The sequence below is a fragment of the Ruegeria sp. AWH4_226 genome (genome assembly GCF_056159225.1).
Genome location: NZ_JBSWUU010000002.1, coordinates 346029 through 402349 on the forward strand (window position 1 = coordinate 346029; position 56321 = coordinate 402349).

56 protein-coding genes, 1 pseudogene and 1 riboswitch (2 of these 58 cut by a window edge) are annotated in these 56321 nt (G+C 54.7%); of the genes and pseudogenes, 29 read left to right on the top strand and 28 right to left on the bottom strand.

Annotated elements, in window-relative coordinates:
- The 5 genes from ACXAET_RS16960 to ACXAET_RS16980 all read right to left on the bottom strand — a co-directional run.
- On the bottom strand, positions 1-482 hold the 5' portion of the coding sequence (locus ACXAET_RS16960) for a hypothetical protein (protein ID WP_475187766.1). 379 nt of this gene lie to the left of the window's left edge; 482 of the gene's 861 nt are visible here — the first part of the coding sequence; the start codon lies at positions 480-482; its stop codon lies off the left edge, out of view.
- Between the two features lie 153 nt (positions 483-635).
- Positions 636-1931 carry a gluzincin family metallopeptidase gene (locus tag ACXAET_RS16965; RefSeq protein ID WP_475187769.1) on the bottom strand — a complete coding sequence of 432 codons (1296 nt, stop codon included), beginning with the start codon at positions 1929-1931 and terminating at the stop codon, positions 636-638.
- A gap of 41 nt (positions 1932-1972) precedes the next feature.
- Positions 1973-3283 carry a TfuA-like protein gene (locus ACXAET_RS16970; protein WP_475187770.1) on the bottom strand — a complete coding sequence of 437 codons (1311 nt, stop codon included), beginning with the start codon at positions 3281-3283 and terminating at the stop codon, positions 1973-1975.
- Positions 3280-4485 carry a YcaO-like family protein gene (locus ACXAET_RS16975; RefSeq protein WP_475187772.1) on the bottom strand — a complete coding sequence of 402 codons (1206 nt, stop codon included), beginning with the start codon at positions 4483-4485 and terminating at the stop codon, positions 3280-3282. Before ACXAET_RS16975 ends, ACXAET_RS16970 begins: the two co-directional genes overlap by 4 nt.
- A gap of 400 nt (positions 4486-4885) precedes the next feature.
- Positions 4886-6265 carry a pyridoxal phosphate-dependent decarboxylase family protein gene (locus ACXAET_RS16980; RefSeq protein ID WP_475187774.1) on the bottom strand — a complete coding sequence of 460 codons (1380 nt, stop codon included), beginning with the start codon at positions 6263-6265 and terminating at the stop codon, positions 4886-4888.
- Between the two features lie 377 nt (positions 6266-6642).
- Between ACXAET_RS16980 and ACXAET_RS16985 the strand changes: the two genes are divergently transcribed.
- The 5 genes from ACXAET_RS16985 (at position 6643) to ACXAET_RS17005 (ending at position 11303) form a co-directional block, all read left to right on the top strand.
- Complete coding sequence (locus ACXAET_RS16985) at positions 6643-7881, top strand: transporter substrate-binding protein (RefSeq protein ID WP_475187776.1); 1239 nt, start codon at positions 6643-6645, stop codon at positions 7879-7881.
- Positions 7882-7985: 104 nt separating this feature from the next.
- The gene (locus tag ACXAET_RS16990) at positions 7986-8852 is read left to right on the top strand and encodes a branched-chain amino acid ABC transporter permease (protein WP_475187778.1); all 867 of its coding nucleotides are present in this window, start codon (positions 7986-7988) and stop codon (positions 8850-8852) included.
- Positions 8849-9865: a branched-chain amino acid ABC transporter permease gene (locus ACXAET_RS16995; RefSeq protein WP_475187779.1), complete on the top strand. Its 1017-nt coding sequence runs from the start codon at positions 8849-8851 to the stop codon at positions 9863-9865. The genes ACXAET_RS16990 and ACXAET_RS16995 overlap by 4 nt, the downstream gene beginning before the upstream one ends.
- Entirely contained in the window at positions 9862-10578 is a 717-nt protein-coding gene (locus tag ACXAET_RS17000; RefSeq protein WP_475187781.1) for an ATP-binding cassette domain-containing protein, read from the top strand. Before ACXAET_RS16995 ends, ACXAET_RS17000 begins: the two co-directional genes overlap by 4 nt.
- A gap of 2 nt (positions 10579-10580) precedes the next feature.
- Positions 10581-11303, top strand: a complete 723-nt coding sequence (locus ACXAET_RS17005; protein WP_475187782.1) for an ABC transporter ATP-binding protein — start codon at positions 10581-10583, stop codon at positions 11301-11303.
- A gap of 49 nt (positions 11304-11352) precedes the next feature.
- Here the strand turns inward: ACXAET_RS17005 and ACXAET_RS17010 are convergent, their stop codons facing one another.
- Entirely contained in the window at positions 11353-12249 is an 897-nt protein-coding gene (locus tag ACXAET_RS17010) for a LysR family transcriptional regulator (protein ID WP_475187785.1), read from the bottom strand.
- A 135-nt stretch (positions 12250-12384) separates the two neighbouring features.
- Between ACXAET_RS17010 and ACXAET_RS17015 the strand changes: the two genes are divergently transcribed.
- The 3 genes from ACXAET_RS17015 to ACXAET_RS17025 all read left to right on the top strand — a co-directional run bounded on the left by ACXAET_RS17015 (position 12385) and on the right by ACXAET_RS17025 (position 15679).
- Positions 12385-13368 (top strand): carbon-nitrogen hydrolase family protein, encoded by a 984-nt coding sequence (locus tag ACXAET_RS17015; RefSeq protein ID WP_475187787.1) that lies wholly within the window; start codon positions 12385-12387, stop codon positions 13366-13368.
- On the top strand, positions 13368-14861 hold the full coding sequence (locus ACXAET_RS17020) for an amidase (protein ID WP_475187789.1): 1494 nt from the start codon (positions 13368-13370) through the stop codon (positions 14859-14861). Before ACXAET_RS17015 ends, ACXAET_RS17020 begins: the two co-directional genes overlap by 1 nt.
- A 113-nt stretch (positions 14862-14974) precedes the next feature.
- Positions 14975-15679 (top strand): SDR family NAD(P)-dependent oxidoreductase, encoded by a 705-nt coding sequence (locus ACXAET_RS17025; RefSeq protein WP_475187792.1) that lies wholly within the window; start codon positions 14975-14977, stop codon positions 15677-15679.
- A gap of 105 nt (positions 15680-15784) precedes the next feature.
- On the opposite strand, the gene ACXAET_RS17030 is transcribed toward ACXAET_RS17025, so the two are convergent.
- Positions 15785-16771: a zinc-dependent alcohol dehydrogenase family protein gene (locus tag ACXAET_RS17030; protein ID WP_475187794.1), complete on the bottom strand. Its 987-nt coding sequence runs from the start codon at positions 16769-16771 to the stop codon at positions 15785-15787.
- 149 nt (positions 16772-16920) lie between these two features.
- On the opposite strand from ACXAET_RS17030, the gene ACXAET_RS17035 reads away from it, so the two are divergent.
- From ACXAET_RS17035 to ACXAET_RS17045, 3 genes are read left to right on the top strand one after another with little or no spacing between them, the layout of a single operon-like run.
- Positions 16921-17916: an HlyD family secretion protein gene (locus tag ACXAET_RS17035; protein ID WP_475187797.1), complete on the top strand. Its 996-nt coding sequence runs from the start codon at positions 16921-16923 to the stop codon at positions 17914-17916.
- Positions 17913-20609, top strand: a complete 2697-nt coding sequence (gene rbbA, locus ACXAET_RS17040; protein WP_475187799.1) for a ribosome-associated ATPase/putative transporter RbbA — start codon at positions 17913-17915, stop codon at positions 20607-20609. The genes ACXAET_RS17035 and rbbA overlap by 4 nt, the downstream gene beginning before the upstream one ends.
- Complete coding sequence (locus tag ACXAET_RS17045) at positions 20610-21734, top strand: ABC transporter permease (protein ID WP_475187801.1); 1125 nt, start codon at positions 20610-20612, stop codon at positions 21732-21734.
- Positions 21735-21800: 66 nt separating this feature from the next.
- Here the strand turns inward: ACXAET_RS17045 and ACXAET_RS17050 are convergent, their stop codons facing one another.
- From ACXAET_RS17050 to ACXAET_RS17060, 3 genes are all read right to left on the bottom strand, one after another.
- On the bottom strand, positions 21801-23594 hold the full coding sequence (locus ACXAET_RS17050; RefSeq protein ID WP_475187803.1) for a PHA/PHB synthase family protein: 1794 nt from the start codon (positions 23592-23594) through the stop codon (positions 21801-21803).
- A 575-nt stretch (positions 23595-24169) separates the two neighbouring features.
- The gene (locus tag ACXAET_RS17055; protein ID WP_475187805.1) at positions 24170-24787 is read right to left on the bottom strand and encodes an alpha-ketoglutarate-dependent dioxygenase AlkB family protein; all 618 of its coding nucleotides are present in this window, start codon (positions 24785-24787) and stop codon (positions 24170-24172) included.
- A 102-nt stretch (positions 24788-24889) separates the two neighbouring features.
- A complete protein-coding gene (locus ACXAET_RS17060) occupies positions 24890-25642 on the bottom strand; it encodes an SDR family oxidoreductase (protein WP_475187808.1) in 753 nt (250 codons plus the stop codon).
- Between the two features lie 232 nt (positions 25643-25874).
- Between ACXAET_RS17060 and ACXAET_RS17065 the strand changes: the two genes are divergently transcribed.
- The 4 genes from ACXAET_RS17065 (at position 25875) to ACXAET_RS17080 (ending at position 29139) form a co-directional block, all read left to right on the top strand.
- Positions 25875-26624 (top strand): 2OG-Fe(II) oxygenase, encoded by a 750-nt coding sequence (locus ACXAET_RS17065; RefSeq protein ID WP_475187810.1) that lies wholly within the window; start codon positions 25875-25877, stop codon positions 26622-26624.
- Positions 26625-27176: 552 nt separating this feature from the next.
- Positions 27177-27566, top strand: coding sequence for a RidA family protein (locus tag ACXAET_RS17070; RefSeq protein ID WP_475187814.1), 390 nt, complete (start codon positions 27177-27179; stop codon positions 27564-27566).
- A gap of 78 nt (positions 27567-27644) precedes the next feature.
- A complete protein-coding gene (locus ACXAET_RS17075) occupies positions 27645-28556 on the top strand; it encodes an alpha/beta hydrolase (RefSeq protein ID WP_475187817.1) in 912 nt (303 codons plus the stop codon).
- A 106-nt stretch (positions 28557-28662) separates the two neighbouring features.
- Entirely contained in the window at positions 28663-29139 is a 477-nt protein-coding gene (locus ACXAET_RS17080) for a RidA family protein (RefSeq protein ID WP_475187821.1), read from the top strand.
- Positions 29140-30381: 1242 nt separating this feature from the next.
- On the opposite strand, the gene ACXAET_RS17085 is transcribed toward ACXAET_RS17080, so the two are convergent.
- The 8 genes and pseudogenes from ACXAET_RS17085 to ACXAET_RS17120 form a co-directional block, all read right to left on the bottom strand.
- Positions 30382-30690 carry a hypothetical protein gene (locus tag ACXAET_RS17085; protein WP_475187823.1) on the bottom strand — a complete coding sequence of 103 codons (309 nt, stop codon included), beginning with the start codon at positions 30688-30690 and terminating at the stop codon, positions 30382-30384.
- Positions 30687-31073 (bottom strand): response regulator, encoded by a 387-nt coding sequence (locus ACXAET_RS17090; protein WP_475187826.1) that lies wholly within the window; start codon positions 31071-31073, stop codon positions 30687-30689. Before ACXAET_RS17090 ends, ACXAET_RS17085 begins: the two co-directional genes overlap by 4 nt.
- A gap of 44 nt (positions 31074-31117) precedes the next feature.
- Positions 31118-31726, bottom strand: a complete 609-nt coding sequence (locus ACXAET_RS17095; RefSeq protein WP_475188425.1) for a CheR family methyltransferase — start codon at positions 31724-31726, stop codon at positions 31118-31120.
- Between the two features lie 51 nt (positions 31727-31777).
- A pseudogene (locus ACXAET_RS17100) lies at positions 31778-31972 on the bottom strand (chemotaxis protein); the annotation flags it as partial.
- On the bottom strand, positions 31972-32436 hold the full coding sequence (locus ACXAET_RS17105) for a chemotaxis protein CheW (protein WP_475187830.1): 465 nt from the start codon (positions 32434-32436) through the stop codon (positions 31972-31974). The pseudogene ACXAET_RS17100 and the gene ACXAET_RS17105, both read right to left, overlap by 1 nt.
- Before the next feature lie 19 nt (positions 32437-32455).
- The gene (locus ACXAET_RS17110; RefSeq protein WP_475187833.1) at positions 32456-34507 is read right to left on the bottom strand and encodes a chemotaxis protein CheA; all 2052 of its coding nucleotides are present in this window, start codon (positions 34505-34507) and stop codon (positions 32456-32458) included.
- 1 nt (position 34508) lies between these two features.
- Positions 34509-34883: a response regulator gene (locus ACXAET_RS17115; RefSeq protein WP_475187834.1), complete on the bottom strand. Its 375-nt coding sequence runs from the start codon at positions 34881-34883 to the stop codon at positions 34509-34511.
- Positions 34883-35167, bottom strand: coding sequence for an STAS domain-containing protein (locus ACXAET_RS17120; RefSeq protein WP_475187836.1), 285 nt, complete (start codon positions 35165-35167; stop codon positions 34883-34885). Before ACXAET_RS17120 ends, ACXAET_RS17115 begins: the two co-directional genes overlap by 1 nt.
- Before the next feature lie 394 nt (positions 35168-35561).
- Between ACXAET_RS17120 and ACXAET_RS17125 the strand changes: the two genes are divergently transcribed.
- The 4 genes from ACXAET_RS17125 (at position 35562) to ACXAET_RS17140 (ending at position 40061) form a co-directional block, all read left to right on the top strand.
- Positions 35562-36611 (top strand): GDP-mannose 4,6-dehydratase, encoded by a 1050-nt coding sequence (locus ACXAET_RS17125; protein ID WP_475187839.1) that lies wholly within the window; start codon positions 35562-35564, stop codon positions 36609-36611.
- Positions 36612-36742: 131 nt separating this feature from the next.
- Positions 36743-36846: riboswitch (TPP riboswitch) on the top strand.
- A 32-nt stretch (positions 36847-36878) separates the two neighbouring features.
- Positions 36879-37859: a thiamine ABC transporter substrate binding subunit gene (gene thiB / locus ACXAET_RS17130; protein WP_475187842.1), complete on the top strand. Its 981-nt coding sequence runs from the start codon at positions 36879-36881 to the stop codon at positions 37857-37859.
- Positions 37835-39382, top strand: coding sequence for an ABC transporter permease family protein (locus ACXAET_RS17135; RefSeq protein ID WP_475187844.1), 1548 nt, complete (start codon positions 37835-37837; stop codon positions 39380-39382). The genes thiB and ACXAET_RS17135 overlap by 25 nt, the downstream gene beginning before the upstream one ends.
- Positions 39369-40061: a thiamine ABC transporter ATP-binding protein gene (locus tag ACXAET_RS17140; RefSeq protein ID WP_475187847.1), complete on the top strand. Its 693-nt coding sequence runs from the start codon at positions 39369-39371 to the stop codon at positions 40059-40061. The genes ACXAET_RS17135 and ACXAET_RS17140 overlap by 14 nt, the downstream gene beginning before the upstream one ends.
- Positions 40062-40379: 318 nt before the next feature.
- Here ACXAET_RS17140 and ACXAET_RS17145 read toward each other — a convergent pair whose 3' ends face one another.
- Complete coding sequence (locus ACXAET_RS17145) at positions 40380-40781, bottom strand: tautomerase family protein (protein WP_475187851.1); 402 nt, start codon at positions 40779-40781, stop codon at positions 40380-40382.
- A gap of 263 nt (positions 40782-41044) precedes the next feature.
- On the opposite strand from ACXAET_RS17145, the gene ACXAET_RS17150 reads away from it, so the two are divergent.
- Positions 41045-41902, top strand: a complete 858-nt coding sequence (locus ACXAET_RS17150) for a LysR family transcriptional regulator (RefSeq protein WP_475187853.1) — start codon at positions 41045-41047, stop codon at positions 41900-41902.
- A 171-nt stretch (positions 41903-42073) separates the two neighbouring features.
- On the opposite strand, the gene ACXAET_RS17155 is transcribed toward ACXAET_RS17150, so the two are convergent.
- Positions 42074-42628, bottom strand: a complete 555-nt coding sequence (locus ACXAET_RS17155) for a fasciclin domain-containing protein (protein WP_475187856.1) — start codon at positions 42626-42628, stop codon at positions 42074-42076.
- 224 nt (positions 42629-42852) lie between these two features.
- Between ACXAET_RS17155 and ACXAET_RS17160 the strand changes: the two genes are divergently transcribed.
- The 5 genes from ACXAET_RS17160 (at position 42853) to ACXAET_RS17180 (ending at position 46134) form a co-directional block, all read left to right on the top strand.
- Positions 42853-43602 carry a cytochrome b/b6 domain-containing protein gene (locus ACXAET_RS17160; protein ID WP_475187858.1) on the top strand — a complete coding sequence of 250 codons (750 nt, stop codon included), beginning with the start codon at positions 42853-42855 and terminating at the stop codon, positions 43600-43602.
- Positions 43589-44380: a molybdopterin-dependent oxidoreductase gene (locus tag ACXAET_RS17165; RefSeq protein WP_475187860.1), complete on the top strand. Its 792-nt coding sequence runs from the start codon at positions 43589-43591 to the stop codon at positions 44378-44380. The genes ACXAET_RS17160 and ACXAET_RS17165 overlap by 14 nt, the downstream gene beginning before the upstream one ends.
- Before the next feature lie 57 nt (positions 44381-44437).
- Positions 44438-44965 (top strand): hypothetical protein, encoded by a 528-nt coding sequence (locus ACXAET_RS17170; RefSeq protein WP_475187862.1) that lies wholly within the window; start codon positions 44438-44440, stop codon positions 44963-44965.
- Positions 44966-45094: 129 nt separating this feature from the next.
- Positions 45095-45613 (top strand): RNA polymerase sigma factor, encoded by a 519-nt coding sequence (locus ACXAET_RS17175; RefSeq protein WP_475187865.1) that lies wholly within the window; start codon positions 45095-45097, stop codon positions 45611-45613.
- Entirely contained in the window at positions 45610-46134 is a 525-nt protein-coding gene (locus ACXAET_RS17180; RefSeq protein ID WP_475187866.1) for a cupin domain-containing protein, read from the top strand. The genes ACXAET_RS17175 and ACXAET_RS17180 overlap by 4 nt, the downstream gene beginning before the upstream one ends.
- On the opposite strand, the gene ACXAET_RS17185 is transcribed toward ACXAET_RS17180, so the two are convergent.
- The gene (locus ACXAET_RS17185; RefSeq protein ID WP_475187868.1) at positions 46131-46583 is read right to left on the bottom strand and encodes a prepilin peptidase; all 453 of its coding nucleotides are present in this window, start codon (positions 46581-46583) and stop codon (positions 46131-46133) included. The two genes, ACXAET_RS17180 and ACXAET_RS17185, sit on opposite strands and share 4 nt — an antisense overlap.
- A gap of 295 nt (positions 46584-46878) precedes the next feature.
- Between ACXAET_RS17185 and ACXAET_RS17190 the strand changes: the two genes are divergently transcribed.
- Both ACXAET_RS17190 and ACXAET_RS17195 read left to right on the top strand, forming a co-directional pair.
- On the top strand, positions 46879-48510 hold the full coding sequence (locus ACXAET_RS17190; protein WP_475187870.1) for a DUF4331 domain-containing protein: 1632 nt from the start codon (positions 46879-46881) through the stop codon (positions 48508-48510).
- A gap of 4 nt (positions 48511-48514) precedes the next feature.
- The gene (locus ACXAET_RS17195) at positions 48515-48754 is read left to right on the top strand and encodes a hypothetical protein (RefSeq protein WP_475187871.1); all 240 of its coding nucleotides are present in this window, start codon (positions 48515-48517) and stop codon (positions 48752-48754) included.
- Between the two features lie 62 nt (positions 48755-48816).
- Here ACXAET_RS17195 and ACXAET_RS17200 read toward each other — a convergent pair whose 3' ends face one another.
- Genes ACXAET_RS17200 through gspL form a run of 7 tightly spaced genes read right to left on the bottom strand, consistent with a single transcriptional unit; the run spans position 48817 to position 55429 of the window.
- A complete protein-coding gene (locus ACXAET_RS17200; RefSeq protein WP_475187873.1) occupies positions 48817-49632 on the bottom strand; it encodes a type II secretion system minor pseudopilin in 816 nt (271 codons plus the stop codon).
- Entirely contained in the window at positions 49629-50081 is a 453-nt protein-coding gene (locus ACXAET_RS17205) for a PulJ/GspJ family protein (RefSeq protein WP_475187875.1), read from the bottom strand. The genes ACXAET_RS17200 and ACXAET_RS17205 overlap by 4 nt, the downstream gene beginning before the upstream one ends.
- Positions 50078-51136 (bottom strand): penicillin-binding protein activator, encoded by a 1059-nt coding sequence (locus ACXAET_RS17210; RefSeq protein WP_475187877.1) that lies wholly within the window; start codon positions 51134-51136, stop codon positions 50078-50080. The genes ACXAET_RS17205 and ACXAET_RS17210 overlap by 4 nt, the downstream gene beginning before the upstream one ends.
- A 39-nt stretch (positions 51137-51175) precedes the next feature.
- Entirely contained in the window at positions 51176-52378 is a 1203-nt protein-coding gene (locus ACXAET_RS17215; protein ID WP_475187879.1) for a type II secretion system F family protein, read from the bottom strand.
- On the bottom strand, positions 52375-53853 hold the full coding sequence (locus tag ACXAET_RS17220) for a GspE/PulE family protein (protein ID WP_475187881.1): 1479 nt from the start codon (positions 53851-53853) through the stop codon (positions 52375-52377). Before ACXAET_RS17220 ends, ACXAET_RS17215 begins: the two co-directional genes overlap by 4 nt.
- Positions 53850-54293, bottom strand: coding sequence for a type II secretion system protein GspM (gspM, locus tag ACXAET_RS17225; RefSeq protein WP_475187883.1), 444 nt, complete (start codon positions 54291-54293; stop codon positions 53850-53852). Before gspM ends, ACXAET_RS17220 begins: the two co-directional genes overlap by 4 nt.
- A complete protein-coding gene (gene gspL, locus ACXAET_RS17230; RefSeq protein WP_475187886.1) occupies positions 54293-55429 on the bottom strand; it encodes a type II secretion system protein GspL in 1137 nt (378 codons plus the stop codon). Before gspL ends, gspM begins: the two co-directional genes overlap by 1 nt.
- A gap of 95 nt (positions 55430-55524) precedes the next feature.
- Between gspL and gspG the strand changes: the two genes are divergently transcribed.
- Both gspG and ACXAET_RS17240 read left to right on the top strand, forming a co-directional pair.
- A complete protein-coding gene (gene gspG / locus ACXAET_RS17235; RefSeq protein ID WP_475187888.1) occupies positions 55525-55992 on the top strand; it encodes a type II secretion system major pseudopilin GspG in 468 nt (155 codons plus the stop codon).
- Positions 55992-56321, top strand: the 5' portion of a protein-coding gene (locus ACXAET_RS17240; RefSeq protein ID WP_475188431.1) for a type II secretion system protein. 168 nt of this gene lie beyond the right edge of the window; only the first 330 of its 498 coding nucleotides appear in the window; its start codon is at positions 55992-55994; the stop codon falls past the right edge of the window. The genes gspG and ACXAET_RS17240 overlap by 1 nt, the downstream gene beginning before the upstream one ends.

The following is a 56321-nucleotide window of genomic DNA, read 5'->3' on the forward strand; positions in this document are numbered from 1 at the left end:
TCATAATACGTTCCTTCATACGCGAATCCGTAGATTCTGGCCAATTGGGCGTCGTCGTCTAACTGTTCTGCTAGGTGATTGTTATTACCACGCCGCTTCCGGCGTTTATCAACTCTTTTGAACTCTTGCTCACCAAGATCAAATCTACCCAATTGCTCCCAGAACGGTTTGTTCTGATCGAATTGCGTACCCTTACGGACTCTGATCAAAGTACCACGCCGCACCTGCATTTTGTTGAACCAAGAACTGTCCGCGTCATCCGCAACTGTATAGATGCCGTTCTCAACCAAGTTATCCTGATTTTTTACCAAGACGCGGTCGCGCGGCCTCAAAGTCACGCCGTCGACTGTATTGCCCTTCAACGGCAGCGACAGGTTTACGGTGGTGGCTGCTTTCACCTTTGTTTGTGATTGTATCTTGATGTCTTCAATAACTCTTCCGAACAAAAGCACTTCAGAAAAACTGAGCAAGGACTCGGACATGTCATTCTCTCCCATCTATGGGATCGACGAAGTCGGAACCCTCATCTCCCCCCAATAAATTGCGCTCGAACAATTAGACCGAGCAAATGTGTTCCAAAAATCACCCCACGTCTGAATGCCACAAAATGGCTTAAAAATAAAGATTTTTCCGTTTCAGTCTGGTACTTGCGTCCGGACCGAATTCGAATGACTGTCCTCATTGGGGTCGGGCAGGCGCGGACCTGCCGTTGTCAGGCCGATATCGCGCATACGGAAGTTGCCTTCGATGATGCGGCGGAAAGCGCCTCCTGTAACCTCCTGATCCACGGCAAGCAAAGCCTTTTCAACCCCGAAGTAGCTGAGCATATCCGCGTCCAGCATTTCCCACGCATCTGCCAGATACGACCCAAGGAAATCTCGCGCTTCAAGCAGCGCAATACGGAACCCTTCCGGGTTTTCGGCATATCGCTTGTCAAATATGTCCTGCATGACGCGGCTGTAATCAGGCGAGCCTTCAAGCTGATCCGACAGGTCTTCTTCCTCGGCGGTGATCAGACCATGTAGCAGCAGCCGTTCGTGATAAATGTCGACAAACACATCGAACATCGCGCCGGTCAAGGGCTCAGAGAGGTCATGCTCGCTGGACCATCCGGCGGCAAAATCTGAAAGCGGGCGATTATTGGCCGCAATGCGTATTTGGGCATTGTCTGACAGCTCGGCAAACCGGCTCAGGCGGTTGAACGTGTAAAGGTTCCCTCGCGTGTTTTCGAGCAGCGCGTCAACCACCGATCCGAAATGTAAAGACGCAAGCAGCGCCACCAGATCAGCGGCGGATTCATGAAACCCATAATACTCGCCCGCCGCATCTCCGTCTGTCGGCATCCCGATCACGCTGTAAATTATGGCGTGGCCAATCTCATGTGCGACGACATCGAAGTTCAGGCTATAGGGGCGGTATTCGTTCCCGTGCTCATGTGTCCCTCCGGTTTCCAAAAACCCCCAACCGATATGAGCGTTGTCGAGGCTGGGTAGAAGCGACAGTTCAAGACGGTCGAAGTCACGGGCAAAATGCCATGGGATCGGGCGGTCAAAATATCCCTGCCAGACATCCATCGTGAAATGCGCAGAGCCAAACAGATGCGCGGCCTCAAAAGCGGGGTCTGTCGGGTCGATATGGATGAAATTACCGAACTCATCCGGCATCGCGGGGGGTTGGATATAGCCATCCCAGGGCGGCAGATACATTCCCGAACCACCAGGTCCCGGCACGATCGCGCCATAGGGTGTGGATTTGCCAACGGGGTTGACCGTGTACATCCGCGGCCCCGATGGCCCAGGTCCGATACTGCCCTGTGGTGCCGAGATTTCGACCAATTCCAACGGGGCATCCGGTTCCAGAAAGGGCGATTGCGGATAAAGCAAGAACCGGGTTCCGGGTTCTTCTTGTTCGATTTGTTCGGGGTTAGTCACTGAGCGCCCTCCCGTTGCGTGTCCGTTAAAACCCTTGACCTTTATTCTGCGGCTCCGGCATCGACACCTTTGTTAGAATACAAAAACTCTGCTTCTATCAGTTCAAACAAGGCGTCGCGCCCGGCCAGTCCTAGCGCTTGCGCATATGCGTCCAAATCATCGGGCATTTCTTGGTCAAGACGGTATTCAAAGTACCACATCAGCGCACGAAGACGATCCACCCCCGGCGACCCTATCGAACGTATGTGGTTCTGCTTGTAGGCAGCACGATCCCGCAGCTTTGAGTATTTGTCTGTTCGGCGTAACTCTGACAAGAGTTGCGTCTCGAGTTGATCCGACCGCGACGCGATAGCGGCCTCGACCCGCGCGGTGTCGGCAAGCATCTCCTCATAGCTTTCGGGGTTTAGGTCGTTTGCCTTGATCCAGTCCATCAGATCTGATCGCCGCGACAGACCTGATTCCGCTCTGTGCTCGGTCATCAACCGGATCAAATCCTCGCGCGCCGGAGTGTGATTATGCCGTGCGGCATCCTCGCGCGCGAGCATGGCCAAGGCTGCGCGATCTCGCAAGCGGAGGTACAACTCGGGGCTTAGTCGTAGCTCATCAATCACGGAACGGTCGGCGTCCGGCTCACCGGCATCCACCCGTGCACGCAACGCTTTCCACATCAGGGTCGGTTCCGTGCGCGTTGGTTTTGGAAGGGGCAGGGGAGAGGTGCTGAGATGGTCGGCCATTCGCGTCAACATTGCACGGGCATCCTCGGCCTTGGCGTCGACTCGACCACTAGGCAACCAATCACTGAATAACGCGACGCCCGGCAAGTCCTTCACCGAGGCGAAAATATTAGCCCAATTGCGCTGGCGGTACTGAATCGTTTTGGCAGCGCGCAAAATTTCTGCCGCCGTTTCCGAGGGCAACAAGCCTGAAGCCTGCGCCTGTGCTACCGTCGCACGGATTGATACCATCGGTTCGCTGAGCGGCTGGAATCCCAGCTCGGCGGGGCTGTGCAATACCGCGACCTCGTCATCATCCTGTAGAACGCCGGAGTAGTAATCTTCGAAGATGCGCCCAACTCCGATCATCCCGAAATCGGCCAGTTCAGCGGCGCGCAGAGCACCCATGCTGGCACTGCCAAAAACAGGTATCTCCTGCTCTATGGCCCATAGAATTTCCTTGTGCCAAACCGATGGGACGCCTTCGAAATACCCGTCAATAATACCAATGGCGGATGGGTTTTGCTGTGCCACGCGGTACACATCACCCTGCCGGACGGGTGGCAGAATAGTGGTGTCCAGATGGCCTGCTACAGTTTCGGGCGAAAGTGTTGGGCCCACGAAAACAACCGCAGTCATGCCAGACCTTCCCGAATACGCTGCGCCCGCGGGCCAGGTACATAGTCCGGATCATCATGTGGTGCCTCAAGTCCGGGAATAACGGCCCGGACCACGGCGACGTCGTATTCCGGGCGCGATAGATCAACTGTCACAACTTGCGTAAGGTTCGCTGAGACAAGGTGCTCCAATATCAGACCCAGGTCACTTTCAAAGGTCTCGGTCACGTGAGATGGGCAATCGCGAAAGTTTTGATCAGCTTGAGTGCTTTTAATCAGATCACGGACATAGCGGCCCCGTTCCATTTTGGCCTGTTCAGTGAATTCTTCGGGGTCCAGATCGTCCCGCGCGCCCGAGATATAGGTCAGCCGCGTCTGCGCTGCCTCAGTCAAGGCCCTTAGCAAGGCGATGGCCCGATCCGGGTGGCAACCGTCCCCGATGCCAATATGGCCGACTTGTCCACTGCCCTCGCAAATCACGCAGCGAAAGCTGGCGATGCCGATATCTGATGTCGTGTTCCAAAGCCCAATCTCCAACCCGGCTGCGGCCATCATTTCCATGGCCTTTTGGCAACGCGGATCATCAACGCTGGCCGGATCAAGACGCAATTGTCCCGCACGATGATGCCAGAGCGTTGTTGCATCCCGTTCGATCAATTCACAGATGGCGTGGCAGCTTGCCTCGGTCAGGTAGTTCCCCGAGGCCAATCCGTTGGTTGTGCGGGGGAAGGCCGCCTGACCGCCAACCGGAGCGCTGGTATAGTCTGTATCAACCATTTCAAGCGGAACCCAGCACGCCGACCCTGCGCACAGATCATGCCCCTGGACCCATAACATGTTGGCATGCGGATCAAACTGCCGCCCTGTCACACGCGGCAGCCCTGCTACGTCAACTACGGTCGTATCCTCGGAAAGCTCGGCATATCTGGCGAGGCGCTGCGGTAACCGCACGCGTTCTGCATGCCACGACTCAATTGCCTCCATCACACCCGAGGCTTCAGCCGCGCGCAGGGACAGGCCCTTACCCAAAGAAACCGCAACCGATCGGGAATTGGGGCGGGCGACCATCACCGTCGGTAATCCGATCCGATCCAGACCGGTCAGATTGGCAATACGTGTGATGCCCATTTCCTTCAGAAACGGTTTAACGATTTCCAACGTCTGCTCGGGATCGCGCAACCGATGCGTGTCCAGCACGTATTGCTTCTGCGATCCATCGGGCATGCTGTGGGCCTTGTGAATTAATAATTGATCCCGGCGTGAAAATACGATCGCCGGTCTGGTCTGTTAGGGCGCAGGATGATGGATCATACCCGTTCGGTCAACTCTTGCGGCATTTAGCACGGTCAATTGCGGGCCGCGTGACATGTCGGGTCTTCAGTACCCGCACTTTGGTCTTCGCCATTCTTTTAATTGCGCCGGGGCATTGGGCTTCAGATGATCGCGAAATAGCGTCGTCAAGCTTGTGCAAAGTACAAGGGGTTTGCCAGCATGTTCAACGCACACCCTTCCGAGGAACATGCAAAAACCAAACCAGCCCTAAATGTCGCCTACACCCATTCTTCTGGCGACTTGTTTTAGTTGGGACGCCTGAGCTGCTTTGCTTCCAGAAAACCGCTCGGTACTACGGCTTGTCAGGCCCCAAGCTATCAATGGCCGCCTTCAGCGTATTCAACAGAATATCGATATCCTCATCGCTGGTGCGCCAAGAGGATACACTTATCCGAAGCGCTGGTTCACCCTGCCAGACTGTTGTGCCAAACCACGCCTTGCCCGAGCACTCTACCCGCTGTTGAAGCTCTTTGGTCTGCTCCGCAGTAGAACAACGGAAAAGAACCTGATTCAAGGCTGGGTCACACAGCAGCTCAAACCCAAGAGAGGGCAGAGCCTGTGCCACGCGGTCAGCCATCGCGCAGTGCCTTTCGATCAGGTCCGCAACGCCGGTACGGCCCAAAGTGCGCAACACTGCCCAGATCGGTATGCCGCGGGCGCTGCGTGAAAACTCGATGCCAAGGTTCTTCTGACTCTCGGGCGATGCAGTGGAATACACCGCGTCACTGTTCATGGCAGCCGCCATTGCATCGCGGTCACGACAGATCCCCGCCGCGCCGTCATAGGGCGTGTTTAGCCATTTATGACCGTCGGTTGTCCAACTGTCCGCGCCCTCGACACCCCTGGTGAGTTCACGCTTTGCCGGGGCAGCACGCGCCCACAGCCCGAAAGCCCCGTCAACATGTACCCATGCACCGGCTTGTTTTGCTTTCTCGATTAGCGGCTCAAACGGATCGAAACTACCAGTATTCACCTCACCCGCCTGCAAGCACAAAATCGTCTGCGCGTCCAACTTGGGGAGCCTTGCGGGATCAATGCCTCCGGTGTTGTCGACCGGTGCTTTGATCAGCCGGGCTTGGCCGAAACCGAGTATTCTCAGAGCCTTGAGAACGGTAATATGCGCCAATTCAGATACAACAACCTTGATTTCAGGCGCACCCTGCAAGCCCATCGCATCAAAGTCCCAGCCGCATTTTTTTAACAACTCGCGACGCGCGACGCTGAGGCAGACAAGCGTACTGGCGGTCGCTGATGTTCCAAACGCCACACCGCTTTCGCGCGGCAGGTCCAGAACATCAAGCAACCATTGCGCAGCGACTTTCTCAATCTTGTCAGCGACGGGCGAATTGTCCTGAGAGGACGCGCATTGATCCCAAGCCAAAGCAAGACGCTGTGCGGCGGCGGCGACTGGCAGTGTTGCGCCAATTACAAAACCAAAGTATCGGGGACCGTTTGAAACCGCAGTCGCTGCCGAGCCAGCTTCGTCCAGCAGGGCAAGTGTGTCTTTCGCAGATCCAAGACGGTCCGGCAAAGGTTCGTCAAACCGCGCAAGCTGTTGCAGGGCGGCGTCGTCAGGGTAAACCGGCATCTCTTCCACGTTGGAAATGTAGTGTGCAGCTCTGGCCTCTGCGTCGCTGAGTAGCTGTTTTTCCTCCAACTTCGACCTTTGCATCGTGCACTCCTTTTCCGAAAACGCTTCGGTGTTGATATTTGATCGGGCGAAGGCGTGCATTGCTTACCACGCTTCGGCTGAGTTGCGTCTTTTGATTTCCACTTACTTCTTCTGCGCCGGGAAAGCCGCAGAAGCAAACGTATGCTGAAAGTCTGCCGATCAAGTGCACGTGATGACCTCGCACGCCGGACCGGTACTCCGGTGTTGTGTGGCGTCCGTGATAACGGCCAGTATCGGGCTGGGTGCTGATCCGCTGCCATCGCAGATGCCACTTTGAGAAAGTGTGCGAATTTCAGCAACGGATCGTTAGAGTCTTGTTGATTTCAGCAACAGCCTCCTGCCGCTAAGATTGAAAACAGTTGATGTGGGAGGATCAGATGACACATTTGACTCGTAGAAATTTTGTAAAGACTGCGGCCACTGCGCTTGTGAGTGGTGTGGTCAGCGCGCCATTCTTGAGCGGTCGTGCAACAGCGGCTGAGCCGATTACTGTCGGTGGCATCCATGACACAAGCGGCATTCTGGATATTCTTGGCAAGCCCATGGCGCAACTCGCGCGGTTTGCCGTGCATGAGATCAACCAGGCCGGAGGTCTGTTAGGCCGGCCGCTTGAACTGGTTGAGTATGATCCCCAGTCCAACATGCAACTCTATGGCCAACTGGCCCAAAAGCTGGCGCTTCAGGACAGGGTCAGTGTTGTCCACGGCGGAATTACCAGTTCCAGCCGAGAGGTCATTCGCCCGGTTCTTCGCCGCTTTGAAACTCTGTACTTCTACAACACGCTTTACGAAGGTGGAGTTTGCGACCGCAACCAGTTTGCAATCGGCACAATGCCCGATCAAACGGTGGCCAACCTGATGCGTTATGTCATGAAAACGCATGGTAAACGCGTCTACGTACTGGCTGCGGACTACAATTTCGGTCAGATCAGCGCAAATTGGGTGAAAAAATACGTCACCGAGAACGGTGGGGAAGTCGTAGAAACCGAGTATTTCCCGCTTGATTTTGGCAATTTCGGCCCGACAATTTCAAAGATTCAGGCGTCCAAGCCGGATGCGGTTATCTCGATCCTGGTGGGTGCGACCCATCTTGGATTCTATCGTCAGTGGGCTGCGGCCGAAATGCTGTCTCGCATACCTTTGGCGTCAACGACGTTTGGCGCTGGTGGCGTCGATATCCAACAATTGGAGACACGGGAAACGGATGGCATCATCAATGCAGCAACATATGTTTCCGGAATCCAATCCCAGGCAAATCAGGACTTCCTTACGCGGCTGAACGCGTTCTATGGGGATGATGCGCCGTTCATGTCGGAACTGCCCTGCACAACATACGAAGGCATGATGCTTTGGGCAAAAGGAGTTGAGGCGGCAGGGTCCCTGGACAGGATGAAAGTGATTGAAGCGCTTGAAAGCGGTCTCAGCTTTGAGGGGCCGTCCGGCCGCGTTTCAATAGATCCAGCAACGCATCATACCATCCGTGATGTTCACATCTCGGAACTGTCGGATCGGAAATGGACGGTTTTGGAGACAACACAGCAGGTGCCGCCAACGGCCACGCAAGAAGTCTGCGATTTGAGCGCAGACCCAGACGCCAACTTTCAGCACAAGCTGTAGACGCACGTCACCATAACTTTTCAGGGCGGAGTGTTCGGTCGCTCTGCCCGAAAAACTTTTCGAATGTATCCGGGAACCCGCCGGGTGCATTCAGGGAGGAACCAATGGACTATTTAGCTGTCGTCGCGATTGAATTGTCTACTGCGATCGCCACGCTCGTGTTAATCGCGGCAGGGCTCGCAATTATCTTCGGTATGATGCGTGTAATCAATGTCGCACATGGCGAATTCATGATGCTGGGCGCCTATGCGACGCTGATGGCGTATACAGCCGGCCTCAATCTATGGATATCGGTGTTCATTGTCGCACCGCTGGTGGCTGGCATTTGGGGGGCCATTGTTGAGTTCCTGCTTATCCGGCGGCTTTATGGCCGCGTCGCGGATACGCTTCTGGCAACCTGGGGCCTTAGCCTGTTCATGATTGGCGCTGTTACCAGCATTTTTGGCAATACATCGAAAGGTATTCCGACACCACTCGGGGCGGTCAATATCGGGCAGTACTCTATCTCGGCCTATTCCCTGGTTCTTGTATTGTCGGCAGTGGCCGTTCTGATGGCCACGTGGCTTGTATTGAACAAAACACGTCTCGGAACGGTCGTTCGGGCAACGATCCAAAACCCGGATATGGCAGAAGCGTTGGGCGTCGACCACCGAAAGGTGTATTCGCGCACGTTTGCTACCGGCGCAGCAGTTGCCGGGCTGGCTGGAGGCGTTCTTGCCCCGATTTCCGGCGTCGTGCCAACGATGGGGGCGGCGTTCATCGCAAAAGCTTTCATTACAGTCATCAGCGGCGGCGCTGCAATTGTAGCAGGCACGCTCAGTGCATCCGTCGTGTTTGGCGGCATTAGTCAGGCCGTCACTTTCGTATCCGGAGCCGTTTGGGGCGAAGCCATGGTACTGTTCGTTGCAGTGGTCATTCTGCGTGTCATGCCCGGCGGCTTCAGTGAGTTTCTGAAAGGAAAAAGGTCATGAATGCGAACCGTAATAAATCAACGGTCTCGGTTGCATCCATCGTTGTCATCGCAAGTGTGGCGGCAGTGTTTGTACCCAGTATGCTGCCAATGTTCCAAGCGATACAGATGACACAGTTTGTGGCCCTGTCCTTTCTGGCCCTGAGCCTTGCCTATGTTTGGGGGCACGGTGGGATCATGTGCTTTGGCCAGGCAATGTTCTTTGGCATCGGTGGCTACGCCTATGCGATTGCAACGATCAACGGCTTGGAAAGCACCATAAGCTTGCTGATCTCAGCCGCCGCATCCGCTTTTTTCGCCCTGGCCCTTGGATACTTTATGTTCTTCGGACGGCTCAGGGCGGACATCGTCTCGATTGTTACGCTGGTCGTGTCCCTTATCTTCTACAAACTCCTGGGCAACAGCAGCGGTGCAAGTCTGCAAATCGGTCAAGCCAGCTTGGGTGGCTATAACGGTATTCCTGGAATTCCTCCGTTGAACGTTCCGTTTGACGGCACGTCCTTTCTAGCTCCATCCGAAACGCTTACCTTCAGCGCGTTGCTGCTTATCTTGTGCTATTTGTTTCTTGCGCAGTTGAACTGGCGGAAATTCGGGCGCGTCACACATGCTACTCAGCAAAACCCGCTGCGCGCTCAGCTGCTTGGCTACGATACGCGGCGCGAGTTGATGTATGTCTTTGCCATCGGAGCGGCAGTCGCTGGATTGGGCGGAGGCCTGTTTGCGGCATACCAAAACTTCATCGACCCCAACGTGTTCGCCCTGCCCATGTCTTCCCAAGCTTTGGTTTGGGTCATGCTGGGCGGGCGCGGTACACTATTGGGGCCGATCATCGCAACCTGGGTGCTTCAGTACTTGACGCTGCAACTCGCCGGTCAGAAGGCAATCGGTCCCAATATCGCACTTGGCGTTATCATGATGGCTGCGGTTCTTGCTTTCCCCAAGGGTCTGGCTGCCCTCAACGACATATCCCTGGATTTCTGGAGAAAAGATCAGAAGAAGGAGGAGAAGGCATGAACACGCTCCTGCAAACAAAAAATCTCACAAAAAGCTTCGGCGGCGTCGTTGCCCTGGATAACGTCGACTTCTCGATCAAATCAAAAGAGCTGAGATGTATAATCGGCCCGAATGGTGCAGGTAAAAGCACTTTCTTCCGATGCCTGACAGGCCAGCACATTCCCACAACGGGCAATGTCTTCTTTAAAGGACATGAAATCACAGGAAGGCAGATGCATGAGATTTCAAGCTGCGGAATAGGGACCAAGACCCAAGTCCCGAACCTGTTTGACGACATGACAGTGTATGAAAACCTTTGGCTGTCCGCTTCTAGCAACGCATCGAAAAACGAAGCAAAGGACCGAATATCCGAAGCTGCGCGGCTTACACGGACAGAGTCACTCCTTGATGAATTTCCAAGAAACTTGGCGCATGGCCTTCGCCAACGTGCTGAACTGGCGATGGTTATCTCAGCAGCACCTGACTTGGTGCTGCTGGATGAACCCGCCGCCGGGCTTACACATGCCGAAACACGTCATTTGGCCAAAATCATTCAGGCAGTGAATGAGAAATCGGCCGTCATAATCGTGGAACATGACATGCAATTTGTGCGTGAGATTGCGGACAAGATTACGGTCCTCTGCCAGGGTGCCATCCTGATCGAGGGCTCTGCGGAAACCGTGCTCTCGGATGCTCGTGTGCGAGAAGTTTATCTTGGTAGAAAGGCGGCTTGATCATGGTTGGACCTCATAAACTCATCAGCGTCCAAAACACCGAGACAGGATACGGGTCAATTAAAGTGCTGAACCGACTGTCGCTGGACGTGCAAGAAGGCGAATTTCTGGGCATTCTTGGACACAACGGAATGGGCAAGAGCACTTTGATCCGCTTGATCATGGGATTTCTTCCGGCGTGGAGCGGGTCCGTGCACTTTCGGGGGAAGGATATCACGCGCCTGTCAATCCATAAGCGTGCTTTGCTTGGGTTGGGATATGTTCCGCAAGGCAGGCAAATCTTTCCGGATTTGACCGTTGAGGAAAATCTTCTCATGGGCCTTCAGTGCAATATCAAAAGCAAATGCAAAACTGATGTCGACAAGATTCTGGACTATTTCCCCCGGCTTTCCAGGCTTCTGGATCGAAACGGAGGAGTTCTGTCTGGTGGGGAACAGCAATTGCTTGCTTTGGCGCGATGCCTGATCGGTGATCCCGCTGTTGTACTGTTGGATGAACCCACGGAAGGTATTCAACCGAATATCCTCGACGAGATCGTAGACACCTTGCTGCGCTTTAAAAAAGAGCGGTCCCTTTCCCTTGTACTGGTTGAGCAGAACCTGGATTTTATCTTAGATCTTTCGGAAAGAGTGGTTACTCTGGAAAGCGGACGCATAACCGGCGCGATGGATCCGAAACGGTTGCAAGACCCCAGCGTTGTTCAGGAATATGTAGGGCTTTGCTGATAGCGTCTGCCGAGACAGAGCCTTCTGTGGCAGATCGCTGACCTGTTTCCTAATGCAGAAGACTTGATTGATCATTCAGATAGTCGATAAACAGCTTTGCTGCTGGCAACAGGCGGCGTTCTCTTCTTCGGATCAACACAGTGCTTGGCGCAACGTTCAACAACTTGTCAATTTTTGCGGCCCATAACTGCCCTCTCTTTACCTCTTCGGAAACCGCATAATCTGGCAGAACAGACACTGCGCCAAACTCTCTTACGTAGCTTTTTATCGATTCAATGTGGTTAATTGAGCAAATGATCCTCGGCCGGATATCACACTGATTGACGGCCTCGTCAAAAAGTCTCTTTGTTTCAAACCCATCATCCAAGCTTATCATTGGATACTTCACCAAATCGTTGAGTTTCACGATCTTTTGCGCGGCAAGAGGATGGTCATTTTGCATCACTGCAACAATCGCCGTATCGAGCTTTAGTACCGTATCTATCTCGGGCGGGGATTGGGAAAAAATGGCAACACCGAAATCAACCTCGTTGCTTATGACATCTTCAATTACATTTTTTGATGCTGATACGTTGCATTCAAAATCAACGCCTGGGTATTTTTCAGAGAATGACGAAATTATTCGAAGCACCCAGCTCGACATGACGCCTTCGATTGCTGAAAACCTAACTGTGCCGGATTTGATGTTGTGTATTTCATCTATCTGACCGCGCGCCAGATCAAGGTCGCGCATCGTTTGGCGCATGTGTTGGGATAGTATCTTGCCTTCAGGGGTAAGAAACATACCGTCAGAACGCCGTTCAAACAGTTCAGTTTTAAAGCTGTGTTCAAGCAATTTTATTTGCCTGCTAATTGCGGAAGCGGACACATTCAACCTTTCGGAAGCCGCGCGCACGGATCCGCTATCAGCAACGGAAAGGAAATATCGGAAGCTGGTTATATGCACGATTCCACATCCTTAGTGTTCCAATATATCGAACACATCATTCGCATGATTGCGAGTTTTTCGCCAGCATTTTTAAGGTACGATGATTTCAAGACTACAATAATTGCAAACGGCAACGCGTCGGAAAGGTAAAAAATGAAAGAAACTGTCAAGGTTGCAGTGATTCAAGACAGCTCCATTCCATTCGATGCAACGGCTACGACAAAGAAGGCCTGCAATCTGATCAGGGAAGCGGCTGAAAACGGGGCAGAGCTTGCGCTTTTCCCCGAAGCTTTTGTGGGAACCTATCCCAAGGGACTTAATTTTGACGCGCCAGTCGGAAAACGCTTGCCCGAAGGCCGCGAGGATTTTCTGCGTTATTTTAACAATGCCGTGGAAATGGACGGTACCGAGGTTGCCCAGCTTATCGACACAGCACGCGAGTGCGGGATTTTTGTGGTTATTGGCGTCATCGAACGCGATGGGTTCACGCTCTATTGTACCGCGCTTTACATTGACCCGCAAAAGGGCCTTGTTGGGAAGCACAGAAAGGTGATGCCAAGCGGGTCAGAACGCCTGATCTGGGGCTTTGGCGACGGATCCACGCTTGAGGCCGTTTCATCAAACCTTGGAAAACTGGGGGCGGTGATCTGTTGGGAAAATTACATGCCAGCCGTCCGATTGGCTATGTATGATCAGAACGTCGAAATCTATCTTGTCCCCACGGCGGATGATCGGGATACCTGGCTGCCGACCATGCGTCACATCGCGGTTGAAGGGCGGTGCTATGTCCTGAGCGCGTGCCAGTACATTCAGTTGAAAGATTTCGGTCCCGACTATCGCAGTGTACTTTCCGATGACCCGGAGGCGGTCGTGATGCGGGGCGGAAGCACGATTATCTCTCCCCTTGGCGACGTGATCGAAGCACCGGTCTTTAACGAAAGAACAATCCTCTACGCGACATTGGACAACGCGAGCCTGATCCGTAGCAAATTCGACTTTGACCCGGTTGGACATTATTCAAGAGCAGACCTCTTTTCGCTGCATATGGACGCGTCGGTCAAAGAGGTTGTGACCAAAGCGTCGTCTGACCCGGCGTCCCAGACATCCGGCACAAACATACACAGGGAGGATGCGTGATGTTTCAAAAACCAACCGTTGAACAGGTTCAAGAGACTGCATCAGAGCTTGGCATGGCATTGCCGCCCGAGAAAGCTGCGGCATTTCTGAATGAAATGGGGCCGGTTTTTGAGGCTTACGACCTTCTGGATTCACTTGATGACGACATTCCGCCAGTCAATTATCCGCGCGGTGAGATCGTGGAGCCTTCTCCAAGCGAGAATGACATGAATGCCTGGACTGTGAAGGTTCGCATTGATGGCGCGCCAGAGGGTAAGCTGTTTGGAAAAACGGTGGGCATTAAAGACAACGTGAACCTTGCCGGCGTGCCAATGGCCAACGGCTCACCCACGCTTGCCGGTCATGTCCCCGCATTCGACGCCACGGTTGTGACGCGGCTGCTCGACGAAGGCGCGTCCATTGTTGGCAAGACAACGTGTGAGTGCTTTTGCTTATCAGCAGGAAGCCACACGTCCTGGCCGTTGCCGGTGCACAACCCTCATTTGCATGGTTTCTCGGCCGGGGGTTCGTCCTCGGGCAGTGCGGCTCTGCTGGCGCGCGGTGAGATTGACCTCGCTATAGGCGGCGATCAAGGCGGTTCGATCCGCGTGCCTGCCGCATTCTGCGGCGTGGTTGGCATGAAGCCGACTTATGGATTGGTCCCATATTCCGGAGTTGTGCCGATCGAAGCGACGGTGGACCATGTTGGCCCGATGAGCAGAAACGTGCGAGACAATGCGCTGATGCTGGAAGTGCTGGCGGGCAAAGACGGCCTCGATCCCCGGCAATCCGTCGACCATAAACCCGATTACACGGCCTCCCTTGGCCGGGGCGTCGATGGCCTGAAAGTTGGCATACTAAAAGAAGGGTTCGAACTGCCGCTTGCCGAAAAAGACGTCACGGATGCGACCCGTGCTGCCGCTGACAAGTTGGCTGAAAACGGTGCGGTCGTTGAAGAATTTTCTCTTCCGGAACACCATGTACTGGCTGCGCTTTGGGCTCCTCTCGGCATGGAGGGTTTGACAGCCCAAATGATGCTTGGAAACGGCATGGGGTACAATTGGAAGGGCTTGTACGACGTCGGATTGATGGAGGCGCATAAAGACTGGCGTTCCCGCGCCGATGAGTTGTCCACCACCCTGAGGATCGCCATGATCGTTGGGCGCTATGCCCAAAAGAACTACTTCGGGACTTATTACGCCAAGGGTCAGAACATCGTCCGTCGGTTGACGCGGAAATATGACGAGGCTTTTGCCAAGTATGATGTCATATTGACACCCACGGTGGTCATGAAAGCGACGCGCTTGCCCGGCCCGGACGCCGACGTTTCCGAAATTGCGGCAAGAGCCTGGGAAATGCTAGGGGCCACATCGCAGTATGATCTGACAGGGCATCCAGCGCTTTCCCTGCCATATGGATACTCTGACGGTTTGCCCATCGGTGTTTCAATAGCATCTGCCGCGTACCGAGAGGATTTGATCTATCAGGTCGCAGCGGTTCTGGAAGCCGACTGACAAGCCGCCACGACCTCAAACGTTCGCGCTGTGCCGTTCAGAACTTTGCGGCTGATTTTATTTATTTACATCAGCGGCTTGAATTAAGCTGCCGGTCCGAAAGGAGTGCCAAGATGAAGGATAAACTGTGCCTTATCACCGGCGTAGGTGACGGGACCGGAGCATCCGTTGCCCGGCGGTTCGCATGGGACGGATACCGCGTCGTTTTGCTGGCCCGAAATACTCAGCGATTGTCAGAGTTGGAAAAAGAACTGCCAGATGCGCGGTCCTTTGCATTCGACCTCGAAGATCTCGACCAACTCGTCAGGGTGTGTCGCCAGATCAAGGATGAGATGGGCACACCCGACGTGATTGTTCACAACGCGGTACGGGCCACCTTTAAGCCGTTCATGGAGGCCGACCCCGAGGAGCTGGAGCGAAACTTTAGGGTCAACACCACAAGTCTGCTGTACTTAGCGCGTGAACTGACCCCTGCCATGGTAGAACGCGGCAGCGGCTCCATCATCGTAACGGGCAACACTGCCGCATTGCGTGGTGTGCCAAACTTCGCGCTTTTTGCGCCGACAAAAGCCGCGCAAAGAATATTCGCACAGTCGCTTGCGCGGGAGCTGGGTCCAAAGGGCATCCACGTGGCCTATGTGGTGATAGACGCAGCCATTGATACGCCGTGGACCCGCATACCGTTTAATCCGGATGAGCCCGAAGACTTTTTCAGCAAACCGGACGCTATAGCGGAAGAGGTCTTTCATACCGCGCATCAATACCGATCCACATGGTCATTCGATGTAGAACTGCGGCCATTTGCGGAAAAATGGTAGGCTTGTCGTCAAGGACACGAGCGGCAGTCTAACCAGATGCAAAGTCTTTTGGAGCTCGTGGAGTTGTCTTCAACACTAGCAAGACAGTGTGCAAGGGGGGTCAGGTCAGGGCACCAAGACCGCGGCGCCCTGCAAACGCCCGGCACGCAGATCGTCGATTGCTATGTTGGCGTCGATCAACGGATATTGTTGCGTTTGCGTTCGAATGCCCGACGCTTCGACGAGGGAAAAAAACTCTTCCCCATCTTGTCGGGTCAGGTTGGCGACCGACAGGACATGTCGTTCACCCCACAGATCTCGGTAGGGAAAGGCAGGGATATCGCTCATGTGGATGCCTCCGCAAACGACCCGGCCTCCTTTTCGGACGGCTTTGAGCGCCATTGGAACAAGCGCACCAACGGGTGCGAAAATTATCGCGGCATCCAGCTCTTTTGGAGGCAGTTGGTCGGAATCGCCTGCCCATACCGCCCCGAGGTTGCGCGCAAAGCTTTGTGCTTCAACATCGCCGGGCCGGGTCAACGCATAGACAGTTCGGCCTTGCCAAATTGCCAGTTGTGCCAGGATATGCGCCGCGGCGCCGAAACCGTAGAACCCGATTTCCTGTGCATCGCCCGCCATACGCAGACTGCGAAACCCAATCAGACCTGCACACAGCAGCGGTGCCAGCGCAACCGGATCAGCGGACTCCGGCAACGCAAAAACATATCGCGCATCGGCTACGCACGCTTCGGCAAAACCGCCGTTTCGCGTGTAGCCGGTAAAAAGCGGCGCATCACACAGGTTTTCCTGCGCGTCCCGGCAATAGCGGCACTGCCCACATGTTGAACCAAGCCAAGGCACGCCGACGCGCTGGCCGATTTTCAAATCCGTGACCGCTTCGCCTTTGCGCAGGATACGCCCGACGATTTCATGCCCAGGAACCAATGGAAGCTCGGGGTGCGTCAGGTCACCATCAAGGATGTGCAAGTCAGTGCGGCAGACACCGCAGGCCTCAATCCGGATGAGTACATCATGGGGACCAGTTGCGGGAAGTTCGATATTTTCTTGACGAAGCGTGCTGCCATCGCCCGTAAAGACCATTGCAAGTGTCATCCTAGTACTCCCCGTGAATGACCGCTCAACCTCAGCTTAACCCCAATTCACCATAGCACGAGGCTACAGGATTCAAGCTTGATCCATCGCAAAGCCGTCGATTTGGCCGCACGTTAGGGTCTTGTCAAAATCAACCATGTGGAAAGGCTATGAAGCAGAGTTCGCTTATTTATTTTGCTCTGGCTGCGCTCGTGATTACGGGCGGCATAATGTATGCTGTCATGTCCACGAATGGTGACCAGTTGCCGGATGGTTTCGTTCAGGGAAACGGGCGGATTGAGGCCGAGCAGGTTGAGATCGCCCCCACTCTCGCGGGACGTGTCGTGAATGTATTGGCGGCCGAAGGAGATATGGTCGCCACCGGGGACATTCTGGCCGAGATGGACGTTGATGAATTGTCGGCGGCATTGGACAGGGCCAAGGCCGAGGTGGCGCTGGCGCGCCAAACCAAGGCGGAAGCCGAGGCGCTTGTTCTACAACGTCAGAGTGAACAGCGCCGGGCCGAGCAGGAGCTGGATCGCGCAACGGCGTTGCTGGCCGGGCAGAACATCTCTGAAACCGTTTTTGAAGAACGCGAAACCATCCATCAGGTCGCTGCGGCAGTCTTGGGGGCCGCCAGGGCCCGTGTGGCAACCGCAGAAAGCCGGATTGCAGCCTCTGAGGCGGAAGTGCGCCGGATCGAGGCGCAGATCGAAGACAGTCTGCTCCTGGCGCCGATGCCCGGTCGCGTGCTTTATCGTCTTGCAGAGCCCGGTGAAGTTGTCGGCGCGGGTGAGCCGATCCTGACCCTTCTCAGTCTTCAGACAGTGTACATGGAGGTGTTTCTTCCGGCGCGTGAAGCCGGGCTTTTACCTATCGGGGCCGAGGCGCGGATCGTTCTCGATGCGTTGCCGGACTACGCGATACCTGCATTTGTCAGCTTTGTCTCCCCCGAAGCGCAGTTTACACCGAAACAAGTTGAAACTCTGGATGAACGCGAGCAACTGGTGTTTCGCGTCCGCGTTCGCATACCTGAGGATCTGGTCGAAAGCCGGATTGAGCATGTCAAAACCGGCCTTCGCGGCGTGGCTGTGATCCGGGTCGACCAGAGCAGCGCCTGGCCCGAAGCCCTTGAACGGCGCATACCTCAAGAGCTGTTCGAATGAACACCAAGGTCTCTGCGCCGGAAATCCGTGTTGCCGATGTCACGCACAGATATCGAAAGCAGATTGCGCTGGAGTCTATTTCCGTGAACATTCCGACCGGCAAGCTTGTTGGATTCATCGGGCCGGACGGGGTCGGGAAATCCACTTTGCTTAGCTTGATCACCGGCGCAAAAAAGCTGCAATCGGGGTCAATCAACGTTCTGGGCGGATCGATAGATGAACCCGCGCATCGCCGCCGCATTTGTCCGGCAATCGCATTCATGCCGCAAGGGTTGGGGCGCAACCTCTATTCTGAACTATCGATACGCGAGAATCTGGAGTTCTTTTCGGGCCTTTTCAGTCAAGGGCAGGATGAACGTGATGCCCGGATTGAGGCGTTACTATCTGCAACCGGACTTGCGCCTTTTGAGGATCGCCTAATGGGCAAACTCTCTGGCGGGATGAAACAGAAGCTTGGCCTGTGTTGCGCATTGATTCATGACCCAAAACTTCTGGTCTTGGACGAGCCGACAACCGGCGTTGATCCGCTGTCGCGTCGACAGTTCTGGGCATTGATCGACGTGATCCGTTCCGAAAACCCTGAGCTCTCGGTTCTGGTGTCGACTGCCTACATGGAAGAGGCAGAGAGTTTTGACTGGATCGTCGCGATGGACGCTGGCCGGACCATCTTTCAGGGACAACCGACCACGTTGAAAGCGGACGAAAAGGATCTGGAAACCGCGTATCGACGCCTGCAGGCACAAGGCGCACCTGCCTTTACGTTGGATGAAAGTCCAGCCCGCCAGATTGAAACAGACCCGGTGATCATCGCGCGCGGGCTGACCCGGCGCTTTGGCGATTTCACGGCCGTGGACAGCGTGGATTTCTCGATTAAGCGGGGCGAGATTTTTGGGTTCCTCGGATCGAACGGATGCGGCAAATCCACAACGATGAAGATGCTGACAGGTTTGCTGCCGGCCAGTTCCGGTGAGGCTTTGCTTTTCGGCAAGCCGGTTGACGCCCGCGATCGGGAAATGCGGCGGCAGATCGGATATATGAGCCAGGCCTTCTCGCTTTACGGTGAATTGTCGGTGCTTCAAAATCTTCGGCTGCATGCCCGCGTGTTCGACCTATCTGACCGAGAGGAGCGTATCGCAGAATTGACGGATCGTTTTGGACTGACCGGCCATCGCGATATGCTGGCTACCGCGTTGCCGCTTGGGATCAAACAACGCCTGTCGCTGGCGGTTGCCGTGATCCATCGCCCGCGTGTGCTTATTCTGGATGAACCAACGTCAGGTGTTGACCCAGCGGCACGAGATTCGTTTTGGGCCTTGCTTGTCCAGCTTGCGCGCGAAGACTCGGTTACGATATTTGTGTCTACCCATTTCATGCCCGAAGCAGAACGGTGCGACCGGGTTTCCTTCATGCACGCAGGCAGGGTTTTGGCAGAAGGCACGCCAGCGGACTTGATCGCTTCTGAGGGCGCGGAGAACCTAGAAGGCGCTTTCATTTCAATTCTAGAGTCAGAGGAAAAACCGGCGCCGGTTGTCGCGCCAAAAGTGAAAATGAGCGCCCAAGCCAAACATGTGCGGGCAAGCTTTAGCTGCGCTTTCGCGTACACGCGGCGGGAAGCCGTCGAAATTGCCCGTGACCCGGTTCGGCTTGCCTTTGCCTTTCTTGGGTCCGCCATTTTGATGTTGGTCTTTTGCTTTGGCATCACGCTTGACATTGATGAGCTTGATTTCGCAATTCTAGACCTGTCTCAGGGTCCTGAAAGCCGGGACTATGCGGCAGAGTTTGCAGGATCACATTATTTCAAACCCACACCTCCCCTGGACAGCGCTGCAGAAGGACGTAGCCGGTTGCAGGCCGGAGACGCCTCGCTGGTTATTGAATTGCCGCCTGACTTTGGCCGCAAGTTGCGGGCAGGAGAAACAACCACCGTCCTGGCCACAGTCGATGGGGCAATCCCGTTCAAAGGTGAAACGGTTGAAGGTTACGTCGCTGGGCTGCACCAAACATTTCTGGATGAGCAGGCCCGCAGCACTGGCAAAGCCCCGGTTGAGATTGCCAGGATCGAACCTCGGTTTCGCTATAATCAAAGCTTTGAGAGCATTGCTGCAATGGCTCCGGCAATGCCTGCAATCCTGCTTATCATGCTGCCGGCCGTCCTGATGGCGGTCAGTGTCGCGCGAGAGCGGGAACTGGGATCTGTCGTGAATTTCTATGTTACACCAACGACGCGGCTTGAATTCCTGGTCGGCAAGCAAATCCCATATATTGTGATTGGCTACGCGAATTTCCTGCTCTTGGCCGGGATGACGATTTTCATCTTTGGCGTGCCACTTAAAGGGGATCCCTTTCCCTTGGCTGTTGGTGCGTTCCTATACGTCTGGGCGACGACATCCTACGGATTGGTGATTGCGACCATGACCTCAAGCCAAGTGGCCGCCACATTTGCGACTGCCATTGCCTCGGTTGTGCCAACCATTCAGTTCTCGGGCCTGTTGCAGCCTGTTTCAACCCTTGAAGGGGGCGCGCAGGTGATCGGCTCATTCTGGCCGTCGTCCTATTTTTTGCACCTGAACGTCGGCGCGTTTACAAAAGGCCTAGGTTGGGAGGCGCTTGCCCCGGACATTCTGGCACTGGCCTGTTTCGGGCCGGTGCTGACACTGATTGCCGTCCTCTGCCTGCGTGCGCAGGAGAAGTGAATGCAGCGCCTTTCCTGCATATTCTGGCTCGGCCTGAAAGAGATGATGAGCCTGCGCCGCGATTGGGTCATGATGGCGTTGCTGGTATGGTCGTTCACACTGGCGCCGATCATGGAGGCGACGGGTGTCGCAAGTTCAGTGAACAATGCCTCTATCGCGTTTGCGGATGAGGACAACTCACCGCTCTCCCGAACGCTTTCAACTGCGTTTTTCCCGCCCGAATTCCAGCAGGTTGTTCAGATCGAGCCGGGAACTGGCCCCGCACATATGGATGCGGGGCGTTTTATCTTTGTTGTTGCCATACCGCCGGGGTTTGAGAGGGATTTGCGCGCGCAGCGCAAACCAGAGATTCAGGTACTGATCGACGCCACGGCCATGGAGCAGGCGGGTATTGGCGCCAGCTATATCACCAACATACTGAGCGCCGAGATTTATCGTTTCGCAGCCGGTGTCGATCTTGTCGACGCGCCTCCGGTAGATCTTATCCTGCGAAGCGCCTTCAACCCAAACAGGGATACAGTGCGTTTTGCTGGTATCGTGGCCCTGATCGGCCAGATCATGTGGCTTACGACGATCCTGACCGGTGCTGCCATGATCCGGGAACGAGAGCATGGGACGATAGAACATCTTCTGGCGCTCCCCTTGGCCCCGTTTGATATTGCAATGGCCAAGATCTGGGCCAATGCGGCGGTTGTACTGATCGCAGCAGGGCTGTCGCTTGTCTTTATCATGCAGGGTGCGTTGGACATTACAATTGCCGGGTCGAAGCCCTTGTTCTTGTTCGGTACAGCCCTCTTTCTGTTTACAGCTACCGCATTGGGGGTTTTCCTTGCCACCATTGCGCGGTCAATGGCGCAGTTTGCGCTTTTGGTTATGCTGATTGTTCTACCCATGCTGATGTTATCAGGTGGCGAGACGCCGGTCGAAGGTCAACCAGCCTGGCTGCAGGCTGGGACGCTGTTCCTTCCGTCGCGCCACTATATGTCGGCCAGCCAGGCAATCGTTTTCAAGGGTGCCGGGATTGAAACCGTCTGGCTGGAATTTGCGTCGATGGCGGCATTGGGCCTAGCCTTGTTGATCACAAGCCTGGTCATGTTTCGCAGGTCGATCGCGCGCATGAGCTGACATGATCCGACGAACTGCCAGCGCTCCGTAGTGGCCTGAGCTTTCGGTCCAGCTTTAGCGCCGCCTTCAGGTTTGGTGCACGTAGCTGCCGGGCGCATCAGGCAGTTTGTTGGCGCTTCGCCGTTCCCCGCCCATGAGCGGAGGTTTGGCCTCACCCGTTGAGTGGAGTTTCAACCAATCAGCCATAGCGGGCCACCACGAACCCTGCCGCACCTTGGCAGTTTCAAACCATTCATCAGGAGATATGTACAGCGCATCAGCCGCCCTGTGATCTTGCCGATAGTGGCGCTTCTTGTGGCCCGGCTCGCTCAGGATGCCGCCGTTGTGGCCGCCATTGGTCAGCACAAATGTCAGGTCCCCATCCGTAAACAGCCTGATTTTGTAGACCGACCGCCACGGCGCAATATGGTCGGATTCTGTACCCACCACGAACATGGGAACGCGAATGTCCTTCAGCGCGACAACGCGACCTTCAACGGCGAACCGCCCGGCGCTCAGGCGGTTTTCCAGAAACAGACCCCGCAAGTATTCCGAATGCATTCGCGCAGGCATGCGCGTAGTGTCGTTGTTCCAAACCGTCAGATCCGTCGGTAAGTCCGCCTCGCCCAGAAAATAACGCCGCACCGCGCGGGCGTAGATCAGGTCTTCGGCACGGATGGTCGTAAACGTGCGCGCCATTTGCGGTCGATCCAGACAGCCCTGCAACCACATGAGATCTTCGACAAACGCAACTTGGCTATCGTCGATGAAAAGCAATAACTCGCCAGCTTCGGTAAAATCGACTTGAGCAGCCATAAGTGTGATGCTGGCCAGCCTGTCATCTCCTTCGCGTTGCATAACGGCAGCGGCAATCGCCAAAAGGGTACCGCCAAGACAGTATCCATTGATGTGAATCTTTTGGTCCGGAACGAATTTTGAAATGGCATCAATCGCCGCCATGACGCCGTTCAGGCGGTAATCCTCTAGGCTGAGATCGGCCTGATCAGCGGTAGGGTTAATCCACGAAATCATAAAAACCGTGAACCCCTGATCAACAAGATAGCGAACCATCGAGTTTTCTGGCGACAGATCGAGAACGTAATATTTCATGATCCAGGCAGGGACGAACAGAATTGGCTCGGCCTGCACGCTGTTGGTGGTTGGTGCGTATTGAATCAGCTCGAACAGAGCATTGCGGTAAACGACCTTGCCGGGGGTAGCAGCCAGATCTGTGCCAATCTCATATCCTTTCGGCGGAGCGTCGTGCTTTTGCGTCACGGCGTGCGTAAAATCTTCGAGGAAATGCTCGCTGCCTTCGATTAGATTGCGACCACCGGTTTGCATGGTACGCCGGATGATTTCAGGATTTGACCACGGAAAATTCGACGGGGATACTAAATCAAGGGCTTGCCGAACCTGAAACTGCGCCCGTTCTGCATCACGGGGCGCGATACCTGGCATAGTATCCGTCGCGGCCTGCCACCAGTCCTGAGTGCTTAGAAACACTTGTTGCCACAGCGAGAAAGGGGCTTTCTGCCAGCCTTGGTCGCTGAAGCGGTGGTCTTGGGCGCGGGTTTCAAAGGGTGGGGTGGGTTTTGATCCTGCAGCCAAGTCGCTGGCATATTCCGAAAGCTTGGCCGTATTCTTGGCAGCATGTTCCACCAGTTCAAACTGACGTCCCGGCGACCGGCTGAGGTGCAGCGCCCAATCCATCCAAGTGGCCATGATCGAATGCGGGGAAACTCCTGCAGTGGCACGCGCCATAACTGCACGCATTGCGCGGTCAAGTTTCTCGTACGGGTGGCCCAAGGTGTCGTTTGCAGGGCCCGCCCCGGTCGTCTTGTCTTCGGCAATCGGTTTGCCTGGAGGCAATTCAGTCATCGGGTTTCTCCGTTCTGGGTCTTGCGCGGGGACAAAATTAAACGAAATGCAAACGATACTTGATTCACTGCCTACATAGTTACAGTCGCAAAACACGATTCTCTGGCTTTGGATGAAGACGTATGACTGGAGTGTGCCAACAAATTTTCGCCGGAGAACTGACCCATGTCAATTGCCCGCGAATGTGTCGTAACCGTCATGGGAAAAGTGATCAGCACTGGATAAACCCACCGGACGGGCCGATCCGTAACACGACCTGCGGTTCCGCGCGGCGTCCAACAGTTGCTGACAGTTCGCGCGCTTGGTCGTGTTTCGTATTGATACAGGAATGACCGGCGATACCACACTGTGCCATTACACCGTTTTCCGCCACTGGGAACCAATCTGTGATGTGCGACGCCACCCGGCGGGCATGGGCAACAAAGACCAATGTAATCTGGCGGCGTTATTGCGGCCAAACTATGAGCCGCAGTACTTGCTTCTGAGGCGATGAGTCCTGCGCCAAGACGCGTTCGTCCGTGATCGCCGCATTCGTGCCATGGACAAAACGCGCGGGCTATATGTTTTTAAATGACTTAAGAGGTTTTGATCTGTCGAAAAGTCAGGCTGATGCGGGGCGTGAGAACCCTTGTTGATTTGGGAATACTGTGAAGCCAGAAGTCTTGAGTTGTTCCCTTCATGGTTAAAAGACTGCCATTTTGCAGAAAAACAGAAACCGTTTCCTTGGTGGATTTGTGCTTGAACGAAAACTTTCGTTCCGCTCCAAAGCTGAGCGACGCAATGGTTCCGTGTCTGACAAGGTCTTTCTCAGCGTCGCTGTGCCAGGCCATTCCTTCGCTACCATCCGCATAGCGGTTCAAGAGGCAAGAGTTAAACCTGTCGTTACAAACACGCTCCACCTTGGCCTTTAAGCGAAGCAAGAGAGGGAACCAGGGTAACGCCGTTCTGGTTATTTTCGAATAAGTGTACGAAAATGGATGGTCTGCGTACCAAGCAACCTTGCGTTTTGTTTCTATTCTTTTCCCGAAAATCACGGCTTCGTCATGCTTCCAGGCCACGTTTTTTTCAAGCGCATTCAGAATTTTAAGCGATGCGTCAAATTCAAAGACCCGACCATAGTGAAACACTTCACCATCTTTGGGCAAAATATTTACAGGCTTCTCATTTACTGGTGCAAACAGGTCGTCTTGCATGGGATTCTCGTAACTATGGCGCGATAACAACAACACTCCAAGTTGTGCCTTGAACGGGACGTATCTGCAGCCCGCCGCAATGCGCGCTGCAGGGTCTTTAGCCTATCCTTTGGTGACCGAGTTCCCCCCATCCGCGACCATCGCGCTGCCCGTCACGAACGAGGATTGTTCAGATATTAAAAACAGGGCCGCTTTGGCGATTTCATCAGAAGAGGCCATGCGTTTCAGGGCGTGAATACTGCTAATCCACGCATGGGTGTCAGGGTCGTCCCCTGCCATGGCCGTTTTGGTTCCGCCAGGCACAAGCGCATTGATCCTTATATTGTCTGCACCATGTTCGACGGCCAAGACCTGGGTCAAACCAATCAACCCCGCTTTGGAAGCCGCGTAGGCAGCCATTCCCGGCAGGCCAATTGTATACCCCACAAACGTCGAGGTGAACACGATAGAGCCCCCACCACGCCTAGCCATTGCGGGAATCTGATGTTTTGCGGCGTGAAACGCGCTAGTGAGATTGATATCTATCACGGTATTCCAATTGTCGCTGCTCATGCTCGTCACTGGCCCCATGTCGCCCATGACACCTGCATTGTTGAAAGCCGCGTCGAGACCACCAAACTTCGCTTCTGCGAGTTCGACCAGCGCCGACGCGTAGGTTTCATCCGAGACGTCACCGGCAAGAAAAGCAGAACTTCCCTTATTTTCCTGAATACGATAACTGAGATCTGCCAGTTGCTTTTGCCGCCTTGCACCCAAGACAACGTTGGCGCCCTGCGCAGCAAAAAGAAGTGCTGCCGCTTCGCCAATGCCGCTGCTGGCGCCGGTGACGATGACCGTTTTGTTTTCAAGTAACATGATCTCTCCATCTTTGAGTTCGATGCGGCACGTATGAGAGTTCAGTTCACTGGGCGACCCGTTTCCTGCGCATCCAATTCAACCGTCGCCCCGAACCGCATGAAACGGGTCGTGAGGCTTGATCTGTGACTCTATTCCAAAGGCAGATTGCGCAAACCGTCTGGCCGTGCTGGTCCCAAGAAAACGTGCGGTTCGCGCCTAAGGGAATATGAATGCAAACGGAGGCCCAACCATGCAAAGCAACGCTGAAAACAAACTGGTCATTGCGACTAGGGATGAAATCCTGACCCGTATCGACAATTTCGATTGGCTGAATATTCAAGAAAACCTCGACCGGGACGGGTGTGCTGTTCTTCCATCACTTCTAAACGCTGATCAGTGTCACCAGATCGCAGATCAGTATGAAGAAAATGAACTGTTTCGCAGCCATGTTCAGATGAAACGGCATGGTTTCGGTCAAGGCGAGTACAAATACTTTGCGTATCCTTTGCCCGAACTGCTTGTCTCGCTTCGAAGCAATCTGTACCGCCACCTTGCACCGATCGCGAATGCTTGGACACGGCGTATGGGCAAAGGTATGGCGTATCCGGACACACACACCGAATTCTTGCGCCAATGTCACGATGTTGGGCAGAACCGACCGACTCCGCTTTTGCTTCAATACGTGGAAGGCGATTTTAACTGCCTGCATCAGGACCTCTACGGAGACATGTTTTTTCCATTGCAGGTCGCGTGCCTTCTTTCAGCCCCTGATCAGGACTTCGAGGGTGGCGAGTTTGTTCTGACAGAACAAAGACCAAGAATGCAAAGCCGCCCGCAAGTCGTTCCGCTCAAGCAGGGGGACGCCGTTGTTTTTGCAGTGAATACACGCCCAGTACAAGGCACGCGAGGAGACTATCGCGTTGCAATGCGACATGGCGTTTCGCGTGTGACAAAGGGGCGTCGCCACACCCTGGGTATCATATTCCACGATGCGAACTGAGACGCGACCAGGGCGTTGGGTGTTAGCGCATCTTGGGAAGCCCAGATCACATGATTTGGCGGATGCTTTTGGTCTTAGCAGTGTTCCACTAGCATTCGAGCCAAATCGAAGGTGGCATTCGAGAGACTGCCCGCCGCGCGCGAGAGGGCAGCGCTGAGAGCAAGCCCGAACCCGTGAATGTCGGACTGCTGGACGGCTTGCAGTCTCTCCGTCGTCCCATCTTGCGCGCAGTTTGGTGCAAACGAAATATACAGACCAGTTGCCCACGCGCGCAGATCATGCGCGATTTTGCGGCATTCAAGCATATCAGTGAGAACAGTCTTTGCGACCACACCAGAGGGGGCCACCAGAACTCTGATTGGCAACTGTCTGCCTGTGCGCAAAAAGCAGTTGTGCGGTCGGGCCATGCCACGCGGGTCTAAGGCCGTCACTTGTTGGCTATCTCGGTGTGACTGCCTGACATTGTCACAAAACGACTTGTCTGATCGTCATGCCAGCGAAACGAGTCATCTTGGCCACACCGGTGAAGCTGACCAATAGGTGAGGGTACAAATGACCAGAAAACTGATTTCGCAAGGGTCGTCTTTCGAGCGCGAAATAGGATATTCCCGTGCTGTCGTCGATGCGGACATGATTTACATCTCTGGCACGACCGGGTTCGATTTTGAGACAATGACCATTTCGGATGACGTGGCCGCGCAAGCCAAACAATGTCTTGCGAATATCGAATGGGCGCTAACACAAGCGGATGCAACTTTCGATGACGTTGTTCGGGTCCGCTACATCTTTCCAACGGCTTCGGACTTCCTGAAATGTTGGGCTGTCTTGAGCTCATTTTTCGCAAAGGTCAGGCCCGCTGCGACAATGTTCTCGGCCTCGCTGGCTGATCCCCGGATGAAGATCGAAATTGAGGTCACTGCAAGGCGGCAGCAAAAACACTGACTTCGGAATTCGCTAGCGCGTCACATTCTTCACACGTCGATCGTCGAGTCGGTACCCCTTAACCGAAACGAGGTCACCATGCTCAAATCACGGCGTGTTATTGCATCCACCTTATTGGCCGTGTCTCTGTCCGTAGGCGCAAGTCACGTCATCGCCGGAGGTGACTTTGACATACTGCGATCTTACTATGAATTCGACGGCCATATTCCGCCCGACATACAGTTCGAAGAGGCGCAGCAGGGAACTGAGATCATCACTGATTTCACCTTTGTGTCTTTCGACAACGAATTGGTTTGGGCCAGGTTAGAGCGCCCGGATCCCACCCGGTTTCCGGGCAAACGCCCCGTGGTAATCCTACTGCACGGTATCACGCAGTCTTTAGAGCAATGGTGGCGGCTAGACCAAGAAGCCTATTCTTTCCCATCAGCGCATCGCGAAGTTCTGGTAAGAAACGGATTTGCAGTGCTGGCGATCGACCTTCGCAATCATGGCAATAGAATTCAACAGCATGATTTTCCTACGCCATCCGTCTATTTGCAGAAAGGGTATTACGAAGCTATCCGCAAAATGATTGCCCAGTCTGCTATTGATGTGCGCAGGACAATCGACATCGTAGAGCATTTTGACGGGCTCGACGATAAGCGTGTCTCCGTTGTTGGTTTTTCTCTTGGTGCATGGGCGGGATATCTTGCAACTGCTGTTGACGACGGAGTGAGTAGCGCCGTCTTTATTGGCTTGCCTTTCCTTCCACCAACAGAAGGTCATCAGACGCATTTCATATCTCAGTACGAGTACAGCAGCGGAATGGCTGGTCGTCCGGTCCACTTCGTTGCAGGTACGCAGGATTCTTTTCACACCAGAGAGCATGTCGAAGACCTGATTGAGGCAATCGGCCCTGAAGCATCGGTAAGTTGGGTTGAAAGTGGGCACGATTTTCCGCGGTCAACAGCCGATATGACGCTGAGGCATTTACAAGGCCAACCGCAGTAAGGGTTTGTTTCAACGACAAGCGTGGCGGTTACTAGTGTCCGGGCGTCACATAAACACGCCGTTGATCGTCAACACATCGTTAAGAACACTGTGAAGGAAATCAATGATGCGAAAGTCCATCATAAGCATTGGAGCGATCACCATGGCACTGCTTGGTTCAGCACCCGCAATGGCAGCGGAAATCAAAATTCTCAACCCGGCCGGTCTCTACGACCCTGCGCCGAACGGGTACAGCCACGTCGTGGTCGCGCAGAACGTTGGGAGAATGGCTTTTATAGCCGGTCAAGGTGGCGAAGCTGCAGATGGTTCGCTATCGCTAGATTTCGAAGCGCAAGTCGAACAGGCCTACAAGAACCTTTCCTCCGCTTTGCAAGCTTTGGGCGCCAGTCCCAGCGACGTTGTAAAGTTGAATACTTATGTGGTCGATCACGAGCAGGAAAAACTTGGAGTTCTAACACGCCAATTGATGAACCTATTCGGGGATCACTTACCCGCACAAACGCTGGTTCCTGTCCCAAGGCTGGCTTTGGAAGGTATGCATTTCGAGGTTGATGCAACTGTGGTTTTGGAAACGCGGGACTAGGCCCCTCGCAGAATCGCCATCTTTCTTAGCCAAGCTGGGGACACCGTATTAAGTGCCCCGGCAGCGGCTTCTGAAAAGAAGAAAGGACTTTCCACCGGTTGCCGTCAGGTGACCGCGTGGTCTTTGGTCTCAACGCACGATGAAAACTGGATCATCCTAAACAGGAGATTTCTGCTAAGCTTCCCCGGCTGGGAAAACAGCAGGATCCTAGGATGGCGTCATGTTTTCAGGTCGAGCGCGAGTGGCATTCATCCTAAAGCAAGGCGTGTAAAAGAGACTGGTTAGGTGAGCCTACCACCGATCGGAAAATGCGTCGGGATGTAAAAGCCTGAAAGTCTTGCGGCCTCATCTTCTGTGTAAGACTATCGCGAGGATATCGTCGATTTGGGCAAATTGATACTGCAAGCTTGTGGAACCATTTGCTTCCACGCCTCCAGCAATTGGTTAAGAGTCTTGGCAGACGGATGAGGTTGCATTCAAAAGATGTGCCAATCAGGTTGTTGAGACGCATTTGTGATAAGGGTGCGGGCGCATACACAGGCGCTGGGAGAGGAAAGGTAAGTATCAACATCAAAAAAAATCTGCCGGGTTTACAACACGTTGGGGCTTGCACGGAGCTACAAGCGTGCGAAGCACCAGTAAGGCAAGGACGAGGGAACACTTCCATGAGGCCTTTGGGTCTAAGACAATCGTGCCATGGACTTTCTTCACTACCCGACCGCCTTGGGCAAAAAGCCGAGTGCGCGAACGGTGGTCGATGGGCTGTTTGGAAGGTGTTCGATGGACAACACTAGCTCCAGCGAGCGAGGCTAATACGACATTGAATCGATCAATTAGGTTTGTCGGATGACTGCGTATCTGAGGTTGTCAGACACAATAACGGCAACAACTTCGTTTCGCGCGAACTTGATCCATGTGCATATGCCAACGATGCCACACTGGACCTTTCCCGTCCAAAAAGAGGGGGCTTGGTACGTTTGTCAAAAATGCAATTAAAAGGGGCGGGTGAAATTACGGAACGTGCGGTGGTTTTCAATACGTGCGCATGACCGCAAGAAGCTGAAGTACGGCATAGTAGTTGCAATGGGTCGGATCGGGGCGCAACCGGGCACAAGGTCCTGCTTGCCATGCGCTACCCCGATCTCGCTGCGCGGCCTTCATCTTGAAACAGCCGGAAAACTCCAGTTTCTAACGGTCCAGCATTAAAAAGGGCTGTGTTTAGTCCTTCACTATTCTTCGGGGCTATTCGCTGGAAAAGCTTAAACGATCCCGCAGGGCTTGAAGTTTTATTTCTTGAATTGCGGTTTTTAGGTCTGGTGTTTCCTGTACCGAAAGGCTTTCAAATAATTCTTCCAGCGCAGCAAGGGTTTGAATCATGAGATCCAAACTTTGCAGCGTTGTCTTGGTTTGTTGCTTTAACGACGCGGCCTGTTGGGCAGATAAACCTTCCAAAATCATTTCTTCCAGATTTAGGGCTTGTTCCCTAAGCAGCCTCATTTCCGGCGAAAAGCACGCTAAGAGGTTCTGATCAACAGTTGTATTATCCTTCATAGCCGACCCACCACCTGCTCGATACTCGCCTTTAGAGACGGTACAGTAAAGGGTTTCTTGACTAGGTTGTTCATCCCCAATCGGCGCCCTGTATCCAAAATCTCCTGCGTGGGTTTGCCAGTAATAAGAATAAAGCCAATTCTTTGTGTTGCACGTGTTGTCCGCAACGATTTCAGAAGGCCAAGGCCATCCATGCCTGGCATATTGTAATCGGACATAACCAAGTGGACCGGGTTGGCGACAAGCTTCCTCAATGCAGCTTCCCCAGAGTTTTCAACGAAATAGTTCGCAATACCTATTTCATCCAGCGCCTGGGTGATAACGCCACGGCTGGTCGACATGTCATCAACGACCATAACACGCAGGTTCGATTTTAGGCTCATTTAGCTTTTCCTTCTTTTCTTCACTCAGAGCTGTTTCGCGCCGGTCATGAAACTTTTTGATAGGTGGTGATACCAGTGCCTCTGAAGCGTTGTAGTGCCGGTCCTGAAAGCCTCTCAGAGTGTCCGAGGAACAGAAAACCATTCGATGTGAGAGCGTTCGCAAAAGCCGTCCACACGTTTTGTTGTGTCTCTTTGTCGAAGTAAATCGCGACATTCCGGCAGAAAATCGCGTCAAATTTACCAGAGAATGGAAACGGCTTGATTAGGTTGAGTGTACCGAACCGAACAAGGCTGGTGACTTCATCGGGCAAGCGAGGCTTGTGACTCCCGTTGCCCGTGACAATATTGGCATAGATCTTAGGAATCTGGGCCAAATCTTTTGGTTCATAGTCTGCGGCCATCGCCGCGCGCACGACAACCGGGTCGATATCTGTGCCCAAGACCTTGATATCCAGCTTGTGTGCATCTGGACATAAGGCATTCAGAACGATTGCAATCGAATACGGCTCAGGACCAGTAGAGCACCCCGCCGACCAAATTCTTACACGTGCGCCGGTCTGCGCAGCCTCCAGAAGAGGCGGAAGAACCTCGTTCCTAAGCGTTTCAAAATGGTGCACTTCTCTGAAAAACTGCGTGACGTTGGTTGTCAGCAAACACAACAGTTCAGTGCGCTCTTCAGCAGATCCCGCGTCGTCAAGTATGTCTAGGTAGTCCGAAAAGGACCCGATCCTTAGATTTCGGAGTCGCCTTGACAATCGCGAGCGAACCAAGGGTTTCTTGTTATCCGACAGGCTGAGCCCAAAGTGTTTTTTTGCGTAGACTGCAATCTTTGCGAACTCTTGATCACCAAGCTGAACTTCCTCGGTCGCGTGCGCCGCAGCCGTTGATACGGACCGCATCAAACCTCGTCCTTGTCTGGAAATCCGACCGCGTTCAGATTAACGATCCGGATCATTTGATCATTCTTCGAGATGATGCCCTGAATGAACTCCATCGTGTCTCGACTATCGACTGATGGCGTATCTTGAATTTCTTCCGGATTGATCGAGATGATTTCCGAAACAGCCTCAGCGAGCAACCCCAACAGGTTGCCATCTAAGTTGACAACGATCACAACATCACGTTCGCTTGCGGCAGACCGCGCCAGACCCAAGCGCGATGCGAGATCGTAGATCGGGATCACAGCGCCGCGTAGGTTCATAACGCCCAATACATAGTCCGGAGCGTGCGGCAAAATCGTCACCGGAGACCAACGCCGTATTTCTCGGATCTGGTTGATCCTAAGACAAAAAACCTGGTCTGCTGCGGAAAATGTTACATATTCCTGAATGGCGCTGTGTTGTTCTTCCAGTTGTACTTGCATGTGAAATCCTCCTTTCACACTAAGCCAGAACCTTGGCGGCCGGAGCCTCTGCCAATATGCTCTCGGGATCCAAGATCATTGCGATTTTGCCGTCTCCGAGTATCGTGGCCGCGGCAACACCGGCAGTTTCGCCGCAAACTCCGTCGAGGCTCTTGATTACGACCTGTCTTTGGTCATGGATTGTATCGACCGCCAACGCACCGCAGCCCCCCATTTGCGTTTCAACCAACAAAAAGACGGCGCTCAGTGGATCGCGGGGTTCGGTGCGCAGCCCAAGCACTTGGGCAACATCAAAAATTGGTACAAAGCTGCCCCTGACCGAAAGCATGTTTTCTCGCGGACCTAGGCAGTGGACCGCGCCCTCTGTTGCTCGGATTGTTTCGATGATCGATGTTATGGGTACAACCATCGTCTGATCGGCGACGGACACCACCATCCCATCCATTACCGCCATCGTTAACGGCAGCAGAATTGTAAAAATCGTCCCTTCGCCGGGCGTCGACGAAATGGTGATGCGACCACCAAGCGCCATCACCGAATTTCGCACTACGTCCATCCCGACACCGCGTCCGGACAAATTGGAAACCTCTGAAGCAGTGGAAAACCCCGGTAGAAACAACAGGCTGTCTATCTCGCTATCAGAAAGGTCGGCGTCTCTGGGAATGAGGCCTTTCTCAATGGCGATTTCCCGAATCTTTTCGCGGTTCAAACCCGCGCCATCATCCCTGATTTCAATGGAAACGCTACCGGACCGGTGCGAAGCCGTCAGACGAATTTCACCATCCTCAGACTTTCCTGCTGCAAGCCGGGCTTCTGGCTTTTCTATACCGTGATCCACAGCGTTGCGGAGGATGTGGGTCATCGGGTCTGTCAAACGCTCGATTACTGTTTTGTCGACCTCAGTGGCATCGCCTTCAGTCACTAGGCGTGTTACCTTGCCGGTCGCCGCTGAAGCCTCGCGCACAATTCTGGCCATGCGTTGAAACAGGGGTTTCACAGGTTGCGCGCGGATGGCCATAACGCATTCCTGAATTTCCCGCGCCAGCGATTTGAAAGCTTCAAGTTCGTTTTCCACCGCGCGCAGGTCATTTACATCCAGGTTATGAATCTGCTGCGCAAGCATTGAGTGATTGATAATCAACTCACCGACCGTATTGATGAGGCGATCCACCCGTTCGAGATCCACCCGGAGCGTGGAGTTGGCGGCCTTGGTGTCTGGTTTCGCAGTACCCTTTACGTTTACTGCAGAAGCCGAAGGTTGTTTGGCGGGTACTGAGGGTTCGCCCCTTACGGATGGCACATCGACAGACGTATCCAAATCTGTGCTTGCTTTTGATCCAGCAACTTCCTCTGATATCTCCAGATCGCACAAGCCATGGACGAATTCGAAAACAGAGTCGACGACGGCCTCGGACTTGTCTGTCGTGAGTCTGATATCCCATGATAAATAGGCTTCTTCATGGTCAAATAACTCTAGCTTTGGCAGCTGGCTTGAGTCCAAAGTGACGTCAATTTCTCCCAATTCGGCCAAAGCCTGAAGAAGGAAGAGCGGTTCATTACCGCTGTCGTACAATGCCGTATGCGGACGGAAGCGGATCAAAAATGAGGCCTGGCTTGGCTGGTCTTCTGAGAAACCAAGGTCCAGTACCATCGGTTGGAATTCCGATACGTCGACTTCTTCGCCAAGCCCCTCAGCTTCGAGATAAGTCTGCAGGTCATTCGTTACAGAGCTATGTGTTTCCGGATCTGCAGGCTTACCACCCCGCGCTTCAGCCACCAGATCGGATAAGTTATCGCTGGCCCGAAGCAGTAGTTGCGCCAGTTTCCCGTCGAGCTTCTGGTTTTCCGAGCGCAGGCCGTCGAACACGGTTTCAAATGTGTGGGCAAACCCCACCAGCTTATCAAGTCCAAAGGCGCCGGCACCGCCCTTGATGGAATGAACGGCTCGAAAAACAGCGTTCACCGTTTCTCCGTCCCAATCCCCGTCATCAATGGCTGTAAGACCCTCATCAATGGCTTCTAGGAGTTCTTCGCATTCTTCAAAAAAAGTGTCTTGAATTGAACTGCTCATGTTAACCCGCCATTCCTGCCACACGTTTGATGGCAAAGATCAGAGATTCGTCATCGAAGGGTTTGCCAATCCAGCCTGTTGCGCCTGCGCCCCTCACACGGGCTTTTACTTCAGCAGAGCTTTCGGTTGTCAGGACGAGTATCGGAACGCGCGTCGCGATTTTCTTGCCGCGCAACGTTTCTATGACGCCAAAACCGTCCAACCTAGGCATGTTGATGTCAGTGATCACGACATCCGGTTTTGTTTTTGCAAAGGCCTCCACACCTTCTTGACCATCTTCCGCGGTGATGACCTCGAAACCGGCTTCAGAAAGCGTCTCGCTCAGCAAAGAGCGGATGGTTCTGGAGTCGTCAATCGCAAGTACTTTGGTTTTCATCAGATGCCCTCGAACTGAAAGGTCGTTTCGCTTACGCCAAGGGTGCGCAGCGTGTGCCGGCATTCGTCGCTAACGCCTGTAAGAACAAAGCTTTGGTCAGCCTCCGCCCAATGGCGACGAGCAGTAAGCAGAATTTGCAGGCACCGGGTCGGGACGTGCCTCAGGTCCGAGCAATCAATCTCGACCGGTTGGATCGCCCCGATTTGCAGAAACTCAACCATAGGCCCAGTGTCGCCGGACGCCTCTGACTGCGTTAATTCATAAATTTTAACAGGTTTGCTCATCTTAGACCGCTCGCTTCCGAATGCGTGCCAGATTCAACAGGCACTTCGAAAGTGATTAGCGGCCACGAATTAACATTTGCTTTCTCAGGTCCGAAGAAATGCCAAACCATCCCTTCGACTACTCTTCCGTGTAGGCAAGGGCAGGGGTTTAACGCGGCCTTTTTAGTGACCCATATCGCAGCTTTTGGGCGGGAAAGATGCCAAGACTTGGCCTCAGACTACCTGACTAAAAGGTGAAACTTTGCATCATTCACAGTGCATATCTTAAGCACAGCCAAGACAAGCTAATCGAAGGGGCAACAAATTTGGCAACCGTCGCAAACCCTAAGGTGGTATCTCCCGTCGAACTGGCACTAAATAGAGCCTGATTTTCGCCTTGTGCAAGGACAGCGCCATGCAAAGTGTTCTTATAACCGGTTCTGCCGGGTTTATCGGTTTTCATCTGAGCAAGCTGCTGCTGGCACATGGCTTCCGCGTGGTGGGCCTGGATGACCTGAATGACTATTACGATGTTTCTCTGAAAGAGACCCGACACGACATGCTGTCGCATGAACCTGATGGTAAAAACTTCACTCCGGTGATTGGCAAAGTCGAAACCCCCGGTTTGCTGATGGATCTGTTCAGGGATCACGGGTTTGACTACGTCATTCATCTCGCGGCGCAGGCCGGTGTGCGCTATTCGATCGAAAATCCGCGTTCGTATTTGGAAAGCAACCTGATCGGAACATTCGAAATTCTCGAAGCTGCGCGTGCATATCCTCCGAAACATATGCTTTTGGCCTCAACGTCATCGGCCTTTGGGGCCAATACCGAGATGCCTTTCAAGGAAACACAGCGCGCGGATCACCAGATGTCGTTTTATGCCGCGACCAAGAAATCGACCGAGAGCATGGCGCATTCTTACGCACATCTGTTCGATCTACCGGTTACCATGTTCCGCTTTTTTACCGTCTATGGCCCTTGGGGTCGCCCGGACATGGCGCTGTTCAAGTTTACCAAGGCGATCCTCGAAGGCCGTCCGATCGACGTTTACAACCACGGCGACATGAAGCGTGATTTTACCTATGTCGAAGATTTGGTCGAGGCGATCCGCCTGTTGATGAATGCGATCCCCAAGCGCCCCGTGGGTGGGCTGATTCCGGAAGGGGACAGCCTGTCGCCCGTTGCCCCTCATCGGGTTGTAAATATCGGCAACAACGACTCTGTCCATCTGACAACGTTTATAGAAGCCATTGAGGCGGCTACTGGGATTAAGGCAAAGAAAAATATGTTGCCGATGCAGCCCGGTGATGTGCCTGCGACTTGGGCGGATGCTTCGCTGCTCAGGGATTTGACCGGGTATCAGCCCAAAACGTCTGTGGAGGAGGGCGTGGCAGAGTTTGTGAATTGGTATCGCGACTATTACCGCCCAAATGCAGCAGGTGCGGATCGGACCAGCGGATAGGGGCCGATGGCCAGATGCCTGAACCTTGATCGAAAAAATGACTAAACTTGGGGCAGGGCGCTCGCATGACGGCATTATTTCACGTAAGCACGTAAATCTGGTTGTCTTCTGTTCCGTTTCACCCTACCTACAGACATACCTCGGGGTGCGCGGTCGACCGTGCTGAGATGTCTTTGACGAACCCGTAGAACCTGAACCGGCTAGAACCGGCGGAGGGAAGGTTACGGTTTCATCCATCCTTGCCCTCTCGCCGCAATGGAGGATGATATGAAACATCTGATGATTGCTGCGGGAATTCTGAGCGCAACAGCGGCTATGGCGGCCGATACCCCTCAGTTGACCGTTTACACTTATGACAGTTTTATCTCGGATTGGGGTCCGGGGCCGAAGGTAGAAGAAGCTTTCGAAGCCCAATGTGACTGCGACCTGAACCTTGTTGGCGTCGAAGATGGCGCGGCGCTGTTGTCGCGTATTCGGCTTGAGGGTGCGAACTCGGCCGCCGATGTGGTACTTGGGTTGGACACCAACCTGATCGCAACGGCGAAGGAAACCGGGTTGTTCGCGCCCAGTTCAGTACGTGCCGAATACGATTTGCCGATCGAATGGGCGGATGACGTGTTCGTACCTTACGATTGGGGCTATTTCGCGTTTGTACATAATGCGGATGCGCCGGCACCGGCCAATTTCCGCGATCTGGCCGATAGTGAGGCCAAGATCATCATACAAGATCCGCGTTCATCGACACCGGGTCTGGGGCTGCTGTTGTGGGTCAAGGCGGCCTACGGGGATAATGCACCCGAAATCTGGGCCGGACTTGCCGACAATATCGTGACCGTAACCAAGGGCTGGTCCGAGGCGTACGGGTTGTTTCTGGACGGCGAAGCCGACATGGTCCTTAGCTATACCACGTCGCCCGCCTATCATCTCATCGCAGAAGAGGATGACAGTAAGGCCGCAGCGGCCTTCGACGAAGGTCATTACATGCAGGTTGAGGTTGCTGCAAAACTGGCCGGAACCGATCAACCTGAACTGGCGGACCAGTTTCTGCAATTCATGGTCACAGACACTTTCCAGCAAATCATTCCGACCACAAACTGGATGTATCCGGCGGTAATCCCCTCGATGGGATTGCCAGACGGCTTTGACGCGTTGATTACTCCGGAAAAATCCCTGCTTTTTACCGCTGAAGAGGCGGCTTCGGTGCGTGATGAGGCGCTTGCGGAATGGCTGGGCGCGCTCAGCCAGTAAACACATGGCCGGGTGTTGGCGCGGCCGGGCTTGTTGCCGCGCTGATCCTGGGCACCCTTGCCGCAGTAGCGCTGCGCGCAGAAACGGCAGGTGGTTTCGGCCCAGCTGACTGGTCCGCGTTGCGATTTACGTTGGTCCAGGCGGTATTGTCAGCGGTGTTCAGCGCGGCACTTGCCATCCCGGTTGCACGGGCGCTTGCCCGACGCCGGTTTCGCGGGCGGCGGGTTCTTATTGCCTTGCTGGGTGCTCCGTTCATTCTGCCGGTCATTGTAGCGATCCTTGGATTGTTACAGGTCTTTGGACGCGCGGGCTGGATATCGGAAGTTCTGGGGCTGATTGGGCTGCCTCCGATACGTATATATGGGTTGCACGGGGTGGTGCTGGCCCATGTGTTTTTCAATCTGCCGCTGGCTACGCGCTTAATCCTGCAGGCGTGGCAAGAAATCCCTGCTGAACGATTCCGTTTGGCCGCGCAACTGGGCTGCGACGGTGGCGCCATGTTCCGTCTGATCGAGCTCCCCATGCTGAGGCGCATTTTGCCGGGCGTTCTTGCTGTGATCTTCGCGATCTGCCTGACAAGTTTTGCGGTGGCGTTGACCCTAGGCGGAGGACCCCGCGCGACGACACTTGAACTCGCCATCTATCAAGCCTTTACGTATGATTTTGACCTTGGCCGCGCCGCGCTGTTGTCTGCTTTGCAACTTGCCCTAACAGTTGCTGCAGCTTTAGCCGCGCTAAAGTTTTCGCGGCGCGACGGCTTCGGCGCAGGTCTGGACCGTGCCATCCGTCGCTGGGACGGTGGTGCCCCCATACGCGATGCGTTCTGGATCTTTGCGGCAGCTGCGTTTCTGCTGCTGCCTCTGGCTGCTGTTGTAATCTCAGGTCTAGCTGGCCTGTTTGAAATGCCGATCGTGGTTTTCCGCGCTGCGCTGACCTCGGTGCTTGTCGCCTGCGTCAGTACGGCGGTGTTTTTGATACTGGCATTGCCTATGTCCGTCGCTGTTGCCGCCGGACGTTATGGGATAGTCGAGCTTAGCGGGATTTTGGGGCTGGCGGCTTCGCCTTTGGTTATTGGTACAGGTCTATTCATCCTGATTCACCCCGTGGCGAACCCGTCCATGCTGGCTCTGCCAGTGACGGCACTTGTAAACGCGATTATGGCACTGCCATTCGGCCTGCGCATTCTGGTGCCGGCCGCGCGGGATGTGGTGACGCGACATGGGCGACTGGCTCTTTCGCTGGACATGAACAAAAAGACCTTCTTCACTTTTGTTCTGCTACCTCGCATGCGGCCGCAAATTCGGTTTGCCGCAGGTTTGTCGGCTGCTTTGTCGATGGGGGATCTTGGCGTCATTACGTTATTTGCCGATCCAAAGATTGCGACACTTCCGTTACAGATTTACAGGCTGATGGGCGCGTACCAGATGCAAGCGGCTGCCGGTGCGGCATTGTTGCTGTTGATACTATCGATGGTTGCATTCTGGCTTTTGGATCGCGGAGGGCGGCATCATGCTGAGACTTAACGACTGCGTTATCGAAAACGGAAGTTTCGCGTTGAAGGCGGATTTCACTGTCGAGACCGGTGCCAGCGTGGCCATTGTCGGCCCGTCCGGGGCAGGCAAGTCGACGCTGATTGAGGCAATCGCAGGGTTCCGCGATCTGACGCGCGGGCAAATTTTGTGGGACGGAGAACTGATATCCAACCTATCCCCGGGCGAACGTCCGGTGGCTATGTTGTTTCAGGACGGAAATCTCTTTCCCCATCTGACGGTCGATCAGAATATCGCACTCGGTCTTCGTCCAAATGGACGTCTTTCAAGCGCAGAACAAGCTGAGGTCCAGAACGCCCTGGCTCGTGTTTCCCTGCGCGGACTGGGTGGAAGAAAACCAGCAGAGCTGTCTGGCGGTCAACAAAGCCGCGTGGCACTGGCGCGGGTCCTTGTGCAACGCCGTCAGCTTTTGCTACTGGATGAACCATTTGCGGCTTTGGGGCCTGCACTGAAAGCTGAGATGCTTGATCTTGTAGCCACATTGCTGGCTGAGACCGGGACCACCATGTTGATGGTCAGCCATGACCCGCAAGACGCCTGCCGTATAACTCAGAAGACCATCCTTGTGGCTGATAGACTCGCGCATCCGCCCGCACCAACACTCGATCTATTTAACAATCCGCCGCCCAGCCTGCGTGATTACTTGGGGTAAGGGGGAAGATTGCCCGATGATCAACCCACCAGATAGACTGTTCGAACCTGGAAGATTTCGCTCTTGGAAGTATCGCGCAAATTGGCTCACAAAAAGCGTGTAATGAACATTATGTTAATTACCAATGTGTTTCCCGCTGGCATCAATGTTTCATATTTCAATCAAGTTTACGTCATCCTAGGGACTCATGCTCTTACTACTGAGTATTAATTGCTCTACGCTACAAAGCCCAACAGAAAGCTAGGATTAGTACCTAGACGCCCGCAAGACCTCGGCGTTTGCGTTTGGCGGTTTAAGCCCTCAAACGCGCATCGCTCTTTAGTTGTTTTGGACCTCGTGTTCGGCGTACTGCGCGATCCCGTTTCCTAAAGACCAATTCTCTTTGACGCCTTCAACTATGTTAATGAATACGTCCTCGGCGCGCACACCTGGGTTGCAGCAAAGCAAACCAACTGTCTTAGCGTAAAGAGCCTTTTTCTGCTCGGTCGTCCTGCTGTTCATAGCGCTTATTTGGATGTAGATGACATCGTCACTTCGAGCGACATTCAGATAACTCGCGCCATACCGAAAGTTCGATGGATCATGCTCTGTTATCGTCATGAATTGATCATCTTCCGGCACGTTGAACGTTTCACGCATCGCTTGATAGACGCCATCTAAAATTGCCTCGCGATAGCGATCAGATTTTCCTTTTCGAAGTGATATGTGAACGAGCGGCATATGAGGTCCCTTCTAGGGGTATAGGTTGGATGCAGGTTGCGATTTTGATGCGACGAAGGTCAAAGATTGGTCTTTGTGACAGCGATCGGATGGCAGGTGTTTTTTGCAAGCGCCGGGTATGAAGTAGCCGTCATGTTTCAGCTCATTTGAGTTTCATGTATCGCGCTGTGGAACCATCGTCTCGACAGTCACTGGCCAACACGATCATTAAGTTATACATTTCCATATGAAATTCATAGGAATATCAATAATAAGGATTTGTAATGGTTGATCGCCGACTTGATCTGAATGCTGTGCAAGCATTTGTACATATTGCCGAGTTGGATAGCTTCACGCGTGCCGCCGACGCTTTGGGAACGACGCAATCCGCAATAAGTTTGAAACTTAAACGCTTAGAGGAAAGACTTGGCTGTCGATTAGTCGATAGAACCCCTCGTCACGTAAATTTATCACCGAAGGGAGAAGCATTTCTTCATCATGCCCGCGAGCTTTTGGCAGCCCACGACCGTGCTTGTGCCGCTTTTCATGAGACGCGGCGGCGGATCGTTATCGGAATAAGCGACCATGTTGCCGGCCCGGAACTTCCGACATTGATTGCGCGTATGAATGCGCATGACCCACTGCTTTTGATCGAAGTAAGGATTGGGTCATCAGGCGATCTGCTACAGAGTTATGATCGCCGTGAACTTGATGCGGTGATTGCGCGCCTGCATGTCGGACGAAGCGATGGTAAGCTTATTGCCGAAGAAAAATTCGGTTGGTATGCGGCTCCAAATTGGAAGTTCCGGGCGGACGAGCCGCTACCGCTTGCAACGCTCGCTGAACCTTGCGGCGTCAGGGTCTTGGCCGGGCAGCTCTTGGATGATGCAGGCGTTCCATGGACCGAGGTATTTGTCGGGGGTGGCGTAGCTGCCGTCTCAGCTGCTGTGACAGCCGGCTTGGGTGTTTCAGCGTTGGCGCGAAGGATGTTGCCGTTGGGCGCAAAAGACGTCGGACGGGAACTAGGCCTTCCGGCACTGCCATGCTTGCCCGTCCTACTTCACTCCAGGTTAAAAGATGGCAAGCCCAAAGACGCAGTCACTGCACTTGCTGCGGCTTTTCGAAGCGTGGTGCGTGACTAATTCATTATGGCATGACTTGGGGCTTAGGGGGCTTTTCCATGGTGCGTTTTACCGGCCAATCCTTGTTCAAGCAAAAGTTCATAGTATTGTCGCAATATCGCAAATGCCGGCTTAGTAGATAAAAGATGGGCGAAGGCGTGAACCGCCTTCACCCGCTGTCAAAGCACTTGCTTATTTAGGAACCAGAACCGAGTCTACGACATGAATAACACCGTTGGACTGGTTAACATCTGCAATCGTGATCTTTCCGGCGTTGCCGCTTTCGTCGTAAACAAACAGAGTGTTTCCCCGCACCTGCGCTGACAAAGCATCACCCGAGAGGGTGTCCAGATGCACAAAGCCGTCCGAGCTTTGCTTGGCCATTTTCATCAGATCAGCGCCCGACAATTTGCCCGCAACAACGTGTGCGGTCAGTACTTTGGTCAGGGTGTCTTTATTTTCGGGTTTCAACAGTGTTTCAACCGTACCTTCGGGCAACGCATCAAAGGCAGCATTGACTGGGGCAAATACCGTGAACGGACCTTCACCCATCAGAGCGTCGACAAGACCTGCTGCCTTTACGGCAGCCACAAGTGTGGTGTGATCGGCGGAATTAACCGCGTTTTCGATGATGTTTTTGTCTGCAAACATGGGTGCACCTCCAACGTTTGGATTGGCGGCGAATGCAGTGGTTGTGCTCAGCATCAGCGTAAGGGCCGCAGCTATGCGGGTTTTCGGCGAGAACATAAAACTTCCTTTCTTTCGGTTTCCCATCCCGGACGGGACTGAAAACAGAGACGGGAGGACTTCGGGAAAAGTTTCACCGCCTCTCGAGTGCCGACGGTCACACCAGACGTGAAACTTTGCCGTGCCAGCCTGCGTAGTGTTTGCGAAAGAGCGAGGAGCTGGTGACGATGACCTCACGGCCTGACAAAAGCAGATGGGTGCGGCGACAGACCGTGGTGACACGGATGACACACTGGCTCTGGGCGATCTGCCTCTTTTTTCTTTTGCTCACGGGTTTGCAGATATTCAACGCGCATCCGGTGCTGTACCTGGGCGATCAGTCCGGGTTTGAGTTCGACAACATGGTTCTGGCCGTTGGAACGGAAGGTGACCGTGGCTACGTCGATGTGCTTGGCTGGCGCCTTGATACAACCGGGATGCTTGGTTTGACAGAAAGCGGCGCGCGGGCCTTCCCATCATGGGCAACGATCCCAAGCCATTCGGATCTTGCAACTGGTCGGGTCATCCACTTTTTCTTCGCTTGGATTTTTGTAGCTACGCTACTTGTTTGGTTGCTCGGGGCATTGATTTCCGGTCATCTGAAACGTGACCTCATGTTGCACCCGTCTGATTTGAAGCGATTGGGTGCGGATCTGCGCGATCATCTGCGCATGAAATTCAGACATCCGGCGAGATACGGGCCATTGCAACGCGTAAGCTACTGCGCAGTTCTGTTCGGGTTGTTTCCGCTGATTATCGCCACCGGCCTTGCGATGTCGCCTGGATTAAACGCAGCTTTTCCGTGGCTGCCAGAGGTTTTAGGCGGCCGCCAAACCGCACGCACCTTGCATTTCGCGGCAGCAACGGGGCTCGTTCTGTTCTTCGTCATTCATATTGCAATGGTGATCCTGGCGGGACCATTAAATGAACTACGCGCCATAGTAACCGGATGGTACCTTGCTGACCCTGAGGAGACCCAACATGACGGCAATTGATATTACGCGTCGGCGACTGCTGCGCAGCGGCGCGGGTCTGATCGCCGCGGGTGCCGTATCGGGATGTAAAATACTGGACAACCTCAGCGCGCCTGATCACATCTTGCGCCAATACATGCAGCGTGCAAACGACCTGACTTATGCCATGCAGCGCGGCCTGCTGGATCGGGACGCCTTGGCGACAGAATTCAGCCGGGCTGATATTCGCCAGCCGCAGCGTCCCAATGGTGTTACGAACCCCCAGGATGACCCCTATGTGCGTTTGAAAGAGAGTGGCTTTGCTGACTACCGGCTCCACGTTTCAGGGCTGGTATCCAATCCTCTGTCACTGTCCCTCACGGACCTGAAAGCAATGCCTGTAAGGCACCAGATCACGCGCCACGATTGTGTCGAGGGTTGGAGCTGTATCGCTGAATGGTCCGGAGTACCCTTGTCGCATGTGCTGAATCTAGCCGGCACAAACCAGCGCGCCCGATACGTTGTCATACATTGCTTTGACACGATCGAACGTACGCTTTCAGGCGGGGTGCAGTATTACGAAAGCATCGACATGATTGACGCCCGCCACCCGCAGACCATCCTAGCCTGGGGAATGAATGGTGGCGCCCTGCCCGTTCCGAACGGCGCACCGTTGAGGCTGCGTGTCGAGCGGCAGCTGGGATACAAGATGGCAAAGTATATCCGTGCCATCGAGCTTGTCGATGACCTGTCGACGTTCGGACGGGGAAAGGGCGGCTATTGGGAAGATCGCGGGTATGAGTGGTATGCCGGTATTTAGGCGGTGCTTGCGCGGCGTCACCCGCAACCTTTCCGGTTCACGCTCCGTAGCACTGGTATGGACACAAGCTTTTTGGCAAGACGGCTCAAGACACTACGCCTCAGGCGGATTCTACGATGTCTCCGTCGCAGAAAATCAAAACGGGAGCGCCTGCGTGATATCCCTGCGCTGGCACCGCTAACACATCTGGTCAACGCGGTCGAACCAGATCCCAATCTGCTGGCTCAGATCGAGAATCGCATCGACCGCAGTGGAAGGTATCGACCCGAGCGGCGCAATCGGATTCAACGGATTGGCCTCCTGCTGCTGATAGGCGCACTTTCTGCCTCAGGCGGCTATCTGCTCGGTCCCACACGTCAAAAGATCGAAGTGCGTGCCGAGACCGCGTCGGACTTGATCCCGTTGGGCGCAGTAACATTGCACGGATCGGCCTTGCGTGCTTTCGTTCGCGGCCGATGCGAAGGGTACACTCATTTCTACATAACCATGCACGGTGTTGCGGTTCCTGTGAACAAGCCCGCGCCAGCGAATGGTACAGCCTTGCTGCAACCCGGTGAAAAAATTCTGATGGAATGCATCTTTTGAGTTTCGGGGCCCGTACTGCTAGAAAAGTCTTGATGGAAAGGGCCTATGGTGGAAGTAACCAAGCTGGTGCCCAGATCGCAACGAACCGGGGGCGATAGGACAAAAATGGGGACGGCTGAGCAGTCCCGAATGATGGCTGAACTTCTGGCGTCATGCGCAGAAGGCGACAGGCTTGCGTTTCGCAGATTTTATGATCTGAGCGTGCGGTACGTGTTCGGCGTTGTCCTTGCCATCCTCAAGGATCGCGACATTGCTGCCGAGGTCGCACAGGAAACATTTGTAAGAATCTGGAAAAGGGCGGACCAGTTCAAGGCCGAGTGTGGCAATCCGATGTCGTGGATCGGTTCGATTGCCCGAAACTGTGCGATTGACCGCCTGCGTGCGGAACGTGCACGCGGCTTCGTAGAATACTCTGACGAAGTGCCCGACATCATAAGCAACCCTGATCCGGCTGCGCAAACCTTGGATAGTATGGTCATAAGGAGGTTGCTGCAGGACCTAAGACCCGAATATCGTCAAGCACTTCTTTTGTGCTATTTCCAAGGATACACCTATGTTGAATTGGCAGGCGTGCTGGATATTCCGGTTGGCACAGCCAAAAGCTGGGTACGTCGCGGGCTCGCATCAATGAAGGAAGCCATGAAATGAAGAAGACTGACGCGACATTATCGAAAAGTGCGCTTGACGCATTGCTCGATGGCGCGGACCTCATTCGCAGCATTCCCGGTACCCGCCCCGACCTCGCGGATGAGTCTGACGCGCTGACCAACGATCTGTTTGCCCCCTTGCTAAGCCGCCTGCCCGAGGCTGACCCGCCCGAAGACTTGTTCCAACGTATCGAGGGCGAAATCGACGGTTTGCCAGACGAGCCGTTTGAAACCTTGCATGCGCATGAAGGTGTTTGGGAGAAGCGCAACGACAAAGTTTGGAAAAAAATTCTGGCAGAAGATCCTGCGACTGGACGAACAATGTATCTTTTGCGATGCCTTCCAGGTGCAAAAATCAAGCCACATGTACATGATCGGGCGGAACACTTGTTCATCGTCGAGGGTGAGTTCTGGATTAACGGAAAGGTTTTTTCGGCAGGCGATACGCAAATCGCACCTGTCGGAACGGAACATGCCGAGATCACGATGCCCGGCGGCTGTCTTGTGTTAATCAGCGCCTAGGAACTGATCCGCATCACCCAGATCACCCAAAAAGCACCGGACAGCCAAGGACCGAACGCGATCCTGCGCCGCCGTGTAAGCCCGGCAAAGACCAACGCCGACACGGCGGCTGTCGCAATCAAAACCGGAAGGTCGCGCCAGCCAAGCCAGGCACCTGCTGCGCAAAGAAGCTTGGCATCACCCAGCCCAAGCCCCTCTTCCCCGCTGCGCGCGAAGTAAACGGCTCCGAGCGTTGCAAACACGCCATAGCCGAGACATGCGCCCAATAGTGCGTCGAGCGGTTGGGTCACCCCCAGCCAGAAGCTACTGACCAATCCGAGTGCGATGAGGGACATGCTTGCGGCGTTCGGAATGCGAAAGCTGCGTATGTCGACAACGCAAAGCCATGACAGCAGCAGCGCAACCAGAACCGTCGCACCCCACTCCTTTGGCGTAATTTCTGTCCACATCGGCCGGCAACCCAAGGTTTGAAAATCTGCTTTCTGTAGAAAATACGAGACGATTTGGGTTTCTGTTTCAGACGTGAAACTTTTTTCGAAACCACCTCGTCTTGATTGGTACAGCACCTAGTGACCATGGCACCGGGGAGCTGCAGTACTTGGTGACCATGTCGCCGGGGGCTGCAGGACTTTGTGACCATGGCGCCGGGGGCTCGAGCACCATTGCTATGAGGCGCTGATCGCAGAAATTCGCCTTCTGCGCGAGGTGTCTTGTTGCGCAAACAAGATCTAACGAGGACATGATATGAAGATGAAACATGCATTGTCGATCAGTACCGCGCTGGTCGCAACGCTTACGGCGGCCTCGGGGCCAGTGCTGGCGTCGTCGCATCGCGAAGCGCCTGCAATCACCGAGCACCCCAAGGTGGATGGAACAGACTTTTACGTCTTCCGAAGCTATGAACCGGGGCGTGAAGATTATGTGACGCTGCTGGCCAACTATCAGCCGCTGCAGGTCAATTACGGTGGGCCAAGCTACTACACGATGGATGCCGATGGCATCTACGAGATTCACATCGACAATGACGGCGATGCGATCGAAGACCTGACGTTTCAGTTTGATTTCGAAAATCAGCTTGCCAACGGCGGTGCCGGCATCGGCCTTGATATTGGTGGCGTCAATGTCGCGATCCCTCTGAAGTATGCAGGCCCCATCCTTTCAAACGATCAGTCGCTTCTGAATGAAATGGAAAGCTACTCATTGACCTTGATCCAAGGCGACCGTCGGGGCGGTTCGCGCACGACTCTGACGCAATCAGGTTCCGGCAGTGCAACGTTCACAAAGCCGCTGGATCATGTCGGGTTGAAGACACTTCCTGATTACGACGCTTATGCCAATCAGTACATCTACGACGTCGATCTTCCGAACTGCGAGCTGCCCGGCCGCGTCTTTGTCGGACAGCGTGCGGACGCCTTTGCTCTGAACCTTGGCGAAGTCTTCGACCTCATCAATTTCGTACCGATCGAAGGCGACAGCGCTCCGGGTGCCAATGATGGCGATGGTTTCGACGGTGGCATCACGCAAAGCCGCGACAATGACGACGTTTTTGGCAAGGTCAATGTCTCGACAATCGCGCTGGAGTTGCCGATTGACTGCATAACTTCCAGCACAGACCCTGTGATCGGAGCGTGGACCACGTCAAGCCTCGCACAAGCCGAGCTGGAAAACCCCAGCCCCAGCTTTGAGGACACATCTCGTGTAGGTGGCGCATTGGTGCAGCAATCACGGATCTCGACCCCGCTGGTCAACGAAGTTGTTATCGGCATTACTGACAAGGACCTCTTCAACGGCTCCGAGCCGATCGACGATGCGGACCGATTCCTGACATACGTGACCAATCCCACGTTCCCGCGCCTTGTCGAACTGCTGTTTGGTCCTGACTTGGGTATGGAGAACAACGTTGCGCCGAAGAACCTGCCCCGTAACGACCTTGTCGCGGCGTTCCTGACCGGATTACCCGGCCTGAACCAGCCCGCGAACGTGGTGGCATCCGAGATGCTGCGCCTGAACACGGCCATTCCGGCAACACCGAGAGCAGATCAGCAGACATTTGGTGTTGTGGCTGAAGACCTTGCCGGATTCCCAAATGGACGTCGCCCAGGTGATGACATTATCGACGTTATCCTTCGGGTTGCCATGGGGGCGCTGTGCCACCCGGTTCCTCTGGGCGCCGAGTTGGGCGTAGACGGGGCGGTTGAAGACACTGATACCGACCTTGTAAACTTGGGGCTTTGCGCGCCCGAGGATGCTCCGATCGGAACTGCAGCGCTCACCGATGGTGCACCGATCAATGCAAGTGAACTGCAAAATGCGTTCCCCTACCTGAACTCGCCAATACCGGGTTCACCGAATGGTCCGTTGGCACAGGGAATCTAAGGCAATGTCAACGAACCTTCTCAAATCGCGTTCTGGCCTTCGCTTGGCCGCGATGATCACCCTTCTGACCGGACTGGCCGCCTGTGACGGTAGCAGTTCCGATAACGGAGGTATGGCGCGAGCTATCGAGTCGCTTGGCAGCGTATTTCAGCAGGCCTTTAATCAAGGTCCGAATGATGAGCCAATCGACATCACGAATGCTGGACTTCAAGTCGACTTGACGGCAGAACCTTTCGAGCTGTGAAGTAGCCCGCACAAAAAACTCAACCGCCGCCAGGAATACTGGCGGCGGTTTTTTCTGCGGAATCAATATGCCGGCGTGATTATGATTTCACCAGTTTCGGCATCGCGAAACACGTACCGTTCAACAGTAACCCGTGCTGTGCCCACACTGGCTGTTGCCACAACTTCAAATGCGTCGGACGTGAACCCAGACAAAGGTGGCTGGATAACGCCAAGCGCCGCAAGATCTGCGCGATCAACAAACCCCTTCCCAGCTCGACGAGCCAAAAGGCCATCCGCAGCTACCTCATTCGCAAGAAGAGCGGATAGGACAATTTTGTCCGCTGCGTTGAGGTTCAAAGGATGCCTGTCTGGCAAAGCAGTAACATAGGGCTTCAACCTCTTGACCGCAGTTTCGGAAATTCCTTCCCGTCGCAAGTCTTCGGCGGACATCAAAGGACCGTTGGCGGCGACGACACGTGCGATCTCGATACCAAGTGTTTGCGGCAGATCCAGTTGGATCAGCAATTCGTTAAAGACACGCAATTCAACCAGACCGCCGGGACCAAGTGAATTGAGGTCGAACCGGCCACGCAAATCTTCAGTTTTGACTGCGAACTCACCGAAATCGAATTGAATCGGCTTTTGCGAGGCCAACGCCCAGCCCTCAGCCGCATGATCGCTTTCGGGCGCGTCGACAAGGTCGCGCCGCAATTCGATTGCAACAGAGGTGATGCCGCCTTCGGCTAGAGCCCGAGCCTGAGAGATGTCCCGGCCAATGGTAAGTTGGTCCAAAGCGCGATCCTGGCTTGTCAACATGACCTGCACCAGCCCTGCTCCGGCGGCAACAACGACAAGAACATTCAAGAGGCTTACACCCTGTTCTGATCCGCGCGTCATGGTGCGAGCGGGGCAGGAAGCAAGATCAACCGACGCAAGTCGTCATTCGGCAGCTCGAGTACCGCTGCTTGATTGCTGTCTGGATGACCGACAAGTTGAACCTCACCCTCAAGAACCATTTGAACAAGGCTTTGCCCGTCCGGCCAAGTAATCTTTCGGCTCAACCCTTCATCATTTGCATACCATTCGACGACATAGTCCGACGCTACCAGTTTAAACCCGCCTTTTTCGGTCAGCCCGCCACGATATGCAGAACTGGCGTCTAGGTTTAGCAGTTGAAAAGCACGATCAATCGCCAAAAGCCGATCAATACGACCCTCCAGCTTTGTATCTTGGCGGACGACCCCGTCCAACAGCGTGAATCCGGCAACGCCGATCATGGCAGAGACCGCCAATGCAGCCAGCATTTCGATCATGGTGACGCCGGACTGGCCGGAACGTCTGATCATGCCACCCTGACGACGTCACCGCCGTTGATTCTCAGAACCGCCAGTTTGCGTGTACAGGTGCGATTGGAACTCAGTTGCGTCGACCCCAACAGTCCCTCAATCGGTTTGCGCCGTTTCAGATCAGTACTGCTACCAGCCTTGCGTGCATAGTCGACTGCGTCGACCGCGAGTGCTCCGATAATGCCCAGATCTTCTTCGAGATGTGCACGAAAACTGGCGGACAGTTGGTCGAATTTCCGGGGGTCGGGCCCGGTGAAACAAGCTTTGTCAAGACGTTCAAACTGACCTCCGGACAGGCCTGACCATTGTACAGACCCAATTGTTGTTACACCGGTTCCGACTGCCGCGACCGCTTGTTCCAAAACAGCCGAGCTGGCACCCGGCACGTAAATTATATCAGGAAGCGTGCCGCCACCCGCGCGGCGAAGGGCGCTGCCCATTCCGGCGGGTGCAGTATTCGCCGGCACCTCAGGCAATATCGTCGAGCGCGAAGCGCGGGCACCCGCAGACAGAGCTGCCCGTGATCGGACCCCCAACGGAGTGATGTTTTCTAAGGTCGCGATGCGGCGCGCACCGGCATCGGACGCGTATCGCAGGACAGCTTGAGCCGATTGCTCAGGCGTTACCCCAAAAACCCATGCACCATCATTGGCGAGGGTATTGTCATTGGAAAGCGTCAGGACCGGAATGTTACCTGCGGTCTGCAAAACGGCCCGTGTCTGTTCGCGAAAAAGTGGCCCTACAATAACATCTGACCCACCAGCCATGGCGCGCGATGCTGCGGCCGCGGCGGTTTCTGGCGTATCACCTGAGTCCAGTACAGTGGCCCTTGTCGGGCCGATACTCAGATCATCAGCCAGCCAGACAGCCTTGGCCATGCGTTGCCCCAATGCGCTCTGCGAGCCTGAGAGTGGAAGAAGGACCGAAACGTTTCGTTGTTCGCCAGAACTCCCGCCCCTTTCCGAGGATACGCCCTTAGCACAACCTGCCAAGATCGGCAGGCTCGCCAGCGTCAGGCAGAAACGGCGACGGCTTGGATTGGCAGCTTCAATCATGAATCTCACTCCAGTTTCGGTTCCAAGTAGGCGCGGGTCTTAGCCCACCAGCGTGTTGAGGCTGACGATCGGCAGCAGGATCGCAAGTACCAGAAGCATCACGATGCCCCCCATGCCCAACAGGACAAGCGGTTCAACCAAACCGACCATGGCTTTGATACGAGCTTGCAGACTTTGCGATTGATCGGTCCAGAATCGACCCAACATGGTCGGCAAGCGTCCACTGGTTTCGCCGCTTGCCACTATGGTGATCATCATCGGTGGAAATTCCGGATGTGCCGCCAGTGCCCGCGACAGCGACATTCCTTCCTGCACCTCATTCGCAACCTGCGTCAGACATGCGCGCGCCTGAAGGTTTCCCACGGTCGTTGTCGCTGCTTTAAGGGCATCGGTAAGCGCCACACCGCTTTGTGTCAAAGTTGAAAGAGTGCCGGTAAATTGAACAAGTACCACCTGCCGGACAAGTCCTACGCGCCACAGCACTTGATGCAAAATCACGCGCACCGCAGCGTTGCGCGACAGCGCCAGAAGCCCGGCCATCAAAATAGCCACCGCCAGAAGCATAAGAACCCCGTAGCTTGAAACAAAATCGCTGATTGAAATCATCGCTTTGGTCAACGGCGGCAAGTCTGCGCCACGCGCGGCAAAGACCCGGACGATATCCGGCAACACGTAGACCAGCAAGGCAAGGATAACGGCAACGGAAACGGCAACAAGGATCGCAGGATAGATCAGCGCCAATAATACCGTCTGACGGTGACGCTGTGCGGTCTCCATATGATCCGCCAAATGGTCAAGAACTGCACCAAGACGGCCCGATTGTTCCCCTGACCGTAGCGACGTCAAATAGAACCTGTCGAACCGGTTATGTTGCTGACCGAGCGCTTTGCTGAGGCTGCCGCCGTTCAGAATTTCCGCCCGGGTCGCGCGGCACAGCGCTGAAATTCGCGGTGTGGTCTGCCCCGCGATTGCAGCCAGCGCGGCCTCGATCTGCACTCCGCTTGCAATCAAAGTTGCCATCTGCCGCGTGAATACTGAAATTTCTGCCGCGCTGGGACGTTTGGGTCCGGGTCGAATTTGCAAGTCGCCCAAAGCGGAAAAAAAGCGCGCTTCGCGAACTGACACAGCCAAAAGACCCATCTGACGTAAGCGTGCACGTGCGTCAGAGAAGCCCGCAGCCTCAAGAGATCCGCGGCACGTTTTGCCAGCCTGATCAATGGCACGATACCGAAAGCGGGTCATTTTACGCTTTCAGAACCGGGGTCGAGTACAACCCTGGCCACTTCACTCGGTGTGGTCAGACCTTGCCGAATCTTCCCGATCCCATCGCCCAAAAGCCCACCTGAAGCGCCTTTCGCTGCACCGGCCAGTTCTGCCTCGCTTGCGCCAGACGAAATCATTTTTTCAAGCTCAGGTGTCACCTCGACAAGATCGTAAATGGCTACGCGCCCGCGAAAGCCTGTGCCTTCGCATGCCGCACATCCGATCCCTGCCAGGATGGTTTCATTGGTTTGCATTTCGTCGCCCAACATTGCCACTTCGGCTGGGGTAACACTTCGGGGTCGGGCGCAATCGGAACAGACCCGGCGGACCAACCGTTGCGCAATCAAACCTCGCAGCATCGGCGCAAGCAAAAAACGTTCGATCCCCAGATCAATAAGCCGCGCGACCGTACCGATTGCACTGTTTGTATGCAGCGTCGACATTACCAGATGCCCGGTCATCGCGCTTTCAACGGCGATACGGGCGGTCTCGCCATCGCGGATTTCCCCAACCATGATGACGTTCGGGTCTTGTCGCAACAACGCCCTAAGCCCACGCGCAAAGGTCAAATCGGTTGCCGGATTGACCTGCATCTGTGCGATGCCGGGCAGTGCATATTCAATCGGGTCCTCAATCGTCATGATATTGCGTTGCCGATCGTTCAGCAGTTCAAGGCCGGCATAGAGCGTTGTCGTTTTTCCCGATCCGGTGGGGCCCGTCACCAAGACCAACCCGTCAGGCCGATACAACAAACGTTCGAACGTTTCGCGCATTCGGTCTGTCATGCCCAGCGTTTCAACACCGGTTCGCGTCTGGTTTCGGTCAAGCAGGCGGAGAACGACACGCTCTCCGTGCTGGGCCGGTATTGTCGAAATCCGGGCGTCCATATGGTATTCGCCGATACGAATCGAAACGCGACCGTCCTGAGGTTTGCGTTTCTCGGCGATATCAAGACGGCCGATCACCTTGATCCGGCTGATCAGTTGCGGAGCGAGCGCGCGATTGGTGTTAAGCGCCTCTCGCAGAATACCATCGACCCGAAACCGGACGACAAGAGCGCTCTCTTCAACTTCGATATGCACATCAGATGCCTGTGAACGGATCGCCTCCAGCAACAACGCATTGATCAAGCGTACAACCGGCGCGTCATCTCGTTGATCCAAAAGATCGTCAACCCCGGCGGCACTGTCGGCCAGCGCTTCCAGATCAGCCTCTGTCGAAAAGCCAGAGGCTTGCTCTGCAGCGCCGGCAGCCGCGCTCGCGCTGTCGCGGTACAAGTCTTCATGTGCTTCCGAAAGTACTGCCGCGGATACCTTCCGAAACTTAAGCGCCCGACCACAAATCCGCTGTGCCTCGGCCAATGCGACAAAGTTGGTTTTGTCAGTCATAAGGCAAGTATCGCCGTCTACTGCAAGCGCATTGGTTCGTGCAAAGCTGTAAGGCACAGTATTCATTGCGCGTCCTCCAAAACAAAGCGGGCACTTACGGTGCCGGGTTCCGGGCGGCGGGAAATCTCAGCGCTGAGTATGCGGACGCTGTTTGAACCTGTCAGCGCGCCCAGCCATCCAACCAGTTTCGCAAACGCAACGTCGTCAAGCGAAACGGACAGGGCAGAGCCCTGAGGATCGAGGCGTTGAATCTCAACCCCAAGCCGACCGGCAGTTTCGGTCACCCTGATCCGCAAAGGCGGTAACGTTTCCACCGGAGACAGCAAGTTCTGAGCCGAGAGCTGGTCCAATACTCCCGCAACGGATTCAACCTCGGCAATTTGTACGCGACTTGCGGCGCGCGCGGCCAATGCCGGATACACGGCAAAATGCCAGCTTGCCAATAAGGTCACAGCACTCCCGGCAAAAATCAGCAGCCACTTTTCTCGGTCGGTGAGGTGCCGCATTACACCCCCCCGGCTATGACGATCTGCATTTCCGCCCCTGCCGCGTTGCGGGTCGCCGCCCCTGCAGTAGCTGCAAGCCCAGCTTGCGCAAGTGCAGTCTCGACAGATTGCAAAGCTTTCAGATCATTTGCTTCGATCATCAACGCCAGACTACCGGACGCAGCATCATATCTGAGGTCCCGAAGGTTTACGGAGGCCACCGTGGACAGGGCGTCGAAAGTTTGAACCAATGCCTGCAGAAACGGTTCCTGCCGGCTACCTTTCTGAGCACGCACTGCAAGCCGGTCAGCCAGCGCAGACATCGGAAAGTCCGGTTCAAGGTTGAAGTTCAGGTCGATCAGCCGGCCTTGCACCTGATTACGCCGATCCATAGCGACACGGTCAAGCGCGTACGCATCCGCCCAAAGAAGACCTGTATGCAGCACTCCGGCGACAAGAAGAGCCAAAGCGGCGAAGCGGACCAATGCAAAAAGCCCCTGCACCGCCCCACCCCGAGACCCACCCAGCAAGTTAACCTCCAGCAGCGCCGGGTCTAGTGGTGGTAGGTCTTCCGTTTTGGACGCAGCACTTATACCCACTGGCAGGGTACCGTGAAACAACTCGATTTCCGGGGAGTCAAAGGCCCGCCAGAGTTCTTCGAACTCGTCTGGCGACACCGCCATACCGGTTCCGTCAGCAAGGCGCAAATGGGTCATTTCTGATCCGCACCAAACGGCCCATGCATCTGCCCGCGAAGGCAACGGAACCGCCAGTGTATCCGGCAGAACCGCCCCCGTCGCAGGGGTCTCGGCCAACATTTCGTGCAGCGAGTCACGGTTTGCAACGATGCACAGCCAGTCTGCGCTGGTAAGTTGTGGCCCGAGCGCCAGGGCGACCTGCTCGACAGGTTCGGCCAAAAAAGGTTCTACGGCAAAAAGCAATGCTGATCGGCGTTGGCGCGTGGATTTGACCGGCAGGGCGACCGGCAAAATCAACACCGAAGCGCCTGAAATCACTGTCGGCGGCGCGGTCCTCGAGATCTCCGCCGCCGCCATTACACGGCCTCGCAGAGATGGGTCGACGCAGGCGCGACTTGACGTATCCGAAAGTGGCACCAATGCCACGGAGCGTTCAGTAGCGCGCCCGGCACTGTTCACGCTAACCTCCTGTTTTAGCATAATTTTTTACCTTTACGGGGCACGCGAACGCGCCTATGTAACCGAAGATACGCAAGCCAGATAGGAAAAGTTTCATGACTGTTTTTGCTTCGAAGGCCCAAAAACCACGCGCACAGGATGCGGGCGTCACACTGATTGAAATGATGGTTGTTCTGGTAATTATCTCGGTGGTTGCGGCATTGATTGTGCCGAATGTCATTGGCCGCCCTGACGAGGCGCGCGTGGCCGTCGCCCAGACAGACATGCGCACCGTAGCAAGCGCGCTGCAGCTGTATCGATTGGACAACGGCAGCTACCCAACAACGGTTCAGGGTCTGGATGCCCTTGCTGAACGCCCCGTCAGCCCGCCGCTGCCTCGATCCTGGCCAACAGGCGGGTACCTCGCCGACGTACCGCTTGACCCTTGGGGAACGCCATATGTCTATCGCGCGGCGGCCGGTGAATTCGAGCTCGTCTCATTAGGCGCAGATGCGGCCCCCGGTGGAAGTGGCGTCGACGCAGACATTCCATTGCGCCCCAACGAAGGCAGAGCGGGCTCGTGATGCAGACACACGGGTCTCGCCGGGCCGAGGCTGGCGTAACGCTGATCGAGATCCTTGTCGTCCTGGCCCTGTTCGCGATTGTTGCCGGCGCGGTTGTTCTCTCTATACCGGCCCGGCAATCATCAACGCAGAGCGACCTGAATTTTCTGACACTGAAAACGCGGCTTGATGCTGCAATTGATCAATCGCTGTCTGTCGGAGTCGGTTTTGGGGTTTGGCAAAGCGAAAACGACATTGTCTTGCTTCAACTGGACGACGACAATTGGACGCCCTCCCCCGATCGCCGTCAAAACCCGCCGAAACTTTTTGCCCGGTATGCCCGTATCTCT

What these genes read in the sequence shown, in the direction of transcription:
- ACXAET_RS16990 (WP_475187778.1), top strand. Translation starts at nt 7,986, where the DNA reads ATGGACTATTTAGCTGTCGTCGCGATTGAATTGTCTACTGCGATCGCC.
- ACXAET_RS17105 (WP_475187830.1), bottom strand. Translation starts at nt 32,436, where the DNA reads ATGCAAGTACAACTGGAAGAACAACACAGCGCCATTCAGGAATATGTA.
- ACXAET_RS17000 (WP_475187781.1), top strand. Translation starts at nt 9,862, where the DNA reads ATGAACACGCTCCTGCAAACAAAAAATCTCACAAAAAGCTTCGGCGGC.
- ACXAET_RS17140 (WP_475187847.1), top strand. Translation starts at nt 39,369, where the DNA reads ATGCTGAGACTTAACGACTGCGTTATCGAAAACGGAAGTTTCGCGTTG.
- ACXAET_RS17195 (WP_475187871.1), top strand. Translation starts at nt 48,515, where the DNA reads ATGTCAACGAACCTTCTCAAATCGCGTTCTGGCCTTCGCTTGGCCGCG.
- ACXAET_RS17200 (WP_475187873.1), bottom strand. Translation starts at nt 49,632, where the DNA reads ATGACGCGCGGATCAGAACAGGGTGTAAGCCTCTTGAATGTTCTTGTC.
- ACXAET_RS17005 (WP_475187782.1), top strand. Translation starts at nt 10,581, where the DNA reads ATGGTTGGACCTCATAAACTCATCAGCGTCCAAAACACCGAGACAGGA.
- ACXAET_RS17055 (WP_475187805.1), bottom strand. Translation starts at nt 24,787, where the DNA reads ATGCAAGACGACCTGTTTGCACCAGTAAATGAGAAGCCTGTAAATATT.
- ACXAET_RS17080 (WP_475187821.1), top strand. Translation starts at nt 28,663, where the DNA reads ATGCGAAAGTCCATCATAAGCATTGGAGCGATCACCATGGCACTGCTT.
- ACXAET_RS16995 (WP_475187779.1), top strand. Translation starts at nt 8,849, where the DNA reads ATGAATGCGAACCGTAATAAATCAACGGTCTCGGTTGCATCCATCGTT.
- ACXAET_RS17020 (WP_475187789.1), top strand. Translation starts at nt 13,368, where the DNA reads ATGTTTCAAAAACCAACCGTTGAACAGGTTCAAGAGACTGCATCAGAG.
- thiB (WP_475187842.1), top strand. Translation starts at nt 36,879, where the DNA reads ATGAAACATCTGATGATTGCTGCGGGAATTCTGAGCGCAACAGCGGCT.
- ACXAET_RS17060 (WP_475187808.1), bottom strand. Translation starts at nt 25,642, where the DNA reads ATGTTACTTGAAAACAAAACGGTCATCGTCACCGGCGCCAGCAGCGGC.
- ACXAET_RS17045 (WP_475187801.1), top strand. Translation starts at nt 20,610, where the DNA reads ATGCAGCGCCTTTCCTGCATATTCTGGCTCGGCCTGAAAGAGATGATG.
- ACXAET_RS16980 (WP_475187774.1), bottom strand. Translation starts at nt 6,265, where the DNA reads ATGCAAAGGTCGAAGTTGGAGGAAAAACAGCTACTCAGCGACGCAGAG.
- ACXAET_RS17090 (WP_475187826.1), bottom strand. Translation starts at nt 31,073, where the DNA reads ATGAGCCTAAAATCGAACCTGCGTGTTATGGTCGTTGATGACATGTCG.
- ACXAET_RS17125 (WP_475187839.1), top strand. Translation starts at nt 35,562, where the DNA reads ATGCAAAGTGTTCTTATAACCGGTTCTGCCGGGTTTATCGGTTTTCAT.
- ACXAET_RS17210 (WP_475187877.1), bottom strand. Translation starts at nt 51,136, where the DNA reads ATGATTGAAGCTGCCAATCCAAGCCGTCGCCGTTTCTGCCTGACGCTG.
- ACXAET_RS17170 (WP_475187862.1), top strand. Translation starts at nt 44,438, where the DNA reads ATGGACACAAGCTTTTTGGCAAGACGGCTCAAGACACTACGCCTCAGG.
- ACXAET_RS17110 (WP_475187833.1), bottom strand. Translation starts at nt 34,507, where the DNA reads ATGAGCAGTTCAATTCAAGACACTTTTTTTGAAGAATGCGAAGAACTC.
- ACXAET_RS17145 (WP_475187851.1), bottom strand. Translation starts at nt 40,781, where the DNA reads ATGCCGCTCGTTCACATATCACTTCGAAAAGGAAAATCTGATCGCTAT.
- ACXAET_RS17135 (WP_475187844.1), top strand. Translation starts at nt 37,835, where the DNA reads ATGGCTGGGCGCGCTCAGCCAGTAAACACATGGCCGGGTGTTGGCGCG.
- gspM (WP_475187883.1), bottom strand. Translation starts at nt 54,293, where the DNA reads ATGCGGCACCTCACCGACCGAGAAAAGTGGCTGCTGATTTTTGCCGGG.
- ACXAET_RS17120 (WP_475187836.1), bottom strand. Translation starts at nt 35,167, where the DNA reads ATGAGCAAACCTGTTAAAATTTATGAATTAACGCAGTCAGAGGCGTCC.
- ACXAET_RS17085 (WP_475187823.1), bottom strand. Translation starts at nt 30,690, where the DNA reads ATGAAGGATAATACAACTGTTGATCAGAACCTCTTAGCGTGCTTTTCG.
- ACXAET_RS17050 (WP_475187803.1), bottom strand. Translation starts at nt 23,594, where the DNA reads ATGACTGAATTGCCTCCAGGCAAACCGATTGCCGAAGACAAGACGACC.
- ACXAET_RS17115 (WP_475187834.1), bottom strand. Translation starts at nt 34,883, where the DNA reads ATGAAAACCAAAGTACTTGCGATTGACGACTCCAGAACCATCCGCTCT.
- ACXAET_RS17205 (WP_475187875.1), bottom strand. Translation starts at nt 50,081, where the DNA reads ATGATCAGACGTTCCGGCCAGTCCGGCGTCACCATGATCGAAATGCTG.
- ACXAET_RS17025 (WP_475187792.1), top strand. Translation starts at nt 14,975, where the DNA reads ATGAAGGATAAACTGTGCCTTATCACCGGCGTAGGTGACGGGACCGGA.
- ACXAET_RS17030 (WP_475187794.1), bottom strand. Translation starts at nt 16,771, where the DNA reads ATGACACTTGCAATGGTCTTTACGGGCGATGGCAGCACGCTTCGTCAA.
- ACXAET_RS17015 (WP_475187787.1), top strand. Translation starts at nt 12,385, where the DNA reads ATGAAAGAAACTGTCAAGGTTGCAGTGATTCAAGACAGCTCCATTCCA.
- ACXAET_RS17075 (WP_475187817.1), top strand. Translation starts at nt 27,645, where the DNA reads ATGCTCAAATCACGGCGTGTTATTGCATCCACCTTATTGGCCGTGTCT.
- ACXAET_RS17165 (WP_475187860.1), top strand. Translation starts at nt 43,589, where the DNA reads ATGACGGCAATTGATATTACGCGTCGGCGACTGCTGCGCAGCGGCGCG.
- ACXAET_RS17220 (WP_475187881.1), bottom strand. Translation starts at nt 53,853, where the DNA reads ATGAATACTGTGCCTTACAGCTTTGCACGAACCAATGCGCTTGCAGTA.
- ACXAET_RS17155 (WP_475187856.1), bottom strand. Translation starts at nt 42,628, where the DNA reads ATGTTCTCGCCGAAAACCCGCATAGCTGCGGCCCTTACGCTGATGCTG.
- ACXAET_RS17150 (WP_475187853.1), top strand. Translation starts at nt 41,045, where the DNA reads ATGGTTGATCGCCGACTTGATCTGAATGCTGTGCAAGCATTTGTACAT.
- ACXAET_RS17160 (WP_475187858.1), top strand. Translation starts at nt 42,853, where the DNA reads ATGACACACTGGCTCTGGGCGATCTGCCTCTTTTTTCTTTTGCTCACG.
- ACXAET_RS17185 (WP_475187868.1), bottom strand. Translation starts at nt 46,583, where the DNA reads ATGTGGACAGAAATTACGCCAAAGGAGTGGGGTGCGACGGTTCTGGTT.
- ACXAET_RS17065 (WP_475187810.1), top strand. Translation starts at nt 25,875, where the DNA reads ATGCAAAGCAACGCTGAAAACAAACTGGTCATTGCGACTAGGGATGAA.
- rbbA (WP_475187799.1), top strand. Translation starts at nt 17,913, where the DNA reads ATGAACACCAAGGTCTCTGCGCCGGAAATCCGTGTTGCCGATGTCACG.
- ACXAET_RS17215 (WP_475187879.1), bottom strand. Translation starts at nt 52,378, where the DNA reads ATGACCCGCTTTCGGTATCGTGCCATTGATCAGGCTGGCAAAACGTGC.
- ACXAET_RS17070 (WP_475187814.1), top strand. Translation starts at nt 27,177, where the DNA reads ATGACCAGAAAACTGATTTCGCAAGGGTCGTCTTTCGAGCGCGAAATA.
- ACXAET_RS17190 (WP_475187870.1), top strand. Translation starts at nt 46,879, where the DNA reads ATGAAGATGAAACATGCATTGTCGATCAGTACCGCGCTGGTCGCAACG.
- ACXAET_RS17035 (WP_475187797.1), top strand. Translation starts at nt 16,921, where the DNA reads ATGAAGCAGAGTTCGCTTATTTATTTTGCTCTGGCTGCGCTCGTGATT.
- gspG (WP_475187888.1), top strand. Translation starts at nt 55,525, where the DNA reads ATGACTGTTTTTGCTTCGAAGGCCCAAAAACCACGCGCACAGGATGCG.
- ACXAET_RS16975 (WP_475187772.1), bottom strand. Translation starts at nt 4,485, where the DNA reads ATGCCCGATGGATCGCAGAAGCAATACGTGCTGGACACGCATCGGTTG.
- ACXAET_RS16970 (WP_475187770.1), bottom strand. Translation starts at nt 3,283, where the DNA reads ATGACTGCGGTTGTTTTCGTGGGCCCAACACTTTCGCCCGAAACTGTA.
- ACXAET_RS16985 (WP_475187776.1), top strand. Translation starts at nt 6,643, where the DNA reads ATGACACATTTGACTCGTAGAAATTTTGTAAAGACTGCGGCCACTGCG.
- ACXAET_RS17175 (WP_475187865.1), top strand. Translation starts at nt 45,095, where the DNA reads ATGATGGCTGAACTTCTGGCGTCATGCGCAGAAGGCGACAGGCTTGCG.
- ACXAET_RS17180 (WP_475187866.1), top strand. Translation starts at nt 45,610, where the DNA reads ATGAAGAAGACTGACGCGACATTATCGAAAAGTGCGCTTGACGCATTG.